The 56,649-nt window shown below is 73.4% G+C and carries 52 protein-coding genes and 1 CRISPR repeat array (1 of these 53 only partly in view); of the genes, 10 read left to right on the forward strand and 42 right to left on the reverse strand.

Annotation, left to right across the window (positions count from 1 at the left end):
- Positions 1–147 precede the first annotated feature (147 nt).
- The 4 genes from cas2 to RQM47_RS15820 form a co-directional block, all read right to left on the reverse strand.
- Complete coding sequence (gene cas2 / locus RQM47_RS15805) at positions 148–411, reverse strand: CRISPR-associated endonuclease Cas2 (protein ID WP_314009551.1); 264 nt, start codon at positions 409–411, stop codon at positions 148–150.
- Positions 412–416: 5 nt separating this feature from the next.
- Entirely contained in the window at positions 417–1,493 is a 1,077-nt protein-coding gene (cas1b, locus tag RQM47_RS15810) for a type I-B CRISPR-associated endonuclease Cas1b (RefSeq protein ID WP_314009552.1), read from the reverse strand.
- A gap of 47 nt (positions 1,494–1,540) precedes the next feature.
- Positions 1,541–2,470 carry a hypothetical protein gene (locus RQM47_RS15815; protein WP_314009554.1) on the reverse strand — a complete coding sequence of 310 codons (930 nt, stop codon included), beginning with the start codon at positions 2,468–2,470 and terminating at the stop codon, positions 1,541–1,543.
- A 98-nt stretch (positions 2,471–2,568) separates the two neighbouring features.
- Positions 2,569–9,224: direct repeats of the CRISPR family, unit length 30 nt; unit sequence CTTTCGATGCCTCAGAGGAGCGATTGAGGC.
- 206 nt (positions 9,225–9,430) lie between these two features.
- Positions 9,431–9,994 carry a CRISPR-associated protein Cas4 gene (locus tag RQM47_RS15820; RefSeq protein WP_314009555.1) on the reverse strand — a complete coding sequence of 188 codons (564 nt, stop codon included), beginning with the start codon at positions 9,992–9,994 and terminating at the stop codon, positions 9,431–9,433.
- Between the two features lie 22 nt (positions 9,995–10,016).
- Between RQM47_RS15820 and RQM47_RS15825 the strand changes: the two genes are divergently transcribed.
- Together RQM47_RS15825 and RQM47_RS15830 are read left to right on the forward strand one after the other, a co-directional pair.
- On the forward strand, positions 10,017–10,370 hold the full coding sequence (locus RQM47_RS15825; protein ID WP_314009557.1) for a DUF86 domain-containing protein: 354 nt from the start codon (positions 10,017–10,019) through the stop codon (positions 10,368–10,370).
- Positions 10,367–10,735, forward strand: coding sequence for a nucleotidyltransferase family protein (locus RQM47_RS15830; protein WP_314009558.1), 369 nt, complete (start codon positions 10,367–10,369; stop codon positions 10,733–10,735). Before RQM47_RS15825 ends, RQM47_RS15830 begins: the two co-directional genes overlap by 4 nt.
- Here RQM47_RS15830 and RQM47_RS15835 read toward each other — a convergent pair.
- The 8 genes from RQM47_RS15835 to RQM47_RS15870 all read right to left on the reverse strand — a co-directional run bounded on the left by RQM47_RS15835 (position 10,714) and on the right by RQM47_RS15870 (position 18,628).
- On the reverse strand, positions 10,714–11,787 hold the full coding sequence (locus RQM47_RS15835) for a hypothetical protein (RefSeq protein ID WP_314009559.1): 1,074 nt from the start codon (positions 11,785–11,787) through the stop codon (positions 10,714–10,716). The genes RQM47_RS15830 and RQM47_RS15835 overlap by 22 nt on opposite strands.
- A gap of 21 nt (positions 11,788–11,808) precedes the next feature.
- A complete protein-coding gene (locus RQM47_RS15840) occupies positions 11,809–13,239 on the reverse strand; it encodes a hypothetical protein (RefSeq protein WP_314009561.1) in 1,431 nt (476 codons plus the stop codon).
- 2 nt (positions 13,240–13,241) lie between these two features.
- Positions 13,242–15,506, reverse strand: coding sequence for a CRISPR-associated helicase Cas3' (gene cas3, locus RQM47_RS15845; protein ID WP_314009562.1), 2,265 nt, complete (start codon positions 15,504–15,506; stop codon positions 13,242–13,244).
- A complete protein-coding gene (locus RQM47_RS15850; RefSeq protein WP_314009563.1) occupies positions 15,503–16,078 on the reverse strand; it encodes a hypothetical protein in 576 nt (191 codons plus the stop codon). Before RQM47_RS15850 ends, cas3 begins: the two co-directional genes overlap by 4 nt.
- Positions 16,079–16,082: 4 nt before the next feature.
- Complete coding sequence (locus RQM47_RS15855; RefSeq protein WP_314009565.1) at positions 16,083–16,742, reverse strand: CRISPR-associated endoribonuclease Cas6; 660 nt, start codon at positions 16,740–16,742, stop codon at positions 16,083–16,085.
- A gap of 26 nt (positions 16,743–16,768) precedes the next feature.
- A complete protein-coding gene (locus tag RQM47_RS15860) occupies positions 16,769–17,770 on the reverse strand; it encodes a helix-turn-helix transcriptional regulator (RefSeq protein ID WP_314009567.1) in 1,002 nt (333 codons plus the stop codon).
- A gap of 194 nt (positions 17,771–17,964) precedes the next feature.
- Positions 17,965–18,294, reverse strand: a complete 330-nt coding sequence (locus RQM47_RS15865; RefSeq protein ID WP_314009568.1) for a DUF5615 family PIN-like protein — start codon at positions 18,292–18,294, stop codon at positions 17,965–17,967.
- Between the two features lie 22 nt (positions 18,295–18,316).
- Positions 18,317–18,628, reverse strand: a complete 312-nt coding sequence (locus RQM47_RS15870) for a DUF433 domain-containing protein (RefSeq protein ID WP_314009570.1) — start codon at positions 18,626–18,628, stop codon at positions 18,317–18,319.
- Positions 18,629–18,907: 279 nt separating this feature from the next.
- Here RQM47_RS15870 and RQM47_RS15875 point away from each other — a divergent pair, with 279 nt between their 5' ends.
- Positions 18,908–19,348, forward strand: a complete 441-nt coding sequence (locus tag RQM47_RS15875; RefSeq protein WP_314009572.1) for an antitoxin Xre-like helix-turn-helix domain-containing protein — start codon at positions 18,908–18,910, stop codon at positions 19,346–19,348.
- 2 nt (positions 19,349–19,350) lie between these two features.
- Positions 19,351–19,809, forward strand: a complete 459-nt coding sequence (locus RQM47_RS15880) for an RES family NAD+ phosphorylase (RefSeq protein WP_314009574.1) — start codon at positions 19,351–19,353, stop codon at positions 19,807–19,809.
- Between the two features lie 80 nt (positions 19,810–19,889).
- On the opposite strand, the gene RQM47_RS15885 is transcribed toward RQM47_RS15880, so the two are convergent.
- The 7 genes from RQM47_RS15885 to RQM47_RS15915 form a co-directional block, all read right to left on the reverse strand.
- The gene (locus RQM47_RS15885) at positions 19,890–20,021 is read right to left on the reverse strand and encodes a hypothetical protein (protein ID WP_314009575.1); all 132 of its coding nucleotides are present in this window, start codon (positions 20,019–20,021) and stop codon (positions 19,890–19,892) included.
- A gap of 86 nt (positions 20,022–20,107) precedes the next feature.
- Positions 20,108–20,440 carry a helix-hairpin-helix domain-containing protein gene (locus tag RQM47_RS15890; protein WP_314009577.1) on the reverse strand — a complete coding sequence of 111 codons (333 nt, stop codon included), beginning with the start codon at positions 20,438–20,440 and terminating at the stop codon, positions 20,108–20,110.
- Between the two features lie 3 nt (positions 20,441–20,443).
- Positions 20,444–21,199 carry a SprT-like domain-containing protein gene (locus tag RQM47_RS15895; protein ID WP_314009579.1) on the reverse strand — a complete coding sequence of 252 codons (756 nt, stop codon included), beginning with the start codon at positions 21,197–21,199 and terminating at the stop codon, positions 20,444–20,446.
- Positions 21,199–22,146 carry a DUF6166 domain-containing protein gene (locus RQM47_RS15900; protein WP_314009580.1) on the reverse strand — a complete coding sequence of 316 codons (948 nt, stop codon included), beginning with the start codon at positions 22,144–22,146 and terminating at the stop codon, positions 21,199–21,201. Before RQM47_RS15900 ends, RQM47_RS15895 begins: the two co-directional genes overlap by 1 nt.
- Positions 22,147–22,529: 383 nt before the next feature.
- Entirely contained in the window at positions 22,530–23,045 is a 516-nt protein-coding gene (locus RQM47_RS15905) for a hypothetical protein (RefSeq protein WP_314009581.1), read from the reverse strand.
- 51 nt (positions 23,046–23,096) lie between these two features.
- Positions 23,097–23,642: a hypothetical protein gene (locus RQM47_RS15910; RefSeq protein ID WP_314009582.1), complete on the reverse strand. Its 546-nt coding sequence runs from the start codon at positions 23,640–23,642 to the stop codon at positions 23,097–23,099.
- Between the two features lie 114 nt (positions 23,643–23,756).
- Positions 23,757–24,518, reverse strand: coding sequence for a class I SAM-dependent methyltransferase (locus RQM47_RS15915; protein WP_314009583.1), 762 nt, complete (start codon positions 24,516–24,518; stop codon positions 23,757–23,759).
- Between the two features lie 247 nt (positions 24,519–24,765).
- On the opposite strand from RQM47_RS15915, the gene RQM47_RS15920 reads away from it, so the two are divergent.
- Positions 24,766–25,272 carry a hypothetical protein gene (locus RQM47_RS15920; RefSeq protein ID WP_314009584.1) on the forward strand — a complete coding sequence of 169 codons (507 nt, stop codon included), beginning with the start codon at positions 24,766–24,768 and terminating at the stop codon, positions 25,270–25,272.
- A gap of 649 nt (positions 25,273–25,921) precedes the next feature.
- On the opposite strand, the gene RQM47_RS15925 is transcribed toward RQM47_RS15920, so the two are convergent.
- Both RQM47_RS15925 and RQM47_RS15930 read right to left on the reverse strand, forming a co-directional pair.
- The gene (locus tag RQM47_RS15925; RefSeq protein ID WP_314009585.1) at positions 25,922–26,524 is read right to left on the reverse strand and encodes a hypothetical protein; all 603 of its coding nucleotides are present in this window, start codon (positions 26,522–26,524) and stop codon (positions 25,922–25,924) included.
- Between the two features lie 188 nt (positions 26,525–26,712).
- Entirely contained in the window at positions 26,713–26,976 is a 264-nt protein-coding gene (locus RQM47_RS15930; protein WP_314009586.1) for a hypothetical protein, read from the reverse strand.
- Between the two features lie 902 nt (positions 26,977–27,878).
- Between RQM47_RS15930 and RQM47_RS15935 the strand changes: the two genes are divergently transcribed.
- Positions 27,879–28,598, forward strand: a complete 720-nt coding sequence (locus RQM47_RS15935) for a hypothetical protein (protein ID WP_314009587.1) — start codon at positions 27,879–27,881, stop codon at positions 28,596–28,598.
- Between the two features lie 78 nt (positions 28,599–28,676).
- Here RQM47_RS15935 and RQM47_RS15940 read toward each other — a convergent pair whose 3' ends face one another.
- The 5 genes from RQM47_RS15940 to RQM47_RS15960 all read right to left on the reverse strand — a co-directional run bounded on the left by RQM47_RS15940 (position 28,677) and on the right by RQM47_RS15960 (position 32,667).
- A complete protein-coding gene (locus tag RQM47_RS15940) occupies positions 28,677–28,907 on the reverse strand; it encodes a hypothetical protein (protein ID WP_314009588.1) in 231 nt (76 codons plus the stop codon).
- Between the two features lie 373 nt (positions 28,908–29,280).
- Positions 29,281–30,372 (reverse strand): hypothetical protein, encoded by a 1,092-nt coding sequence (locus tag RQM47_RS15945; RefSeq protein ID WP_314009589.1) that lies wholly within the window; start codon positions 30,370–30,372, stop codon positions 29,281–29,283.
- A gap of 49 nt (positions 30,373–30,421) precedes the next feature.
- The gene (locus RQM47_RS15950; protein WP_314009590.1) at positions 30,422–31,420 is read right to left on the reverse strand and encodes an ArdC family protein; all 999 of its coding nucleotides are present in this window, start codon (positions 31,418–31,420) and stop codon (positions 30,422–30,424) included.
- A 78-nt stretch (positions 31,421–31,498) separates the two neighbouring features.
- Positions 31,499–32,005, reverse strand: a complete 507-nt coding sequence (locus RQM47_RS15955; RefSeq protein WP_314009592.1) for a GIY-YIG nuclease family protein — start codon at positions 32,003–32,005, stop codon at positions 31,499–31,501.
- 170 nt (positions 32,006–32,175) lie between these two features.
- Positions 32,176–32,667 (reverse strand): hypothetical protein, encoded by a 492-nt coding sequence (locus tag RQM47_RS15960; RefSeq protein ID WP_314009593.1) that lies wholly within the window; start codon positions 32,665–32,667, stop codon positions 32,176–32,178.
- A gap of 847 nt (positions 32,668–33,514) precedes the next feature.
- On the opposite strand from RQM47_RS15960, the gene RQM47_RS15965 reads away from it, so the two are divergent.
- Together RQM47_RS15965 and RQM47_RS15970 are read left to right on the forward strand one after the other, a co-directional pair.
- Positions 33,515–34,330 carry a ParA family protein gene (locus tag RQM47_RS15965; protein ID WP_314009594.1) on the forward strand — a complete coding sequence of 272 codons (816 nt, stop codon included), beginning with the start codon at positions 33,515–33,517 and terminating at the stop codon, positions 34,328–34,330.
- A 12-nt stretch (positions 34,331–34,342) separates the two neighbouring features.
- A complete protein-coding gene (locus tag RQM47_RS15970) occupies positions 34,343–34,732 on the forward strand; it encodes a hypothetical protein (protein ID WP_314009595.1) in 390 nt (129 codons plus the stop codon).
- Between the two features lie 141 nt (positions 34,733–34,873).
- On the opposite strand, the gene RQM47_RS15975 is transcribed toward RQM47_RS15970, so the two are convergent.
- From RQM47_RS15975 to RQM47_RS16035, 13 genes are all read right to left on the reverse strand, one after another.
- Positions 34,874–35,935: a serine hydrolase gene (locus RQM47_RS15975; protein ID WP_314009597.1), complete on the reverse strand. Its 1,062-nt coding sequence runs from the start codon at positions 35,933–35,935 to the stop codon at positions 34,874–34,876.
- 109 nt (positions 35,936–36,044) lie between these two features.
- Positions 36,045–37,355 (reverse strand): replication initiation protein, encoded by a 1,311-nt coding sequence (locus RQM47_RS15980; protein WP_314009598.1) that lies wholly within the window; start codon positions 37,353–37,355, stop codon positions 36,045–36,047.
- A gap of 509 nt (positions 37,356–37,864) precedes the next feature.
- Positions 37,865–39,037, reverse strand: coding sequence for an endonuclease (locus tag RQM47_RS15985; protein ID WP_314009600.1), 1,173 nt, complete (start codon positions 39,035–39,037; stop codon positions 37,865–37,867).
- A gap of 17 nt (positions 39,038–39,054) precedes the next feature.
- On the reverse strand, positions 39,055–40,869 hold the full coding sequence (locus RQM47_RS15990) for an endonuclease (protein ID WP_314009601.1): 1,815 nt from the start codon (positions 40,867–40,869) through the stop codon (positions 39,055–39,057).
- 12 nt (positions 40,870–40,881) lie between these two features.
- On the reverse strand, positions 40,882–42,048 hold the full coding sequence (locus tag RQM47_RS15995; protein ID WP_314009603.1) for an AAA family ATPase: 1,167 nt from the start codon (positions 42,046–42,048) through the stop codon (positions 40,882–40,884).
- A 120-nt stretch (positions 42,049–42,168) separates the two neighbouring features.
- Complete coding sequence (locus tag RQM47_RS16000; RefSeq protein ID WP_314009604.1) at positions 42,169–43,707, reverse strand: hypothetical protein; 1,539 nt, start codon at positions 43,705–43,707, stop codon at positions 42,169–42,171.
- A 15-nt stretch (positions 43,708–43,722) separates the two neighbouring features.
- Positions 43,723–44,568, reverse strand: coding sequence for a hypothetical protein (locus RQM47_RS16005; RefSeq protein ID WP_314009605.1), 846 nt, complete (start codon positions 44,566–44,568; stop codon positions 43,723–43,725).
- A gap of 108 nt (positions 44,569–44,676) precedes the next feature.
- A complete protein-coding gene (locus RQM47_RS16010; RefSeq protein ID WP_314009607.1) occupies positions 44,677–45,600 on the reverse strand; it encodes a hypothetical protein in 924 nt (307 codons plus the stop codon).
- 248 nt (positions 45,601–45,848) lie between these two features.
- Entirely contained in the window at positions 45,849–47,609 is a 1,761-nt protein-coding gene (locus tag RQM47_RS16015) for a metal-dependent hydrolase (protein ID WP_314009608.1), read from the reverse strand.
- Positions 47,606–47,926 carry a hypothetical protein gene (locus tag RQM47_RS16020; protein ID WP_314009609.1) on the reverse strand — a complete coding sequence of 107 codons (321 nt, stop codon included), beginning with the start codon at positions 47,924–47,926 and terminating at the stop codon, positions 47,606–47,608. Before RQM47_RS16020 ends, RQM47_RS16015 begins: the two co-directional genes overlap by 4 nt.
- Positions 47,926–48,336 carry a hypothetical protein gene (locus RQM47_RS16025; RefSeq protein WP_314009610.1) on the reverse strand — a complete coding sequence of 137 codons (411 nt, stop codon included), beginning with the start codon at positions 48,334–48,336 and terminating at the stop codon, positions 47,926–47,928. The genes RQM47_RS16020 and RQM47_RS16025 overlap by 1 nt, the downstream gene beginning before the upstream one ends.
- Positions 48,333–49,424: a tyrosine-type recombinase/integrase gene (locus RQM47_RS16030; protein ID WP_314009611.1), complete on the reverse strand. Its 1,092-nt coding sequence runs from the start codon at positions 49,422–49,424 to the stop codon at positions 48,333–48,335. The genes RQM47_RS16025 and RQM47_RS16030 overlap by 4 nt, the downstream gene beginning before the upstream one ends.
- A 1,330-nt stretch (positions 49,425–50,754) precedes the next feature.
- Positions 50,755–51,687, reverse strand: a complete 933-nt coding sequence (locus tag RQM47_RS16035; protein ID WP_314009612.1) for a replication protein RepA — start codon at positions 51,685–51,687, stop codon at positions 50,755–50,757.
- A gap of 558 nt (positions 51,688–52,245) precedes the next feature.
- Here RQM47_RS16035 and RQM47_RS16040 point away from each other — a divergent pair.
- Positions 52,246–52,704: a transposase gene (locus RQM47_RS16040; RefSeq protein ID WP_314009614.1), complete on the forward strand. Its 459-nt coding sequence runs from the start codon at positions 52,246–52,248 to the stop codon at positions 52,702–52,704.
- Positions 52,705–52,715: 11 nt separating this feature from the next.
- On the opposite strand, the gene RQM47_RS16045 is transcribed toward RQM47_RS16040, so the two are convergent.
- From RQM47_RS16045 to RQM47_RS16055, 3 genes are all read right to left on the reverse strand, one after another.
- Entirely contained in the window at positions 52,716–53,129 is a 414-nt protein-coding gene (locus tag RQM47_RS16045) for a tyrosine-type recombinase/integrase (protein WP_314009615.1), read from the reverse strand.
- A 480-nt stretch (positions 53,130–53,609) separates the two neighbouring features.
- Complete coding sequence (locus tag RQM47_RS16050) at positions 53,610–54,257, reverse strand: hypothetical protein (RefSeq protein ID WP_314009616.1); 648 nt, start codon at positions 54,255–54,257, stop codon at positions 53,610–53,612.
- Between the two features lie 550 nt (positions 54,258–54,807).
- A complete protein-coding gene (locus tag RQM47_RS16055) occupies positions 54,808–55,440 on the reverse strand; it encodes a class I SAM-dependent methyltransferase (RefSeq protein ID WP_314009617.1) in 633 nt (210 codons plus the stop codon).
- Between the two features lie 570 nt (positions 55,441–56,010).
- Between RQM47_RS16055 and RQM47_RS16060 the strand changes: the two genes are divergently transcribed.
- A protein-coding gene (locus RQM47_RS16060) for a hypothetical protein (protein WP_314009618.1) crosses the window boundary here: on the forward strand, positions 56,011–56,649 show its 5' portion. 486 nt of this gene lie beyond the right edge of the window; only the first 639 of its 1,125 coding nucleotides appear in the window; it begins with the start codon at positions 56,011–56,013; the stop codon falls past the right edge of the window.

Raw genomic sequence — 56,649 nt, forward strand, 5'->3', positions numbered from 1 at the left:
GCGGCCAGGCGGCTCTCGGTCGAGGGGCCGTTCGACCCGCTCCTCGACCCCCGGCTCCGGTAGCCCCCCGGGGGGGCTCCAGGCCACTCCAGCGTCTCGGCGCTGGACACGGCCGCCCCCCTGGGGCGGGCCGCCCCGCCCCCCGCTTCAGAGGAACGGGCTCGGGCTCCCCTTCTCCGCCCCGATCACCCGGCGCTCGTGGTACGCCGCCGTCCGCATGGCGTAGACGACGACCGAGTCGCCCTCGGCGACGAGCGCGGCGGCGGCGGCCTCGAGCTCGGCGAGCTGGGCCGGCGAGAGCTCGCCCTCGAACACGGAGTTCTGGACGTGGGCGAGGTACCGCCGGAAGAGCCGGAGCGCCCTCGCGTTCCGCTCGACGGCCACGTCGTAGACGGCGACGACGTAGGGCACGGCCGCTACCACCAGGCCCGGAACCCCACGTACGGGTCTCCGGGGTCCGTGAGGTGGCGGACGAGCCGGTACGCGTCGAGCCGGACGAGCCGCTCGTACGACACGTGCCGGCCGAGCCCCCGGTGCTTGACCGTCCGGCGGAGCCGCTCGTCCCAGGCCTCGACGAACCGGCGCCGCCCGGCGTCGGTGAGGTACGTCCCGCCCAGGCGCGGCTCGAAGTGCTTTGGTCTGAGGCGTCCGGTCTTGAGGAGCCGGAAGATGGCCCGGTCGACCAAGAGCGGCTTGAACACCTCGGCGAGGTCGAGGGCCAGCGAGTACCGGCGGTCCCCGGGCTCGTGGAGGAAGCTCACGGTCGGGTCGAGCGCCGTCCGGTAGAGGGCCTTGAGGCAGACCGCGTAGCAGAGGGCGTTCCCGAACGAGATCGCCGCGTTCAGCGCGTTCTGGGGCGGCCGCCGGGTCCGCCCGTCGTACGGGAACGCGGCCGCCGTCGCCGGCCCGAGCACGGCCGGCCACGCCCGGTAGTACGCGTCGCGGGCGCGGCCCTCGGCCGCCATGAGTTCCGGGACGGCCGGCTCGTCGGGGACCCGGGCCGCCTCCCGCTCGACGGCCGCGAGGGCGTCGCGGATGGGGCCGGCGTCGCCCGCCCGCTTCTCGTGGTACAGGAGGGTCCGGCGGACGTTGAAGAGGGAGGCCCCGACGAACGCCCGGGCGAGGGCGAGCCGCTTCGTCGGGCGGAGGTAGTGGTCGGCCTGGGCGACCGTGAGCCGGCCCGAGAGGAGGTACTCGCGGGGGTAGAGCGTGGCGGCGTAGTTCCCGTAGTAGTCGTAGACGTGGACGGGGACCCGCTGCTGGGCGAGGAAGACGACGAGCTTCGAGTTGAGGTCGACCTCGCCGAAGAGGTGGAGGGCGTCGACGGCCTCGACCGGGAGCACGGCCTTCTCGCCGACGAGGGACCCGGACGGGGCGCCCGTGTCGTCGGGGTCGTCGGCGGGGATCCGGTCTCCGGTGGCCCGCTCGAACCACAGCGTGTTCTGGCGGCGGCGGAGCCGGCCGTTCGAGAAGAGGTAGTGGTCGCGGGGCACGGCGGGGCGGGGACGGGGGACGGAGAGGGTAGAGCCGGCCCCGTCCCCTACCGGACGGCCACGTCCGCAACCGCCGCCGCCCGCTCGGTGCCCCCGGGGCCGGCGGGACCCGGCGTGCGGAGCGGGTGGGGCGGGAGCGCCCGCCAGCGGTCGAGGAAGGCCCGGAGGTGGTCGGCGTCGGCGGGCTCGCGGGCGCCGGCCTCGCGCTCGAGGAGCCGCTCGACGCGGCCCTCCTCGGCCGCGTGGTCGGCGGCCGAGAACAGCCCGGCGAGCCGGGCCACCCGGAGCCAGAGGACGTACGTCGTGAGCGCGTCGGTCTCGTTGTAGCGTCGGATCGCGCCGCGGTCGCCGGCGAGCCAGAGGTCGGCCACGTCGGCCCCGGAGACGGCCCGGTCGCCGAGCGCCTTGGCCGGGACCCCGCAGAGGGCGGCGAGGTCGGCGAGGCGCGGCGACGACGGCCCGCGCCGGCCGCCGAGGGCGCGGAGGAGGTCGACGTTCCACTCGTTGTACGGGTGCGAGTAGTCGGGTCCCTCCCAGGGCTTCTCGGGCCGGGCGCAGAGGGCGGGGGCGGCGAGCCCGAGCGCGAGCGCCCGCTGGCGGAGGACGGGGAGGTCCGAGGCGTGGGAGTTGTATCCGACGAGCTGGGGGCGGCGGCGGGCGAGGCCGGCGAGGAACGGGCGGAGCACGTCGGCCTCGTGGGCGTCCGGGTCGCGCGGGGTCGAGCAGAGCGCGAGGGCGACGGACCTGTCGGCGCGGACCCGGCGCTCGACGACGGCGACCGAGGCGACGCGGCAGTGGAGGAGCGTGAGGAACGGGCGGGGTCGGTCGGCGGTGGCCCCGGCCGCGTCCCACATGGCGCGGAAGACGTCGGGCTCGGGCGTGGCGGGGTCGAGGTCGAGGAGGAGCCGGCCGGAGCGGGCGCAGGGGACCCACTCGCAGTCGAAGGCCCACACGACGGGCTGGACGGAGCGGAACACGGGGGCGGGGGCTGGGGGAACCGGAGCGTAGGGTGGAGTCCCCCAGCCACCGGACGGGGGCGTCCGGCGCCACCGGCTGGCCATGCGGTCGGGACCCGTCTTCGATGCCTCAGAGGAGCGATTGAGGCCGTCCCGTCGAGGGTCGGGTCGAAGGCGTCGGCCTGCTTTCGATGCCTCAGAGGAGCGATTGAGGCGCAACGTCAGCGGCCCACGCAGCGGCCATGAACGCCCTTTCGATGCCTCAGAGGAGTGATTGAGGCTAGGCGCCCCCGTAGACGTCCCCGAGGTCCCGTTCTTTCGATGCCTCAGAGGAGCGATTGAGGCCCTGTTCACGCCGGCCCAGCTCGCCCGCGTGGCGACCTTTCGATGCCTCAGAGGAGCGATTGAGGCCGGCGCCCAGTACGAGTAGTGCCAGCGGGCGCCGTCCTTTCGATGCCTCAGAGGAGCGATTGAGGCCCTCCGACTCGTACTCGCTCCACACGCCGCGGACGACCTTTCGATGCCTCAGAGGAGCGATTGAGGCTCCTTCTCAATGTGGTCGGTCAGGCCCGCGACACGCTTTCGATGCCTCAGAGGAGCGATTGAGGCGGTCCTCGTGCCGCCGTCGCTCCTGGGCGGGTCCAGCTTTCGATGCCTCAGAGGAGCGATTGAGGCGAGCCGCGAGCTCCACCTTCCCAAGGTGGACCCCGGCTTTCGATGCCTCAGAGGAGCGATTGAGGCGACGTGGCCGTGGAGCCGGTCGGCCTCGCGCTCGAACTTTCGATGCCTCAGAGGAGCGATTGAGGCACGCGCGAGAGGGCGCCGCCGAGCGGGCCGAGCCGCCTTTCGATGCCTCAGAGGAGCGATTGAGGCCCGGGCGGGGGGCCGGCTCGTCGCCCTCTTCGGGGCTCTTTCGATGCCTCAGAGGAGCGATTGAGGCTTAGTCGGGCGGCCCCGTGCTGCGCGGCGGCTACAGCTTTCGATGCCTCAGAGGAGCGATTGAGGCTCGCGGAGAGCGAGCGCGGGCTCCACGCCATCGACCCCTTTCGATGCCTCAGAGGAGCGATTGAGGCGTCCGTGTAGCGCTCGTACTCCGCGTCGTAGACGGCCTTTCGATGCCTCAGAGGAGCGATTGAGGCCGTTTGACGTGAAGCGAGCGGCAGGGCGTTCGCGCTCTTTCGATGCCTCAGAGGAGCGATTGAGGCTCGACGTCGGAGTGGTCGGCCGCGCTGGAGGCCGACTTTCGATGCCTCAGAGGAGCGATTGAGGCGGTGCGCGTGTCGCTCGGGACGACCGTGTTCTCGAACTTTCGATGCCTCAGAGGAGCGATTGAGGCTCCGCGGCCGAATCGTGTTCCCCGTCCTCGACCCGGTCCTTTCGATGCCTCAGAGGAGCGATTGAGGCCGCGCAGCGGGCGCCGGTGTCGCTGCTGTCTCGACGTCTTTCGATGCCTCAGAGGAGCGATTGAGGCCGTCGTGCGCCTGCTCGGCGTCGACACGCCCGAGATGCTTTCGATGCCTCAGAGGAGCGATTGAGGCCGGGCGCGCGCCTCGCGTTCTCGGCCGTCGGGCCGGACTTTCGATGCCTCAGAGGAGCGATTGAGGCTCTCAGGCGAGGCGATGAGGTAGCCGACCTCGAACTTCTTTCGATGCCTCAGAGGAGCGATTGAGGCGCGTGGCAGGCCCTACAGGATGCCGCCTCGCTCCTCGCTTTCGATGCCTCAGAGGAGCGATTGAGGCACCCGGAACGCGGCCATTCTCACCGCCCATGAACCACCTTTCGATGCCTCAGAGGAGCGATTGAGGCCGGGCGTCGAGTCGAGCGGGATGTGGTGGTGGAACTTTCGATGCCTCAGAGGAGCGATTGAGGCTTCCAGCGCTCCCGGGGCTTGGCCGTCGACGGCGTCGCTTTCGATGCCTCAGAGGAGCGATTGAGGCGGGCAGGGTCGGGGGGCGCTACGCGCGTGTGCGGGCTTTCGATGCCTCAGAGGAGCGATTGAGGCGTCCACCGACTTGGCGAGGTCCACGCCGAACGCATCGGTCTTTCGATGCCTCAGAGGAGCGATTGAGGCCGGACATCGGCAACTGGGTCCAGGAGGTGTCCTCGCCCTTTCGATGCCTCAGAGGAGCGATTGAGGCGAGAGAGGCCGGCGGGGCGTTACTGGCAGGTGCCGCCTTTCGATGCCTCAGAGGAGCGATTGAGGCACCGCGCGCGCTCCTGGAGGCGGCCGCGGCCTACCTCTTTCGATGCCTCAGAGGAGCGATTGAGGCGCGGCCCGGCTCACGGGCGGGACCGAGGCGTACATCTTTCGATGCCTCAGAGGAGCGATTGAGGCCGTCTTGTCCCGCGAGCGCGGCGTCGGCGGCCGTCAGCTTTCGATGCCTCAGAGGAGCGATTGAGGCCAGGTCGCGCTCATGGGCGACTACGCGACCGCTACGCCTTTCGATGCCTCAGAGGAGCGATTGAGGCCATCACGACCTCGAGGACGGGGACGCCATCGGGGGACTTTCGATGCCTCAGAGGAGCGATTGAGGCTCGCCCGCGCCGAGGGCGTGCCGATCTCGCTCCACGTCTTTCGATGCCTCAGAGGAGCGATTGAGGCCGGCGAACGAGACGAGCGTGTGGTGCTGGCGCCCCTTCTTTCGATGCCTCAGAGGAGCGATTGAGGCCGCGCACACCTCCGCGACCTCAGACGCCGACGGGCTCCTTTCGATGCCTCAGAGGAGCGATTGAGGCTGAACAACGGCGGGCCGACGTGGCAGACGGATGCCCCTTTCGATGCCTCAGAGGAGCGATTGAGGCATGCTCGCGTCAACGCGCCGGGCTGGGACGCCGCGACCTTTCGATGCCTCAGAGGAGCGATTGAGGCCCGGCCGCCCAAGCGCCCGCCCCGCCCCGGACACGACCTTTCGATGCCTCAGAGGAGCGATTGAGGCACGGTCGCGTGGTCGGCTTTTGCGGACGACCTCGTCCTTTCGATGCCTCAGAGGAGCGATTGAGGCTCGACGGCTACCCCGCGACGGCCACCGAGTGCTACGACTTTCGATGCCTCAGAGGAGCGATTGAGGCCGGGGGGAGTGGACGACGATCACGGACCCACGATAACTTTCGATGCCTCAGAGGAGCGATTGAGGCCTCGACGACCTCGCCGAGATCAGTGGGAGCTACCGTCTTTCGATGCCTCAGAGGAGCGATTGAGGCACCACGACTGGGCGTTCTGGGCGCGCGACAAACAGCTTTCGATGCCTCAGAGGAGCGATTGAGGCCGCGCGGACCGTCGCCGGCGTCGTCATCGAGTCCTTTCGATGCCTCAGAGGAGCGATTGAGGCCGGCCGGGGCCTCGTCGGACAGCCACACGTCGGCCCACCTTTCGATGCCTCAGAGGAGCGATTGAGGCGCCTTGTAGGTGAGCGGGCCGAAGTCGCCGTCGACGCTTTCGATGCCTCAGAGGAGCGATTGAGGCGGGCTCGCGCGTGAGATCGCCTTCCTCAAGGAGAAGCTTTCGATGCCTCAGAGGAGCGATTGAGGCCCTCAAGGCCGGCGAGGCCAACGCCCGGCGGATCGCTTTCGATGCCTCAGAGGAGCGATTGAGGCCGGGCTTCGGGTCGTCGCCGACGGCGATGTGGACGACTTTCGATGCCTCAGAGGAGCGATTGAGGCAAGGCGCCTACGCGGCCGCTGCGAGCGGTCAGATCCTTTCGATGCCTCAGAGGAGCGATTGAGGCGCGGCGGCCCCGTACGCCGTGATAACGACGGACCTCTTTCGATGCCTCAGAGGAGCGATTGAGGCGCCGAGTGGCCGTAGGGCGCGGTGGGCACCTGGATACTTTCGATGCCTCAGAGGAGCGATTGAGGCTCGTCGGTGACGAGGAGCGAGATCGGGTTGATCCCGGTCTTTCGATGCCTCAGAGGAGCGATTGAGGCTCGAGGACCCATGCCTCGACGTCGAGCGCGGGCGCGACTTTCGATGCCTCAGAGGAGCGATTGAGGCCGGTCCGTGACAAACAACGTCACGGACCGTGACGCTTCTTTCGATGCCTCAGAGGAGCGATTGAGGCCCGCCGAGGACGTGGCGGCGATCTGGGAGCGACAACGCTTTCGATGCCTCAGAGGAGCGATTGAGGCGACGAGCCCCACGAGCGCCCCCGGCTCCCAGACGACTTTCGATGCCTCAGAGGAGCGATTGAGGCTAGACGCGGAGGCCGTGCGAGCGTGAACGGCTCGTGCTTTCGATGCCTCAGAGGAGCGATTGAGGCCCGCCCCGCCCGCGGCGACGAGCTCGGAGACGAAGTACTTTCGATGCCTCAGAGGAGCGATTGAGGCAGGTCGAGTGGTCGTTCGACGCCGCCGCCGACACGCTTTCGATGCCTCAGAGGAGCGATTGAGGCTCACCGACCGCTCGGGGGCCTACCTTGCCGAGAGCGACTTTCGATGCCTCAGAGGAGCGATTGAGGCTGGACCTCACCTACTCGGTCAACAACCCCGACTCGACCTTTCGATGCCTCAGAGGAGCGATTGAGGCCCGAGCGAGCTGGCGACGGCGACCTACGAGGCGGGGCCTTTCGATGCCTCAGAGGAGCGATTGAGGCCGGGCGGTGGTTCGTCTCGGCGAACTACTTGTGTTTCTTTCGATGCCTCAGAGGAGCGATTGAGGCCTGTCAGGACGGTCGGGGACGTCGAGGCCGGATCGGTCTTTCGATGCCTCAGAGGAGCGATTGAGGCCGCCCTCGGGATCTCCGCCAGCGGGCCGCTCAAGAGCTTTCGATGCCTCAGAGGAGCGATTGAGGCGGCCTCCGCCGAGGCGGTGGTGGGGGGAGACGAATGACTTTCGATGCCTCAGAGGAGCGATTGAGGCGGGAGTGACCATGCCCGCACAGACACAGACCCCCGCCTTTCGATGCCTCAGAGGAGCGATTGAGGCTCCCCGCCACGCCGTCTACTACAGGCGTGGGACGGTTCTTTCGATGCCTCAGAGGAGCGATTGAGGCCTGACAGGAGGACCGACAGCGCTTTCAGCCGCGACTTTCGATGCCTCAGAGGAGCGATTGAGGCGATCCGCGCGATCCTCGACACGTTCGTTTTCACGTCTTTCGATGCCTCAGAGGAGCGATTGAGGCCCTGCGCCTTGACCTGTTCCCGGTCGTCGTCGCCCGAATCGCTTTCGATGCCTCAGAGGAGCGATTGAGGCCGGTGGCGTCCCTACGGCGACGACGACGGCGGGGCGGCTTTCGATGCCTCAGAGGAGCGATTGAGGCGTTCCGATTCCGGCCGGTCGGGGCCGGGGCAGCCACCTTTCGATGCCTCAGAGGAGCGATTGAGGCCCCAGTCCTCGTGACGGGCCGTGATGCGGGCGAAGCACTTTCGATGCCTCAGAGGAGCGATTGAGGCTCGACCCGGACGTGCTTGCCGTAGTGGTTGGCCTTCTTTCGATGCCTCAGAGGAGCGATTGAGGCCACGCGGTGGGGGTAGTCCAGGCTCACGGGTCCAGCTTTCGATGCCTCAGAGGAGCGATTGAGGCGCCGGAGGGGGACCATGACTGACCCGCTCGCCCGTCTTTCGATGCCTCAGAGGAGCGATTGAGGCTCACGGAGCCGCGTTACATTCCCCACACGCCAGCACCTTTCGATGCCTCAGAGGAGCGATTGAGGCCCCGCCCCCCGAGGGCTGGGAGCCGGAGGCGCTGTTCTTTCGATGCCTCAGAGGAGCGATTGAGGCAGCAGCTCGTCAAGCAGACGGCGGAGGAGGCCGGGATCTTTCGATGCCTCAGAGGAGCGATTGAGGCGCGTTCATGGTTGGGGGCGGTGGGGACCGCTAGGGTCCTTTCGATGCCTCAGAGGAGCGATTGAGGCTGAGCCGCCAGCTCGCCACCTGGTCGTCCCACTCGACTTTCGATGCCTCAGAGGAGCGATTGAGGCCGTGCGGCCGGCCGCGCGGCTCCGCTGGTAGGCGCCGACTTTCGATGCCTCAGAGGAGCGATTGAGGCCCCGGCCAGAAGGTCTACGCCGTGATGGCCGAGCCCTTTCGATGCCTCAGAGGAGCGATTGAGGCCGACAACGGGCGCCCCGAGCAGTTCGGCCTGGAGGACCTTTCGATGCCTCAGAGGAGCGATTGAGGCCGGGAATGTCGAACCCACCAGCGCGTGGCGTCCTACTTTCGATGCCTCAGAGGAGCGATTGAGGCACGGCCGGGGGACCGCCCCCCAGGCGATCCGCCGACTTTCGATGCCTCAGAGGAGCGATTGAGGCCTTCGACCGAGACCCGGCCGACCTGGGCCGGCACTCTTTCGATGCCTCAGAGGAGCGATTGAGGCCGCCCGGTGCTGAGAGCGTGCCCGCGGGCACCCATCCCCTTTCGATGCCTCAGAGGAGCGATTGAGGCCGCTCGTTCAGGTTCTTCACCTCCTCGCTGGTCAGCTTTCGATGCCTCAGAGGAGCGATTGAGGCCGTTAGGGGAACTGCGGCCATGCAGCGCGACCGTCCCTCTTTCGATGCCTCAGAGGAGCGATTGAGGCGCGCTCGCGCGGTCGTGGCTCACGGCGGACGGCGAGCTTTCGATGCCTCAGAGGAGCGATTGAGGCCCTCGCCAACTGGCTACGCGCCCTCCGCCCGTTCGCCTTTCGATGCCTCAGAGGAGCGATTGAGGCGCGGCGGCCTCGTCGTACCAGAAGGCGTCCCAACTCCTTTCGATGCCTCAGAGGAGCGATTGAGGCCGAACAGCCTGCTCGAGACCGGCCCGCGGCGCAGTTCTTTCGATGCCTCAGAGGAGCGATTGAGGCCCAGCGCAAGGGGCGCACTGGGCGGCCATTCCAGTACGTCAAGGTACACCCGCCGCCTCCGGGACATCCCGAGGCGCGTCGGCCGCCGGTGACGCAGAATACCCCGGACGACGACGACGCTGGAATCGACCTCCTAGGCGTTCAGCGACCGTACCCGCCTCCCTACCGAGTGGTGGGGAGACGGCCCGGGCGGGGACGACGACCGATCACCCGTAGCAGAGGGGCTCGAACGCGCACCGCCGGCAGAACGTCCGCCGGGGGTGCCGGGGCGGCGGGCTCGGCCGGCGGGCGAGCGCGGCGACGGCGGTGACCGTCTCCGCCAGCCGGGCCTCGTGCTCCGGCTCGAGCTCGACCGGCTCCGTCCGGCGGAGGGCGGGGTAATCGAGCCGGCCCGTGAGCGGGGTCCCGTCCGCGCGCGCGACGCCGGCGAGCCGGAGGACCCAGAGGTAGAACCGGAGCTGGAGCCGGTGGGCGTGGTCCTCGGCCCGCCCCTTCTTCGTCTCGTGGAGGACGCCGGCCCGGAGGTCGACCCCGTCGAGCTTGGCCACGAGCGGGGTCCCGTCGGGGGCCTCGGCCGTGACGAGGGCCGGGCGGGTCCGGCGGGCGTAGGCGGTCTCGTCGAGGAGCCGGCCGAGCCGGACGTCGTCGGACTCGTGCTCCATCCACAGCCCGCGCATGGAGTACCACGCCTTCCGGGGGCAGACGGCGTGGTACCCGACGAGCATCCCGCCGACACGGACGGAGCGGGCGGGGCGGGTATCTTCGGGCATCACGAGAGCGCCCGCGAGGGGCGTGGTTCTGACTGTGGACCCCGACCGGCTCCGGACAACCCTCGACTACGTCGTCGCCGAGGCGGCCGTCGTGAGGACGGCGGTCGAGGGCGTCGACCGGGCGGCGTTCGAGGCCGACCCCGTCCTCCGCCGGGCCGTCGAGCGGTCGGTCGAGACGGTCGGCGGGGCGCTCTCGAAGGTCCGCCCGGCGCTCGAGCCGCGGGCGCCGGACCTCACGAGGCGCGAGGTGGTCGGGATGCGGAACGTCCTGGCCCACGTATGTTGGGCCGTGGACCCCGACATCGTGTGGGAGGCGGCGACGGTCCACCTCCCCGCCCTCGCCGCGCGAGTCGCGGCCCTCCGAAGCGACCCGTGAGCCCCTCCCCCCCCGCCCCGCCCGCGACGCTGCCCGACCCGGCCGCGGCCGTCCGGTCGTACGTGTCCGCGCACGCCGGGGCGCTCCTCGCTCGGGGGTTCGCGTCGCTGGCCCTGTTCGGGTCGGCGGCCCGGGGCGAGGCCGGGCCGGGGAGCGACGTCGACGTGCTGTACGCGTTCGCGCCGGGGCGGGCGTCCTTGGGGGCCGTCCTCGACGTGCAGGACGCGCTGGCGGCGGCGACGGGGCGGCCGGTCCAGATGGTCCCGCGCGGGCACCTCCACCCGGTCCTGCGGGACCGGGTGCTCGGGGGGGCCGTGACGCTGCTGGGGGCGGACCGCGACGCTCACGCCGCGACCGCCTCGTAGTCGTAGACCCGGAGGCGGCGCTCGATCTCTGCCTGAGCCTGGTCCATCGCGTTTGCGCTCGCGTCCACTCCCCGGAGGACGCCGCGAGCCACGGGCGTCACGAACAAGGAGTCCTCACCGACCGAGTCCAGCACGACGGTCGCGGACGGCCGGGACAGGCCGGCCTCCGGGTCGAGGTCGGCCCGGATGGCCGTCGCGATCTTGTCGGCCCGGTCGGCGAGCGCGACCGCCAGCGGGGGCATCGGGCTGAACGTCCGCGCCTGGTTGCTCGTAATCGACCAGTGGAGGAGCGCGTAGGCGAGGGCCGGGACGATCCGCTCGCGCTCGGCCTCGGGCGCCACGAGCGTGTGGCCGACCTCGGTCCAGCCCTCGCCCCTCAGCTTCTCGATGGTCGCGGCGTCCAGCTCGGGGTCCTCGTCGGCCGTGCTGACCGAGAACAGCCGGCGCATGTCGACGGCCACGTCGTAGACGTAGAGGCCGTACGCCCGCTTCTGGGGCGCGAGGTAGTTGAGCCGGGTCAGCTCCCGGTCGTTCTCGTCCAGGAACTCCGCCAGCGCCTCGTCGGAGACCACGTTCCCCTTGGCGTCGCGGACGACCACCTTGTTCGTCGCCGGGTCGCTGTCGCGGCGGTCGAACGTCAGCGCCTCCTCGGTGTTGACGCGCGCGAGGTGCGGCGAGACCGGGCGGAACGCCGAGACCGAGAGCGGCGCCCGGCGCCGGACGCGGCGGCTGTCGCTGGACTCCGACCGTTTCTCGGCCCGCATCCACCCCCCGATCAACTGGTCGGGGTAGGACGGGTCACAGGCCGAGTGCGGCTCGCCGTCCTTGAGCGCCCCCTTGCTGAGCACTTTGTAGAACGTGACGGGCGCGCGGGCCTCGCCGATCTCGTCGGCGAACGTGTCGAGCAGGGACCGCTTGACCTGCTGGCCGCTGGCGTAGGCCATCTCGCGGCCGTTTGCGAGCGGGTCGCGGTAGGTCTTCTGGCCGTCGGCGACGGCGAACACGGTGTGCTCGACCTGACGGAGGCCGCGGACGTAGAGCGTGTGGCGCATGGGTTCGGGGGTGCTGAGGGTTTACTGAGTGGACGCCTTGCCGCGCAGGAGCGCGACCTGGAACCGGAGGAGCGAGAGGAACAGGTAGAACCGCTCTTGCGACAGGTCGAGCCCGTCGCGGACCAGCCCGTCGAGCGCGTTCAGCGTGTCGGCCGCGTCCTCGTCCGAGAGCGCCGTCTTGCCGCTGGTGATGGCGTCGGCGATCTCGGTGAGGCCGTCGACCAGGGCGGGCAGGGACTTGGCGTCGAGCGCGTCGGCGACCGGCTTTTTGAGGTTGGTCTTGCCCCCGAGCGCGCCGGTCTCGACGCCGAACAGGAGGTCGGCGGTGTCGCGGGCGCGGTCGTAGAGGGCGGTCCGGTTGTCTCCGAGCATGGCGTGCATCCAGGTTTGGTAGAGGAGCGGGGTCTGGGCCGTCTCCGGGGTCACCGGGCGCGGCGACTTGTGTTTTCCGGTCGGCAGGAAGTCGCGGATCTTGGCCGGCTCCAGCGCCGCCAGCCCGACGGCCCCCTGGGCGCACGCTCGGGCGAACCCGGCGCCGGCGTCGTAGACGCTGTCGAGGCTGTCGGGCGAGACCGTGGCCTGATCGACGGCGACCCCGAACAGGTCGCGGTAGAAGCTGCGGACGGTGGCGTAGCTGTCGCGGAGCACGCCGGTCGCGCCCAGGTGGAGCGGGACGAACCCGAGCGTCGAGTTCGTCTGGCCCAGGCTGTAGACGTAGGCCGAGACGGGCTCGTCGCCCAGCGCCCCGCCGAGCGACAGGAGGAGCCGTGCCCAGGGGACGGTCTCGATGGCCGTCCCCGACGCCGTGGTCTTGAGCGCGGACGGCAGGAACGCCGTCGGGTCCTCGGCCTGGTAGGCGGGCGAAAAGTGGTGGCGGAGCCACTGGCCGTTCCAGGTCTCCACCTGGTTCGCCTTGAGCCCCGGCGTCTCCGTCAGGACGCGCCGGTACATGCGCCACCCCTCTAGGACCGCGTCGAGCACGTCGTCGTGGTCGACGAGCAGCACGAGCCCCCCGGCGACGCCCGCCCCGCCAGCGGCGCCGATCCACGAGAGGTAGACTTCGTCGGCGGTCGCGTCGTGGTTCAGGCCCGTCACCTGGCCCGATGTGGTCCCGTCGAGCCCGCTCGCGTAGCCGCCGAGCACGAGGTGCCCCTCGGGCTCCTCGACCTCGACCGCGGCGGCGTGGAAGTCTGCCAGGGCCTCGGATCGGAGCCGCGCCCACTCGTCCTCGTCCCACGCCCGGCCCTCCTTCTCGGCGGCGGCCCGGTTCTTTTTCCGGTTGTTGACGAGCTGGCCGAACTTCGAGTTGCCGGCCGTCATGAGGTACTGCTCGTCGTCGAAGACGAGCGGGAAGAACACCTCGTCGAAGAACTCGGCCGGCGTGCGGCCGGGCCGGTCGTCGCGGCGGTTGGCGCGGTCGAGGAGGCGGCGGCCCAGGAGCGGCGTGTACATGGCTAGTGGATGCGGGAGAGGACAGCCTCGAAGGGGTCGGCGGGCTCGACCGCGCGGAGGGGCAGGAGTCCCAGCACGTCGTCGTACTGGTCGTCGGGGACGACGACGGGCCACGAGCCCCGTTCGCACCGCGTCCACCCGTTCCGGGCCGCCAGTCGCCCGAGCGCTTCGGGGGCAGGAATCTCTAAGGGAACGCGCACGCCGGCCGGTCCCCTCTTGTAGGCCGCCTCGTCGCTCGCCCGGATCGCCGTCTCGGACTCGATCTGGAGCGCGTCCACGATCACCGAGCGCGGGTGATGCTGGAGCCGCATCAGGCGCGGGCTCAGGTCCGGGTGGTGGGCCAGGTGGAGGTCGATGGGTAGGGCGTCCACGGCCGGGTACACGCGGTCGATCCGGCCCTGGAGGTCGCGCTCGCGGAGCGGCCCTGTTGGCAGCGCCTCCACGCTCCGCCGGACGGTCGCGGCGTCGTAGGGCAGGACGTCGCGGTCGGCGTCGGGGGGCGCGACGATCACGACCGGCTTGAGGTCGGCCCCGCCGCGCGCGTGGCGGTTGACGCGGCCGAACCGCTGGGCGAGGGCGTCGAGCGGGGCGGCGTCCGTCACCAGGACGTCGAACGAGACGTCGAGGCTCACTTCGACCACCTGAGTCGCGCTCACGACGCATGGTTCGGGCTTGTCGGCCAACTCCAGCACCTCGTCTTCGAGCCGGGCTCGGTCCCCCCGTCGGAACCGGCTGTGGACGAGCAGGCGCGACACGTCGGGGAACGCGGCCTCGGCCCACGCGAACCGCTCCTGGGCTCGGGCGACCCGGTTCGACACCACCAACACGCGCCGGCCCGCCTCCACCGCCCGGGCGATCCACGCACGCGCTGCGCCCTCGTCGGCGACGTGCTCGACCGTGTGCCGGTCGTAGCGGTCGAGCTCGCCCTCCGTCAGCCGCACCTCGCAGACCCGGCCCCCTCCACCCAGCGCCGTCACGACCAGGTTTCGGAGGGCCGTCGGGATCGTCGCCGTCCCGACGTGGACCCGGCACCCCAGCGACGCCAGCACGCGGACCAGCCGCTCGACCATCGAGAGCGCCAGCGGGCCGTAGGTGTGGACCTCGTCGAGCACGACGTCTTGGCCCCGGAGGTCGAGCGCCGTCGCTTCGTGGCCGGCCGTCCCGAACACGACCGACGCGATCTGGTGCGGCGTGAGCACCTTGACGGCGGCGCCCGGGAACCGCTGGAGCGACACGTCTTCCTCGCCGTCCTCGGACCCGATCCCCGACGCCGCGTGCAACCGCCGGACGTCGGCGTCCTCGCCCAGGTCCTTCAGCACACGCCGGGTCATGGCGTTGATCGACGCCTGGAACGGGAGCGTATAGAACACGCGGCCCCGGCACCGCCGGAACAGGAAGTTGGTCTTGCCGGCCCCGGTCGGCGCGACGACCAGCGTGTGGGGGCGAGGGTCGGCGGCCTCGTCGTCGCGGAGGGACAGCGGGTAGTCGTCGGAGGGCGCGTACTGCCCTTCGGGACCGTAAACGGTTGCCGCGTCGGGCTCCGAGAACAGGGCCTCCGCCCGGCCGGCGGCACGGTCGGCGTAGTTCGACGCGAAGTGGTCGGCGCTCATCAGGAGTCCGCGCCACGGCGACCATCCGAGCGGCTGAGCACGGACGGCCTCGAACGCCCACTCGAACGCCTGGGCTGCCTGGTCCTGAGATACGTCCCGGACGCCGAGCCCGAACGACGCGGCCACGGCGCTCGCGGCGGGCGCCCAGTCGTCCCAATCGCTGAGGTGGCGGTCCAGGGTCGGTCCGAGGTCGGGCCTCCCCTCGGACAGGGCGAGGTCGAGCAGGCCGCGCCCGCTCTTGTCCCCGGCGACCGACTTATGATGGGCGACGACCATCTCGAGCACCGCCGGCCAGTCCTCTCTGGGGATGAGCGGCAGAAAACCGAGCGACGACAGCTCGTGCCGGTGGGGAACGCGGCGCTCGTAGGCCTTGAGCTCCCGGACCACCGCGTCGCGCCAGGGGACGTCAGGGAACGCTCGATAGAAAGACCGCCAGCGGCCCCCGTACTTCTTGTCGAAGGTGTCGTGCCACAGCATCGCCTGCGCGGCCGGGTGCCCCTTCCCGAGGTCGTGGACGACGGCGCCGAGCCGGGCGAGCCGGGCGTCGAACCCGTAGGCCCGGGCAAACCGCTCGGCGCACGCGACGACGTGGTCCGTGTGCTCGGCCAGGGTCAGGCCGCCCCGCTCGGGGCTTTTGGCGAGGAGGTCGCGCGTCATGGGGCCGGCGCGTTGGCGGGGTCCCCGACGACCTCCAGCCGCCCGGTCATCATCTCGCCCGTATACCGGCTGACCCCGAGCGGCACGGACCCCGGCCCCTCGGTCGGGTGCATCTCGAAGCCGACGACCTCGTCGAACTCGGCCGGCTCCATCTCGCGGACGAGGGCGCCCCCGACGCGGACGGGGAACACCAGGTCCTCGTTGCGGCAGAGGCAGAGGTGGTCCGAGGCCGCCGTCTCGGCGTCCTCGGCCGACGAGAACGCGAGCGCCAGCGACGGCCGGAGCAGGACGCCCCGCACGATCACGCCGGTCGCCCGGGCGACGGCCTTCCCGCCGTCCACCCTCTTCCCCTTCCACCCCGCCGCGTGGACGTGCTCTTGCTGGCGGCTGATGCCCCCGTGCCGGAGCCGGTGCCGGAGGATGGCCGAGACGCCCAGCTTGATCCGCATCCCCTCGACGGTGCTCGGGCTCAGGAATGGCTGGCTATAGGTGAGCCCGTCGCGGACGGCCGTCCACGGCTTGATGAACCCGAACGGGCCGGCGTAAGTGACGACGTGGTACGTATCGGGCATGGGTCTAGCGGAGGGCGCCGAAGCCGGACCCGGTCATCTCGCCGGCCCCGGCGAGCCAGAGGAGGCGGAGTTGGTCGGGTGAGCCCGTGGCAACGACGGGGCAGGCGTTGGCCCGGTAGGCGTTCCCCTTGAAGCGGCAGAGCTTGGTCTTCGCACCGCCGAAGCTGCGGTCGAACCCGACGGAGGCTCCGTCGGTGGGAAGCCCGGCGGCCTGGAGCTTGGTGTGAAACGTGCGCGTGAGGGTGTCGTCGGCGGCCGAGTCGTCCCAGCGGAGGTGGTCACGCCCGCCGTCGTCGCGGGTCCGGCGCGTTAAGACCGGACTCGCGGTGAGGAAGCGGTGCTCTGGGTCGAGGGCAGGCTCGGGCACGACCTGGGCCTCCAGGACCTCCATCCCGCAGAGGACCGACGGTTCGGCTACGAGCCCGCCGAGGGCTCGTTTGGCGAGGGCCGGGTCGCAGAACGAGAGCGTCCACCCCGCCCCGCCCTCGAACTGTACGTGCCCTGAGCGGGCTCGGCCGCCGGAGAGCCACCCGAACGAGTAGAGCGAGAGGCCGTCGTGGGCGTCGTTCTCGCCGAGCCACTTGTGGAGGGCGCCCGTGAGGCGGTGGAGGTGGTCGAACGGGACGGGCTCCGTGTTCGGGGAGAGGGCGAGGCGGAGGCGCATGGGGGGCGATTGAGGGGTCTGGGAGTCTACGAGTCCGCGTACAGGTTTGCCGCCTCCCGGTGGGCCTGGGCCACGGCGTCGGCGAGGGCCGGCGGGTCGAGGACGCGGACGAGGGCGCCCCACCCCATCACGAAGGCGCGGGCGTCGTCGAGCCCGGCCGTCTCGAACGAGACCGTGAGCGCGCCGCCGGCGTGCTCGGCCTCGACGAGCTGGGTCCGCGAGTACGCTTTCCGGCGGAAGTACGGGGCGGCCTCGGGGGACACGAGGAGCCGGACCGTTTCGGGGTCCCCGTCGAGCGCCCCGAGCCGGTCGGCGGCGTGGGCGTCGGGGTCCCAGGCGGGCGCGGGGTGGGCGGGGCGGTCGGGGAGCGGGGTGGCGGCGCGGAACCCGGCGAGGGCGAAGTCCTTGACGGGCGGGCCGTCGGGTCCGGGCTCGGCGTCGAGGTCCTGGCAGGCGGCGAGCCAGGCCCCGGACCGGACGAGGAGGGCGAGGGGCGCGAGCGTGCGGCCGCGGGTGAGCGCCTGGCGCGAGGCCGTGAAGTAGTCGGCGCGGACGGCGTGCCGCCCCCGGGCGGCCGTGAGGAGCGCGCGGAAGGCGTCGGGGTCGAGCCCGGCCGTGACGCCGCCGGCGGCCCCGTCGAACGACCAGAGGGCGGCGTCGGCGTCGGGCTCGAACGAGACGACGTCGGCGAGGGCGGCCGCCTGGAGCTTGTCGGCGGCGGCCGCGAGCGGGGCGGCGAGCGGGGTGGGGGCGAGGAGCGGGCGGGCGGCGCGGGCGGCGACGGCGAGGGCCTCGGCCTCGTCGTCGGTGAAGCGCGGGACGGGCGTGGCGGGGTGGGCGCCGTCGGCGAGCCGGTAGCGCGTGGCCGGCCCGTCGGCGGTGGCGACGACGGTGCCCTCGGCCTCGAGCGCCGTGAGGTGGCGGCGGGCCTGGCGGGTCGAGAGCGGGACCCGGGCGGCGAGCTCGGCCTGGGCGAGGCCGGGGCGGGCGGCGAGGAGGTCGAGGAGGCGGTCGCGGGTCGTGGGCATGGGGCGAGGGTACGGGACGGGCGGCCTTCACCGGACACCGGCGTCCGGAGAGGGCCGGAACCTAGCGGTCCATACTCATCCCGCCGCGGTAGGTGGTGCTTCCCGACTGGGTTTCCAGTTCCGGCGCCCGTTCGGTAGCCCCTCCCCTTTAGAAGAAGGGGTTCGGCGAGGCCTCGCGCGCTCTCGTTCTGGGCCTACAGGTACTCGACCTGCCCCGCCATGTCCTCCGCGTCGAGGACCCCCGCGATGAGGACGAGCCCGCGGACCACGTCCTCGATCGACGTCCCCTGCCGGGCGAAGACGACCCCGGCGTGGTCGGCCGACGCCGAAGCCAGGCGCAGGAAGTCCGCGTCCTGCGTGAACACGACGAGCCCCTCCCGACGGGCGAACGCGAGGTGGGCCTCGTCGCTCTCGCCGAGCCGGCCCGCCTCCGGGACCCGGACCACCCCGATCCCCCGGCGGCGGAGACCGCCGACGACGGCCTTCGGGACGTGCTCGTCGACGTAGAACCGGACGGCGCTCACGGGCGGACTGCGGGACCCGGCCTCAACCGTCCGACCGGGCCGCCAGCTTCCGCTCCAGCGGGGACGGCGTCTCCGCCCGCGCCCGCTCGGCGTACGCCTCCCCCTCCGCGACCCGCCGGTCGACGTCCCCCTTGTGGTCGTAGTAGTACGCCAGCGCCGCGTGGACGTCGCCGAGGGTGAGGTCGTACTCGGTCGCGATCTCGTCGACCGTCTTCCCCTCCCGCTCGTGCCACAGGGCCACGTTCTGGACCGTGATCCGGCGGCCGGCGATCCGGGGCTTCCCCCCGCAGACGCCGGGGGTCGCTTCGATGTGCTTGTCTAGGACGGAGGCCACGGTTTCAGCGGAGGGCTTCGGGTTCCGGCGTAGTCAACGCCGGTTGTCGGCCGTTGACGCCCGGTCCCTGAACAAAGCTCCTCAGCGTCACGCGGCCCGTCGGCGCCCTCCGACGGGAGTTGGGTTTCCGTTTCCGGCGTCTGGACGGTCATTGGACCCCTCCACACCGTTCTCGACGCTTGACTCCGATCCCGTAGACGGTCCCCTCACGGGGGGCAACCCTCGAACGCCACCGGACGTACCTTGCCACCTGGCCGTCCCTCCACGCCACCTGGCGCCATGACCCCGATTGCCCCCCACGGCTGGTCCCTCGGCCTCCGCCCCCGGACCGCGGCCGACGCCGTCGCCCGCGTCGAGCGCGGGCTCTCCCCCGCCGCCGCCGACCGGCTCGCTGACCGGCTCGGGCTCTCCCCGGCCCAGCTCGCCGAGGCCGCCGGGGCCTCTACGCGCACGCTCGCCCGCCGGCGCCGGGCCGGCCGGCTCGGCCCGGCGGAGTCCGACCGGCTCTACCGGCTCGCCCGGCTCTTCGAGCGGGCCGTCGAGACGTTCACCGGCCGTGACGGCGACCGGGGGGCGGCCGAGGCCGACGCCCGGCGGTGGTTCCACCTCCCCCAGTGGGGGCTCGGCGGGGCCACCCCACTCGACTACGCCCGGACCGACCCCGGCGCCCGCGAGGTCGAGGCCCTCCTCCACCGGATCGACCACGGCGTCCTCGCCTGACGGTGGTCGCCTGGCGCGTCGTCCCCGAGCGGTACGCCCGCTCCGCCTTCGACGGCGAGGGCGCCCGGCTCAGGGGCGGCCGGTTCAACGGCCCCGGGACCGCCGCCGTCTACGCGGCCGACTCGCTCGCGCTCGCGGTCCTCGAGGTGGCCGTCCACCTCCCGTCGTACCGGGCGCTCCTCGGCCGGGTCGGCTTCCGCGTCGAGATCCCGGACGCCCTCGTCGAGACGGTCGCCGAGGGAGACCTCCCGTCCGACTGGCGCTCGTCGCCGCCGTCGCGGTCGACTCAGGCGCTCGGGGACGCGTGGGTCCGCGAGGGCCGGTCCGTCGTGCTCCGGCTCCCGTCGGTGCTCCTCCCCCACCACACGAACGTCGTCCTCAACCCGGCCCACCCCGCGTTCGGCGAGGTCATCGTCGGCCCGCCCGAGCCGGTCCCTATCGACCCCCGCCTGATCAAGTAGCCCAGCCGCCGAGACCGGCGAGGGTCCGAGCCGCCACCAGTTTCCGGTTCCGGGTCTCACGAGGTCCGGCACGCGGACCGCTACGACAACCCGTAGTGCCCGCGGGTCTCGCGCTCGCGGCCCCGGACGACGCGGCGGCCGTCGAGGTTGCCGGAGCGCGCCGTGACGACGGTCCACTGGCGGCCGAGGTCGGGGGCGTCTTGGTAGATCACGACCCAGTCGTCGGTCGTCCCGAGGTCGTGGGCGCGGTCGGTGTTCGAGTAGAGCGCCGTGTAACGGCGGCGGCCCCGGCGCGTGTTCAGGATCGGGAGCCAGGCCCCCCCTCGGGGTTGTTCCGGCGCGGGGCGATCGTGTGGAGGTTTCCGGCGTCGGCGCGCTCACGGTACTCGCGGTCGACGTCGAGGAGCTCGGCGACCGACGGCGGGGCGACGAGGTTGTCGTCGGACCGCTCGCCGCCGAGGTGGTCGAGGACGGCCTCAGCCGTCTTGTGGCCGACGCCGGGGACGGTCGAGAGCCGGCCGGTCTCGGCCGCCTCGCGGAGGGCGTCGAGGGAGTCCACGCCGAGCGCGTCGCGGACGCGGACGGCGAGGGCGGGGCCGATGCCGGGGACGGAGGTGAGGTCGTCGGGCACGGATCAAGGGTCGAGCCGCGACAGAGTCGGCTCGTACCCTGTGGCTGGGGATCGCGGTCCCAGGCGCTTGAAGCGGAGGTGGAACCGCTCGTCGTAACGCCCGCCTGCGTGGCGGTCGCAGCACGACAGGCAGGCCGTCGCCCGCTTGGGACGGCGGGCGCGGCGGACGGTGTGGCCGCAGCGGGGGCACGTGGCCGTGACGCCGGCGGTGCCGCCGTAGGGGCCGCACTCCGCCCCGCCCCGCCAGACGACGCGGCCGGTCGGCCGGTGCGTGACGCGGAGGTAGGCCGGTCGGCTCGGCCGCGAGCACGTCGGGCAGAGGTGGGCGCGGACGGGCTGGCGGTAGAGGTCGTGGGAGCCGCCGCAAGATGGGCAGACGGCGGCGTAGGGCGCGGCCGGGTCGTCGGGGACGTCGCCGTCGAAGCACCGCTCGGGCTTCGCCCCGCAGCGTCGGGCGAGCGCCTTCCAGGTCCGGTCGTGGGCGCGTCGGCCGCGGCGGTCCGGATGCAGCTCGTGGTCGAGGGCGTGGGCGACTTCGTGGCGGACGGTGTCCTCGACCTCCGCCTCGGGGAGCGTGCGCGAGAGGTGGGTGGACAGGGTAATGCGCTTGTCGCGGGGTCGGCAGACGCCGAGACGTCGGCGGGCGCGGTCGAACCCGAAGGTCCAGCCGCGGTCGGCGAGGGAGGCGCCGAGGACCTCGCGCCCCAGCTCGTCGAAGAGCCGGAGCGCGAGGGCGCGCGTGTGGGTCTGGGTCGGCATTACGCTGCGCGCTGGGTGACGGCCTCGGTGCGGCCTGCCAGCCAGGCGAGCACAACGGTGCGCTGGATGACGGCGCCGTGCTCGGGGAGCAGGGCGATGACCTCGGCCTTGAAGTTCTGGTAGTGGCGGTCGGCCGTGGCCTCGTCAGTGAGCGTGAGGAGGACCGAGCGGGCACAGTCGGCGGGACCGCTCCCGCCGTAGCCCCATTCGGGGCCGGAGGGCGAATGCCGGACGACGTGGGGGCAATTGGCTTCGCCGTCGCCTACGGCGGTCATGCGGGCCGTGCCGTCGGCGTCGCGCCAGAGGCGGACCGCGAGGGCGGGGGTCCTCTCCCCTCCCCCATCTGTCTCGTAGCCGACGGGCGGCTCGGCGGCCGTGCAGGGGCGGGCGTCGAGGGCGGGCCAGACGACGACGCGGACGTTGACGCCGAGCGTGGTCGGGAGACCCTGAGCGCGGCGGCCGAGCCCGGTGACGCGCAGGAGGTGGACGGCGGCGCCGGCCCGAAGGAGCGGGGTGAGCCAGGCGGCGTGCTTGGGCTGGACGCGGCCGACGGGCTGGAGCGAGCGGTCGGACCGGACGGCGTAGACCGCCAGCCCTGCCCCGCCGTGGCGGGCGGGGTGCGGGACCGTGAGCCGGGGGCGGGCCTCGATGGGGCGCCGGTCGCCCAGCGTCAGGGCCTCGACGGCGTGCGGGTGGCGCGACGTGCCGACGAGCTTGGACGGGACCGAGAGCTCGCGGAGGCCGTTGGCGAGCGAGAAGGCGACGGCGTCGAGTGCCTTGCGGACGACGTAGGCCGGCGGAAGGGACTCGGTCGCGAGGACGTGATCGGCCCACCGGGCGGCCTGGTCGGTGAGCGGGGGCGGCGTCGGGAGCGCGGGGGCTCCGAACAGGCGGAGCGCGAGGGTGTCGGTCGCGGCTGGGACGGCCGGAGAGGGGGCGTGGGACATGGCGGTGCGCGCCGGTCGGGCGCGGGGACGTTGAGACGGAGCGGGCGGCTCGGGTTAGGAATCCCGGACCGATCTTGTGCTGTCAAAGTACGACATTGTTTGCACTAAAGCAAGCAGAAACAGTTACCTCGCAGCCCTCGATCGGCTCTCCCCTACCCCACCGGCGGCCATAAAAAACGCGCGGCGCACCCGAAGGCACGCCGCGCGGTCTCAACATCACTGGCTCGTGCGCGGAACCGCCCCCTCCGCCGTCGTCGGCCGACGTGCGGCGGCGGGGTCCTAAGCGGCGGCGGGTCCCGGAGCTCTCGGGTCGCCCCCGCGCGGTCGCCAGCCATGCAGGTGGCAAAGTACGGCGGGCGGCAGGCGGTTCCCAAGCGGCGCGCTCAGTCCGACGACGTGGGGACGGCTTGGGCCGCGAGCACGTCGGCCACGAGCTCCTCGACGGAGTCGTAGGGGTAGGCGTCGCCGACGTGCTCGCGCATGAAGTCGAACCGGATCTGGGCGCACTGGCGGAGGGCCTCCTCGTACCCGTACTTGTCGATGGAGCGGACGCGGCGGCGGGGCTTGCCGCCGTCCACGGCGGGGAGGTAGGCCACGGCCACGCGGTAGGTCACGCCCTTGGTGCTCGTGTTGATGATGCCGACGCCGGTGGAGGGGCCGTCGCTCCCGGCGGATCGGAGCCGGCCCTGCTGGGTGTTGATCGCGTTGATCGTCTCGTCGCGCCACGCGACGGCCCGGCGGAGCGCTTCGACCCCGTCGCCCCGGTCGGGGAAGTTGCGCTCGAAGGCCCGGCCCCCGTGCTCGACGACGACGCGCCAGCCGGCCCCCTTCGTGCCGGGCATCCGCCGCTCGATGTGGTCGAGGAGGTCGAGGTCGCGGGCGGGGGTCAGGGCGGGCATGGAGAGGAAACGCAGGGGCGCCACAGGGTAGCGCTCCCTACCGCCAGCCGGTCAACCCTCGATGCGGACGCGGGCGACGGCCCCGCGCATCAGGTCGCAGACGGTGGAACGGCGGAGGGCGGATCGGTGGGCACGACGGGCGTCGGCCGCGCAGCCGAAGCGCGCCGCCTGCGCACGGACTGCACGGCGGGCGGCCTCGACGACCTCGGCCGGAACGGCGAGGGACCGGACGGCGCGGACGACGGTGCCCTCGGCCTGGCAGAGCGCGAGGGTCAGCGACCGCGCTTGGGAGCACGGTCCGCCTGTGACCCCGTTCACGTGGGCGGCCCCGTCGAGGAGGACGAGCGGGGCGTGAGTCTCGATGCGGCCGGGGGTCCCGGGCTCCCCCACCCGGAACGCGACGGCGGCCACCCCGTCGGCGTGGTAGACCCCGAGCTCGACCGGGCCGGTCTCGACGGCCTCGACCTCGGCCGGTGTCGGCTCCTCGTAGACGACGAGGGCGCGGATCGTCGGCCCGTTGAGGAGGAGGCGAGCGCCTTCGATAGGGATGGGATCGCCGGCGTGGACCGGCGACCCCACCCGGAGCGAAGAGGTCATGGGCTGCGGGTGGGAGCGGGACGGGCGGGGCGCCCACCAGAGCCGTCCCGAAGTGCCCGTCGGAGCTCACGGCGAGCGGGAACGTAACGCAGCCGTACCCGCGAGGTCCGGCGCCTACCCGACCCCGTCCAGGACCACGAGCCTGGTCTTGACGCCGGTGCCGGACTCCCGGAAGGCGTCGGCGGGGAGGTCGATCCAGTAGCCTCCCCGGTCTTCCACGAACGCGCGGAAGGCACGGTAGCGGCCCTCGCGGCGGAAGTGGCACGACTCGGGGACGACGGCCACAAGCCGACCGCCCGGGGCGAGCATCGAGGCCGCCCGCTCGACGTGGTCCATTGCCCGAATGCCACCCCGGCCAAAGGGAGGATTCATGACCACGGCGTCGTAGGGCGCGCTCGGCTCGAAGTGCTCGAACGGGCGTCCGAAGGACGCGGCGTGGCCTTTGGCCTCGATAATCTGGCGGAGCGTGTGACTAGGCTCGACGGCCTCGACGCGGGCCTCGGGGTGGCGCTCGCGGAGGACGTCGAGGATGGCGCCGTCGCCGGCCGACGGCTCCAAGACGCGGACATCTCGACCCGTGCCGTACAGCCCGGCGGCGTCGATCATCTGCTCGGCGAGGGTGCGGGGCGTTCGGAAATAATCGGGGATGCCGGACAGGCGCGCGGCCTCCACCATCCGCTCGACCTCGGCCTCGCGCTGGCGAGCGGCGGCCTCGGGGTCGTCGTGGCCGTCCATGAGCCGGGCGAGCGCGGCGACGGCGGCCTCGAACTGCCCCGCGTCCTCGATGCCCATGCGGGCGAGCGCGCGAAGGCTCTTCTGCCGGCTGGCCTCTCCCCACTCGGTCGGGCACGGCTCGGTGCCTGGGAAGCGGGGCACGGTCGGGCGGGACTCGGGGCCGCTGGGGACGCCGACCAGGCGTTCGACGTGGGACCGGGTAGAGACGCCGGCGAGGGCGGGCGGGCACGTTCCGGCGCGGAGCGCGGTGGCGACGGCCCGGAGTGCGGTCGCGTAGATCGTCAGGCGCTCGGCCTCCTTCGTGCCGGCGGCGCGGTGCTGGGCGCGGCGGCGCGTGAGGTTGGCTGCGCCGTCCCTTCGGGGTCATTCCGGCGTAGAGGCCCCGCTGATGTTCGGCCTTTGCCTCGGCGGTCGTGGCCTGGGCGTCGAGCCGGTCGGCCTGCTGCCGGTCACGATCCGACACGGCGGGCGGTACGGCGGGCGCGGGCTGGCTCTCCTGCTCCCTGCTCTCGCCGGGCTCTCCCCCACCGGGCGGGGTGGTGGGCGGGGTGTCGGTGGGCGCCGGGTCGTCTCCGTCAGCGCGGCCGGAGCGGAGCCGCCCGGCCTCGTCGCGGCGGAACGGGCGCCCGGTGCCGTCCTCCTGTCCCCACGCGAACGGGAGCGGGCCGAACACGACGGCCCCGGTGATCCAGTCGCGCGCGGCCTCGACGGCGGCGCGGACGCTCAGGCCGAGATTGAACGCCTCGGCAAAGTCGATCCCGTGGAACTGCGTGACGTGGCCGATCCAGCCGACGGCGGCGCGGGCGGTCGCCCTCTCGGCGTACGCCTCGACCGTCGCGGGGCGGTCCTCCTCGGCCGTGCGTGTGGCTTCGGACGCCAGCGCGGCCGGCGCTGAAGCATCCTCCCCGTTCGCCTCGGCTGAGCGGAGGGCCTGGGCCACGGCGAGCGGGAGCACGACGGGCGCCAGAAGCCCCAGGCGCTCGAAGCACGCGCGCATGATGCTGAACCCGCGTGCGCGCGACATGGGGAGCCCGAGCGTCCAGCGGAGCGCCGTCTTTAGGGCGGCGGCGGTGTCCTGCCCGTAGGTGTCGCACGAGAGCAGGGCGCGGACGTGGCGGCGCGTGCGGACGGTGAAGAGCGGGGACGGCATCTCGCGGCGCTCGTGAAGCCCGGCCAAGCGCTCAAACGCGCGGGCGGTACGGGCGGCGGCACGGTATCGCTCGGCGGCAAGGGCCGCGCGGCTGCGCTGCGTCGGGTCCCCGCTGGGGCGGGGCGGGCTGTCGCGGTCGGTGTTGGTCTCAACCTGGCGCTCGGCCCGCTCCATCTGGACACGGGCGCTGGCGGCGTGGGCGCGGAGGGCGCGGGCGGTCTTGTCGCACCCCGACGTGATTCGCTCGGGGAACGGGTCAGACGGCCGGGCGGCGGTGGGCGGAACCGGCTGGGGGCCGGAAGGGAGGCGGAGGGCGGTGGTCATGGCTGGGGATGCTGAGGAGACGCCCGGCCGGGTTAGGCGCCCGGCCGAATGTTGGGGATGGCTCGCCCCGCTAGGCGGCGAGAGGGAGCGGGGCGGGCGCTGCGGCGTCAGGACCGTCGTTGGTGATGCCGAGCGCTTCGCAGAGGTGGGCGTCGAGCGCTTCGGCTTCGACCCGGTGCGCCTCGGCCTCGGCCGACGTCCGCAGGGCGGCCCGCGTGCTCTCCGGCATCCGGCGGGCGTTCCGCCAGGTGTCGGGGTCGGGGTACTCCCACTCGCGGACGGCCTCGGCGCCGAACTCGTGGGTGAGCTCGTCCACGGCGACGCCGAACGCCTCGCGGGCCTGCTCGACGGCGGACCCCTCAAACGGCGGGTGGCCGGTGTCGCGGGCGACGCGGGCGGCGTACCCTAGAAGCGCCTCGGTGGCGTCCCCGGCGAACACGACGCGGCACGTCCCGCTGGGGCGGCCGACGGCCCCCGGAGCGGACGCGGTGACGGTGAGGAACGGCCCGACCTCCTCGGGCTCGTAGTCGGTGAGCAGGTCGGCCGCGTGGTCCTCGCCCCAGGGGTCGGCGGCGTCGGGGTGGGGCTGGCCCCCGGACCGGGGTCCGGGGCAGGCTCTGACGAGGGGCCAGAGGGCGAAGGCGAGGACGGGCGGCGTGGCACGTGCAGGCATGGCGGGGAGCAGGGATGTTGAGACGGTGTCGCGGGGCGGTTAGGAGCCGTCCTCAGACACAAGTAAAATAGCACGACAGAAGCACAATACCAAGCAAAAAAGTAAGCCAGGCGTCCAAAAACGCGATTGGCTCCGCTGGCTACGCCCCCCGCTTTCGCGGGGGGTAGGCTAGCAGCGGGAAGGGCGACCTAGCGGGCAGCGACGGGATCGCAGCCGGCCCAGAGCGGGGACCGGGCCGCGTCGCGGGTGGCCCAGGCGCGGGCGACGACGGCGAGCAACGCGGCCTCGCGGCCCGGCGTGACCGAGGACAGGCGGGCGTCGAGTTCGCCGAGCGCCGCGCAGGTGGTGGGGTGGGTGTCGCGGGTTACGACGAGCGTACGGGCGGGGCGGTCGCAGTCGGTGACGACGTAGCCGGTGTGCCCCAGGGGCTCGAAGCGGATGGAGAGGGACATGGTATTGGGCGGTTCGTGGGCAGCCCCCTCGTGTGACCGACGGCCACAGCGCCCGGGGGCTGAAAGCCCCGTATTGGCGCGCGAAGGGCGGAGGCCAGGGCCGCGCGGACCCGCACAAACGGCGTGCAGGGCCGCTCGTCGGCCCAAGCGACGTGCGGAGGGGAGCACGGAGCGAAGCGACCCTTGCCGTAGCCCGGAGAGGCCGCAGGCCGGCGCGCATTGATTGGCAGAGCCCCCGGGCGCAAACCCGAGACCGCGGCGGTAACCGCACGATGCCGGCTCGCCGGCCCCGCGTCAGCGGTCCGCCTTCGCGGGTGGCGCGGCTTTGGGCGCCTCCTGCCTCGGCCGTCGAGCCGACGGCGCGATCAGCGGCGTGGGCGAACGGCCTGGGTCCCCGTCAGGGGCGGACGCGGGGCCGGCTCTGCCGGCGCGGCGGCCGGGGTGTGCCTCAGCACGGAGGCGGAGCCGGGCGGGGCGGGAGCGGAGCGGGAACGGGAGGCGCCGGGAGGGAGCGGGGCGGGCGGCCCGTCCGCACGGACCGGCGACCGACCAGAGCCGGACGTGGACGAGGAGCGGACGACCGAGCCGGGAGGAGCCGGGGCCTCGCTAGAGGTGGAGGCCCCCCAATGAGCGGGGGCGAGGCCGACGGCGCGGCTGGGGGGCCGGCCGGCGGCAGCCGGCGGGGGGTTAGCCGGGGAGCGCCGCCTGTCGGCGCGCGGGGGAGGCTGGCTGCGCCGACGCTTCGCGGTGTGGCGGGCCGTGCCCACGAGAGGTGCGCCCGGCGAGAACGCCCCCGGCTCTGGCTGCGGCCAACTCTGGACACGCTTTTCCCGTAGGCGGATCTCCGTTTGACCGCTCTGAACAGGTCCATGACCCTCGACCCATTTGCCTCCCGCGTCCGAATGCTCACCCTCTACGCCACCGTCTCGACCCTCCTCCTGATCGCCGTCGTCGCGCTGGCGGCCACGTCCGAGCGGCGGGCGTCGTTCGACGAGATCGACGTCGAGCGGATCAACGTCCGAAAGCCCGACGGGAGCCTGTCGCTCGTGGTCTCGAACGAGGCCCGGATGCCGGGCGTGATCTCCGGGGGGCGCGAGTACGGGCCGAAGAAGGGTCGGTCCGGGTTGATCTTCTACGACGGCTCGGGCGACGAGATGGGCGGGCTCACGTACGGGAGCCGCGTCGAGGACGGCGTGCTGACGCACTCGGGGCACCTCGCCTTCGACGCTCGGGGCAACGACCAGGCCGTCAACCTGTCCTACGCCGAGACCTGGGAGGGCGGCGAGCAGACGAGCCGGGTCGGCGGGCTCCGGTTCATCGACCGGGCGCCGAGCACGCCCGAGGACGGGCAGACGCGGTTGGCGATGGGCGAGATGGCGAAGACGGGCGACGCGGCCGAGCGAGAGCGGGCGGCCGAGTGGTTCCGCGAGAACGGCCGCTACGGGCGGGACTGGTCGAACCGGATCGTGATCGGGTCGGTGGACGGGACGGCGTACCTCGGGCTCAACGACGGCCAGGCGCGGGAGCGGATCAGGGCGACGGTGGGCGAGTCGGGGGCACCGCGCGTCGAGGTGCTGGACGCTGAGGGGGCCGTGGTCCACGTCGTCGCGCTCGAGGAGTAGGTGCCGGACGTCCGGGGGACCCGCGCCACCTGTCCAGCGTCGGCGGCTCGGTCCCGCCTGCCAGCAGGACCCGGCCCGTTAGAGACGCCCGGTGAGGCACTGCCCGGTGAGGCACCAGCGGACTTCCTGGCCGACGATGGTGAGGAAGAACAGCGAGAGCCAGCCGCAGACGAAGCACCCGGCCGAGGACCAGCCGAACCCGACGGACTGCCAGCCGAAGAAGACGGCCAGGGCCGCGTAGAGGACGAGCGGCCCGAGCGTGCTGAGGACCCGCTGGACGACCGGACGAGAGAGGAGAGACGCGGACATGACGGCACCGGAAGGAGAGACAGACGAGCCGAAGCCCGGCCCGCCGACGGCGGACCCCTCCCCCGCCCCACCGCGCGCAGGGCCGTCCAGGTGGAGCCGCCGGGCGCCCGGAGCCACGCGCAGCGGAGCCTGCGAAGCGAGCATGGCGAGGACGGCCGGTGGATCACCTTGACGGCCCGAGCACGGTGGGTTGCTTGTGGAGACCGCCGCCGCCCCGCCCCCCTCCCCTGCGACCACCGCGCAGCGGCCGGCGTGAGGAGCCGGAGGCCAGCGCAGCCCACCCAGGGGCGCAGCCTGTGCGCCCCTGGGGAGGAGCGCCGAATTGCCCTTCGGGCTCGGCGCGTGTCGGACGGTTGCCCCTCTCCCCTCTCGGTCAGCCGAACAGCGCGAGCTGGCGAACTCGGGACGGATCGGGTGCGGCGGCTACGGCCCGGCGCTCGGCGGCGTGACGGCGCTTCCGGTCACACTCCGCCTGGACGTCGCCGGCGAGGTCGAGGCGGGCGCGGTCGAGGAGCGCCCGGATCGCGGCGGCCTGCTGGGCGGGTGCCCGCACGGCGCGGTGCTTGGCGCCGTCGTCGAGGACGGAGTCGTAGCCGTACCAGACGCGGCACGCGCGCCGCTGGTGGAACGTCTCGACACGGCCGCGCTGCTTGTAGACGGCGACGGCCAGGCGCGGGTCGTTCAGCCGCAGCACGACCTCGACGGTGTCCCGGTCGCGCCAGACCTCGGCCGGACTCTCGACGCGCCGCCAGCGGCCGGCGCGCTCAGCGTAGTGCGCGCTCGCTGTCAGCGTCACGCGGGACGGCCGGACGATCTTCAACAGCCCGTCGCGGTCGGTCCAGTCGTGGGCGCCGTGGACGAACTCGCGGCGGCGGGCGGTCTCCCACCGCTCGGCGCTCGCGCGGCTCCGTGCTTCCTCGACGTGCGCGGCGGCCGTCCAGTCGTCCAGCGCCCAGCCGTCGAGGCTGTACGGCCGGAGCAGTGACGGCGGGTAGACCTCCGGCCCCGTCTCAGGGAGCGTCGCCAACTCGACTACGTCGAACCGCTCGACGGTCTCGCCGTCCTGCTCAGCCGTCGCCCGGACGATCCGCCAGCGGGCGAGGTGCGCCAGCCGATTCGACGCGCGGGTCTGCTGGGGCTCCCGGTACCAGCCCCGGAGGTGGCGGAGCGTGTGGAGCGCCGAGTCGAGCGAGGTGAACTCTCCGGGCTCGGGCGGCTCGTTCGGTCGCCAGCGGGACCGCCCCCGGACGAGACGCCAGGCGTGGCCCCGACGGTCGAGGTAGAACCGGGCGGCGAAGGCGAGCCGGTTCCGGTCGAGGGGGGACGTCTCGAAGTGGTCGAGGGCCGAGGTGATCCGGAGCATCGTCGATGCCTCGCCCGAGGCGGACAGGTGGAGTGCGGCGGCGGTGCCGAGGTCGCCGGCGCGGCCGATCCGCTCGAACGGGGCGGGGTGGGGCGCGGGCATGGGTCGGCGGGGATGCGACCGGGCACCCTGCGCCCGGCCGGGATTTTGGTCAGGCGGCGAGGGCGCGCGGCTTCGCGCTGACGCTGTCGGCCTCGGGCGCTTCGAGGGCGGGGCGGGCGGACTCGGCGGTCACCGTCCCCTCGCGGGCGGCCTCCACCAGCTCGACCAGTCGCCACCCGATCCGGTCGATGGCGCCGAGCTGAGCGGTGATGAGGTCGCGGCGCTCGTCCTCGCTCTCGGCCTCGGCGGTCCAGGTGCGGAGGTAGGGGAGCGTCGCGGCCGACGTGTCGAGCCCGAGCGCGTAGCAGGCGAGGTAGGCGGCGCCCTCGGCCTGGACCTCGCGGACGTTCTTGGGGATGTCGGCGGCCTCGGGGCCGGTGTGGGCGAGGGCGTGCGCCAACTCGTGCGCAAGCACGGCCGCTTGCTGATTGGCCGGAGCCGCCTTGACGCCGATCCGGCGGAGGGCCGGATCGCAGAAGCCGCCGGCCCGCCGGTCGCGGGCTGCAAAGGTGCCGACGGTGTAGCCGAGAGAGCGGGCCACGGCTTCGAGGTCGGCCCGAAGGTCGGCGAAGTCGTCGCCTTCGAGCTGCGGGATGGGCGAGACGTAGACGGGCGCGCGGTCCTCCTGCCCCTCGATCACGGCCGTCTGGTCGATGTCGAACACCGTCGCCACGCGGTAGCCGACGACGGCGCGCGTGCCCTCAGGCACCTTCGCCTCGCGGGCCTTCTCGCCGGTAAGCTTGCGGACGATGGGAGCGAACAGCATGTATCCGTGCTCGCCCTTCTGGACTTGGCGGCCGTGCTGCTGCCAGGCGCGGTAGCCCTTGAAGAACGACGCGGACGTGCCGCGCGCGCGGGCCTGCTCCGCCAGCAGCAGGGTGTTACGGAACGAGTAGGACCGGAAGAGGGCGCAGAACTGGAGGTGCGCCGCGAGCGCGGCCGGGTCGTGGGCGACGTGCTCGACGCCCTGGGCGAGGGTGGCGGCGGCCTCCTCTCGGCGGGCCTGGGCCTTCTCGATCTGGGCGGGGGTGGGCTTGGTGCGGGGCATGGCTGGGGGCGGTGTGATGTCGAGACGGACCGCCCGGCCGGGTTAGGAAGCCCGGCCGGGCGGGGTGGGGGTGCCGCGCTAGGCGGCGCGGGCGGTGGACCGCCAGACCGACGGCGCGGCGTGACGAGCGAGCGCGGCGGCGCGGGCGGGGTCGAAGTCGCGGAAGGCGAACGGGACGGCGCGGGGCTCGACGGCGCCGGACGTGAGGGTGCGGACCTCGGGCGGGACCGACGCGAGCGCGGCGTCGATGCTGCGGCGCGTGTCGGCGGTGCGACCGGCGCGGAACGAGACGACCGAGACGCCGGCCTGGCGGCGCTCGATGGGGCACCAGCGGGTCACGTGGGAGCGCTTGATGTGCTGTTCAAGGCGCTGGGCCTCGGTGCACGAGGCGCACCGGATGACCTGGACGACGTCCCACCCGATGCCGTAGGCATTGGCGGCGTTGAGGAGGTGGGAGCCCTGGCCGGTGAGGTGCTGGCGGACGCGGCGGGGCAGATCGACGGTCCAGCCGACGTAGTGCCGGGCGTGGCACAGGGGGCGGCGTAGCCGGATGACGTAGACGGACGCTTGGCGGGCGCGGGGCATGGCGAGAGGAGGATGTTGAGACCGGAGACGGCAGCCGGGTTAGGAGCCAGGCGGGCCGTCTTTGTGCTTGAATAATACTGCTTTGTTTGCCACTTAGTCAAGTGAAAACGAACGACTTAGGCCGCGATAACTTCACAGCAGAGCGGCCCGCAGCCAGGGCGCAAACCGGCCTAGACGGCGGCCGACCCGAACAGCGACGGCGACGCCCCGCCGGCCGGGACCATCCAGAACGAGCCGCCCGCGAACCGCCCGAGCGGCTGGAAGGCCCAGCCCGCCGGGGCCGCGACCGACGGCGGCAGGAACACGACGGCTGGCACGCCTAGCCCGACCGCCAGCGCGAGCGACGCCCACGACCCCGAGCCGCGCCCGGAGAAGCACGCTGAGGCCGAGGGCGACGGAGCGAGACCGACCGGGCACGCCCGCCCCGGCAGCGAGACCCACACGGGCGGCGGCCCGCCCGATACGCCGGCCGCCGCGACCCGACGCACGACGGCGACCGACCGGGCCGCGAGCGCGCCGCGCCCCGTGCCGAACGCCGAGGCGGAGACGACGGAGGCCGACGGCACGGCGCGACGCACGGCCGCATCGATGCCGGCCGCGCACCCGACGACGACGGGGCCGCCCGCTAGGGGCAGGAGACGGGCCAGGGCCGACAGGCACACGGGACCGGGGGCACGGGACCCGGAGACGCCTACGAGAGGCGCAGAGGACAGAAGGGAACGGGCAGAGACGACGGAGGACACGGCAACGGGGGGAAGAGCACGAGACGATGATGACGGCACCGGCAAGCCGGCGGCCCGGCGGGCATACCTGCCGCATTCGGGAGGCCGGAGCCCCGCGCAAGGCCGCCGCTCGCGGCGCTTGCCTTGGCCTTGCGCGGGGCGGAGAGCGCGCCTGCGCGCGTGCCGACCCATCTTGGGTGTGCCCGCTGGGACCCGCTACGGGAGCGCAGCGACACCTTATTTCGGCTCCGATGTGGAGGTCCCGTTTGCGGCATCCAGCCGAGCTGAGTCCCCTCCTGCACGACGAGTGGGCGCCGGGCGGGGGCGTCCGCGCGGCGGGCGGGGTGGGGTCCGCTGCCGGGGCACCACCGAGCGGGCGCGGGGCTGCCCGGCGCGGAGCGTCGGGCGGGGCGGCGGCGCGAGCGGAGGCCTTTCAGCCGTCTCGGGGGGGGAGACACTCCCGCGTGCGTGCGAGGGGGCGCTGCCTGGAGACCGATTGGGCCGGCGCTCTCAGCGTCGCTCTGAGCGCGGGGGGAGCCGGGTCGGCACTCGGACACCTGATCGGCGTCGGCGCGCAACAGGAGCGGACGGAGGCCCCTCTCTGAGGCAGTCAGCGGGTGAGGGCCGCTCGTCCCCCATCGGCGCCGGTGGCTGACTGCTCCCGGCGGTGGTTTTCGATCACTCAATCACTTGATCACTCGGGCGGTTCGTAGCTTGTCACTCAGTCACTTTACAGGGAGCGACCCGCCGCCGGTCGGCTGGCGCACCTTCTCATCCCCCGGACCCGATGCGAGTCGTCTCGATCATGAACCAGAAGGGCGGCGTCGGCAAGACGACGACGGCCGTGACGCTGGCGGCCGAGGCCGCGCTCCGCGGGCTCGACGTGCTCCTCATCGACGCCGACCCCCAGGGCTCGGCGACGGAGCAGCTCTTCCCCGGCGGCGCCCCCGAGGCCGGGCTGAGCGACCTGCTCACGGGCGGGGCGAGCTGGCGCGAGGCGACGGCGACGGCGCGGGAGCCCGGCGCGCTGGGGCCGGGGTCGGGCCGGCTCGACGTGCTCGCGGGCGACGACGGGCTGATGCTCGTCGAGTCGCAGCTGAACGAGGAGCCGAACCCGAAGCGGCTCCAGCGCCACGTGCGGAAGGTGCGGAACGCGGGCGGCCACGACCTCGCCATCGTCGACGGCGCCCCCGGCGTGGGCCTCCTGGTCGTCAACGTGATCGCGGCGGCCGACGTCGTCGTCTGCCCGGTCTCGCTGACCTCGACGTCGATCCGGGGGGTCCAGCGGTTGCGGAACCTGATGGACCAGGCCGAGGAGGCGCTGGGCGAGGCGCCCCGCGTGCTCTACCTCCCGACGGTGGCCGACGGCCGGAAGCGGGAGACGGCCGAGCTTCTGGACGCGCTCTCGGGCTTCGGCCACTTCCCCGACGGCGACCTGTTGCCGCCGATTCGGAGCTCGGCCGCGCTCTCGCGCGCGTTCGGGCTCGGCCGCGTGATCCAGGAGCACGACCGGCGGAACCGGGCGGGCCAGGACTACGCCGCCGTCTACGACCTGCTCGCCTCGGCCGGGGTCGTCCCGGCCTCCGACGTCCACCCTGCTTAACCGAACCGACCGATGGGAGAGTCCACGACGAAGGCCGCCGCCGCGAAGCTGTTCGGGACCGCCCCGAAGAAGCCGGCGGCGAAGCCGGCCGCTGACCCCGCGCCGAAGCAGAGCGCCCCACGCCGGAAGAAGGGCGGGGCGAAGAAGGCGACAGCAAAGCAGGCCCCCCCGAACCGGGGCAACTCGCTCGGCCGGGGGTTCTACCTGTACAAGGGGGGCGTCGCCAAGAAGCTCTCGGCGTACCTCGAGCCCGGCGTCGCGCTCGGGCTCAAGACGGCCGCGGCGGGCGGGGCGGACCCGCGGGGGGCGGACATGAGCGAGATCGTGAACACGCTCCTGAAGGAGGCGGGGTACGAGGCGAAGCTGCCGCCGGGCTACCTCGACGGGCTGCCGAAAGGGTGAGCCCTCAACCGCATCGGGCGTAACAAGCGAGCGGCACGAAATCAGGATGCCGCCGCTGCTCGGGCATAACCCGACCGGCCCGATGCTCCGCTCCGGCCACAGCAGCGATTCAGCCCACGCTGTTCGGCTTGACCTGCCCCGCTACTCCTGCTGCGGTTGGAGCCGGTTCTCGACGACGCCGCGCAGGAGGTGGAACGTGCTCGGCCCGAAGTACTGAACCTCCGCCCTCGGGTCCGGCGTGAACTGCGCCCGGACCACGACGAGGTCGTCGTCGGGGTAGACGGCGATGACGTTGTCGAGGTCGCCGGCCGCGAAGAACGTCCCGGTCCCCTCGTCCACCCACCACAGCATCCCGTAGTACGGGTACGCCTCGTTCGGCTGCCGGACCGCCTCGATCCACTCGGCCGGGACGACCTGCTCGCCGTTCCACACCCCGCCGTTCGCGACGAGCTGCCCGAGCGCTGCCGCCTCCCGGAGCGTGGTCCGGGGGCCGCCGACCGTGCTCGTGTTCCCCGAGGCATCGGTCCCGAGGCTCGTCGAGTCGAAACCGAGCGGCTCGAACAGCCGGGTCCGGGCGTACTCGTGGAGCGGCATCCCCGCCGCCCGCTCCAGGATGGGGGAGAGGAGTTGAGCGCCCTCGTTCGAGTAGACCATCCGCTCCCCCGGCGAGTGGGCGAGCGGGAGCGAGAGGGCGTAGGCCGTGTAGTCGTCGGTGCAGCCGGGCGCGGTGTCGGGGCACCCGAACGCGCGGGGGAGCCCGGCCGTCATCGTGAGGAGGTGGCGGACGGTGACGGCGGAGTCTGCTCCAGCTTCCCACTCAGGGATCCACTCCGAGACCGGGTCGTCGACCGAGAGCGCGCCGTCGCCGACGAGCATCCCGGCGAGGAGGGCCGCGACGCTCTTGCCGACCGACCGCATGGACCGCTCGAGCCCGCCGGAGACGAGGGGGAGCGCGTAGTTCGGCCCGTACCACTCCTGAACGACCTGGCCGCGGTAGGCGACGAGGCACCCGTCGGCCTTGGACCGCTCGCAGAGGTCGAGGTGGGCGTCGAGGACGGCGAGGCTGAGCCCGAGCGAGTCGGGGTCGGTCGTGGCCCACTCGGTGATGGGAGCGTCGGGCGTTCCCTGCCCGAGCCCTTGCGCAGCGAGCGGGGTGGAGCACAGAGTGATTGCCGAAGCGACCACGAGATCGAGCAGCCTCATGCGGGTGCGGTGTTTGTACTAACCAGATAGTACGAACAATCCAGATCGAGGCTGCCGTTCACGTCCAGATCAACCAGGCGCTGGTCGTACGCGCAGAGTGACTGGTTACTCAGTCACTTGACACCGCAGCGCCCTGGCTGAGCCACACCGTCATGGCGTCGCGGCGGGCGTTGCGGAGCGCGCCGGTGAGGGCCGGACCGAGGTCGTCGGTCTGGCCCAACTCGGCGGCCTCCTGAACGTCGCGCCAGCCGGGATGTCCCCCCTCTCGGAGGGCGCGGACGGCCTCGGCGTCGAGGGCGCGGCGGGCCTGCGTGCCGAGGGCGTCGATCCGCGCGTCGAGCTGGCGGAGAGCGGCGTCGGTCTGGGCCTCGGCCTCGCGGCGGGCGGCCTCGTCGAGCGCGGCGGGGGAGGGGGCTGGGGCCGGCGTGTCCGGGGCGTCGGCGTCGAAGAGCGAGGTCTGCGTCTGCTGGGCGGCGGCGTCCGCGCCAGCCCAATCCTCGGTGACGGCCCGGTAGGCGTAGGCCCCGAGGCGGCCGACCTTGGTACCGCGCGCGATCTGGCCGCGGACGTAGCGGAGGTTCCGCTCGACCTGGTCGGGGGGGAGGGCGGCGGCCTCCTCGACCTGGCGCGCGGTGAGCCCGAACTCGGCGAGGCGAGCGGGGAGGGCGTCTGCGGCCTCGCCTGAGGTCGGGACAGAGTCGGCCTCCTCGATCTCCGCCGACTCCGGGAGGAGCGGGACGCCGGGACGGACGGTGAACCGGAGCTCGGCGATCTTGCGGCCTTCGCGGCGGGTCTCGAGCTCGACGCGGATGTGGCCGACGGCGTTCACCTGCTTGGCGGCCGGGGCGAGGACGTGCTGGCGGAACGCCTTGTAGGCCCGGTACTGGTCGGCCCCGACGCCGAGGAGCCCGCGCCAGTCGGCGACGGGGAGCCAGCCAGTCGAGCCGACGCCGACGAACCGGAGGCAGTTCTCGTAGAGAGCGAGGGCGTACTGGCTCGTAAACCGGGACTGGACGGCGAGGTTGATCCGGGCGTAGACGGCCGGGTTGTAGAGGAGCCGGCGGAGGTGGACGGAGTAGGCGTACTGGCACGTCCCGGACCGGGGCCGGGTGACGGCCGAGGCGAGGAGGCCCGAGACGCCCCACCCCTCCTGCCCGTCCTTGTCGAGCACGTTCCAGCGGACCTTGGTCTCGACGAGCGTCTCGATCGTGTCCTTGAGGAGGTCGTGGTCGTTCGAGTTGTACCCGAGCGCGTCGGCGAGATCGACCAGCCGGATCGAGTGCTCCTTGACGGTCTCGTCGGGGAGCTCGTGGTAGGCGTTGAGGAGGAGGGCGTTGACGGCCTTCCGCTGGAGGAGCGTGAGCGCCCCCTTCACGTGGATCGCGCCGACGTGCTTTTTGAGTTCGAGGGAGGCGTCCAACGAGGGGTCCGGGGGGACAGACGAGTGGGAAGGCTAGCGCCCAGGGGACGGAGCCGCAACGGGTTAGGGACGCAGTGGACCGACGGGCGGGGCAAGATCGACCCGTACGGCCCATAGGGGCGGGGTCCATCCTGTAGATCTGTGCCCTTCATCCTGTAGACTGGTGCCTTTCGTCCTGTAGACCTGTGCCTTTTGGTCGGCTGTATCCGGCGGGGGGTTCAAAATCGGCGCTCATAGCCTGCAATGGCCGGTTTGGGCGGGGCGGGGCGGCCATCCTGTAGACCTGTGCCTTTCATCCTGTAGACCTGTGCCTTTCATCCTGTAGACCTGTGCCTTTCATCCTGTAGACCTGTGCCTTTCATCCTGTAGACCTGTGCCTTTGGTCCCGGATATCGTTGGGCCGCAACGGGATAGCGACCCCTAAACGTTCTAAACGGTATTAAACGTCTTAAACGACGACGGCGGCGTCTTTGGGTTGGATGGGGGAGGTCAACCCCCACGGTGTGGGCTCAGCGGGCGACGGTGAACGGTCGGACCTGAGCATCGGCCCCGTCGGCGACGACGGCGCGGAGGACGTAGGCGCCGGGCGCCAAGCGCGTCGTGTCGACGGCGAGGATCACGCGGCCCACTGCCGTCCCGTCGTGGGCCACGGCCACCTCGCGGCCGAGCGCGTCGTAGACCACCGCGCGGACGGACCCCGACTCTGTGCCGGCGGGGAGGGTGAGCGTGAACCGCGCGGAGCCGCTCGACGGGTTCGGGTAGGGCGGACCGAGCCGAAGAGTGGGCGGGGGTACGGGCGGGGCGGCGGCCGTCGGGCGGGTCCCGAACGCGCGGTCGGCGAGCGTGGCGTCGAGGACGAACGGGTTCGGCGTCCCCTGCCAGCGGGCGACGGCGTCTGACCGCCGACGCTCGCAGTCGTCGGCGGGGTCGTCCCCGTGCCACGCGAGGAGGGTCGCGACCTGGCCCTCGAACCACGCCTGGGCGTCGGCGTCGGTCCGGTCGGGGTAGACGGCGGCGACGTAGAACACGGCGCGGGCGACGTCGCCACGCCGGTGGGCCGGCGGCGCGAAGCGGTCGCCGTGCGTGCCGGCCCCGTCGAACTCGACGGTGGCCCAGGCCTCGGGGTCGGGCGGGGCCGTCTCCAGCCGCCGGGTCCCGCGCCACCAGCGGTCGCCCTCGGCCGCCGTGACGTGGCCGAAGGGCCGGTTGCCCCGTGACGAGTTGACGTCGGCGCGGGCCGGGAACAGGTGGTGCCCGTCGCTCTTGGCGTCGCCGCTGCCGGCGCCGTGCGACTGCGGCCACACGTGCTCGGCGTTGACGTTGAGTGGGCCGTTGCACGTCGAGCGGCGGCCGTCGCCGTCGCCGTCGCACGCGACGGCGCGGGGGGCGGCGCCCGGCGGGAGGAACAGGGCGCGGTCGGTGTAGAGCGTCCGGATCGAGTCGCCGGACGGCGAGAGCCGGGCGGAGAGGGCGAAGAGCGAGTCGCGGGCGCGGTCGTACGGGTAGGTCGTCGCTGGCGAGAACTCGGCGTCAACGGCCTCCAGGAGCGCGGCGCCCCTCAGGGTGGGGTAGACGTCGCGCTGGGCGTCGGCGGGCGCTACGGGGCCAGCCAGGGCCACGAAACAGGCGACGACGAAGCGGGTGCGGAGGGCGGGGCGGCTCGCGGGTGAGGGACGGGACATGGGGGCGGGCCGGTCTCTCAGCGGACGACGGCGAACCGTCGGACCGCGGTGACGCCGCCGGTGCCGGCCGTCACCCGGACGGTGTAAGCGCCGGCGGCGAGCGCGGACGTGTCGAGGTCGAGGTGCGCGTCGGCGCCGAGGTCGAGGCGAGCGACGGTCCGCCCGAGCGCGTCGAGGACGACGGCCGTGGCGCGGGCACCGGGCGGGGCGGTGACGGCGAACCGGAGGGGGCCGCCCTGCCGGACCGGGTTGGGCGTGGGCGGCCCGACGTCGAGCGGGGCGGCGTCGGCCGCTGCCGAGCCGACGGTCGGGCGGGCGGGTTCGTCGTCGGTGTTCGGGCCGCCGTCGTGGGCCGGGGCGGCGAGTCCGGGCGGGGCGGGGGCACCACCCCGCCAGCCCGACACGGGGTTGACGGCGGTGCGCGCGGTCCCCCCGGCCTGGTAGTCGCCGAGCCGGCCGGGCGTGGCGGGGTGGGGGCCGCCCCAGGCGAAGTCGGCGAGGCCGGTGCCGGCGCCGGTGAGCTGGATCGAGTAGCCGGCCGGCATCGTGGTCCACTCCTGGACGGGCTGCCAGCCGGGGCCGCGCACGGGCTGGCTCCAGAGGAGGGAGTCGGGGTGGGCGGAGTCGTCGACTCCGTCGAAGGCGGCGAGCGTGCGGACCGGGCCGGCGACGGCGTTGAACCGGCAGCCGCCGTAGCTGAGGAAGTGGGAGACGCGGCCGTCGGGGTCGACCAGGGCCACGCCGTTGCAGCGGTTCCAGAGACCGCGGGCGGGGAGCCAGACGGCCCCGAGGACGCCCTCGGCGGGGAGCGCGCCGCTGAGCGCGGGCGCGGCCGAGACGTCGGGGTCGTACGGGTCGTAGGGCTCCCCGTGGCCGCCGTAGAACACGAGGCGGTGGCCGAGGAGGTCGGTCCCGGCGGGGCCTGCGACCTCGACGCCCTCGCCCGAGTCGGGGCCGTCGTTGGTGGCGTGGACCTCGTTGATCCAGAGGGCGCCGGAACTGAGCGGGGCGCCGCTTGACGGGCGGGGCGGGAAGGCGCGCCGGGCGAGGCCGGGGTCGAGGACGAACGGGTTCGCGTTGCCCTGGACGCCTGCGGCCCGGCCGTGGCGCTCGCGCTCGGCGTCGTTGGGCGGGTCGGCATCGTGCCAGTCGAGGAGGGTCGCCAGGTCCTCGGAGACGGCGACGCCGGAGGCCGGCCACTCGACGCCCCTGGCTTCGCGTCCGGCCTCGACGTGGGCGGGGTAGACGGTGCGGACGTAGAGGGCGCCCCGGGCGAGGTCGCCGCGGGCGCTGTCGGCGACCGGGCCGCCGAGGGCGGGCCAGGCGGCGTGGAGGTCGAGGTGACCGTCTACGGGAGCGGGGAGCGCGCTGGGGGCGAGCGGGGTGCCGACGGTGTGGAGCGTGGGCGCCTCGGCGTCCGGCTCGGCGGGGTGGACCGTCCAGCCGTCGGCGCGCGCGCGGTCGGCGTCGGGGGCCGTCGTCTCGGCGCCGCCGACGCCGGAGACGTAGCGGACGGCCTCGACCTCCCACCGCTCGCTGACCGTCCGGCGGCCGGTCGCGTCGGGCGGTCCGGGTTCGACGGACAGGCTGGCGGCGACGAGCGTGGAGTCGTAGCGGACGCGGACGTCCACGGTCTCGAAGAGGGCACGTGCGGCGGCGTCGGCGTCGAGGAGCGCAGGCGGCGCGTGCCGGGCGCGGAGGCAGGCGCGGAGCCGCCAGCCGTCGCCGGGGCACGAGCTCTGCGCGCTGGCCGTGCCGGCAAACGGCACGGCCAGCACGGCGAGGAGGGTGAGCGTGTGGGCCGTTCGGACGCTGGGACTTACGGTAATCACTCAATCACTTGGTCACTTCAGATCGGACCGGGGTTGGAACATGAAGAACTGCCGGAACACCCTGAACACGAGGTAGCCCAGGATCGTCGCGAGGGTCAGGATGATGTAGAGGTCCGTGTTGCGGACGCCGACCACGAGCACGCGGAGCGCGCCGAGGCCGATGAGGAAGAAGACGTAGATGAGGCCGAGGTTGAAGAAGGGGGCGTCGTCGCGGGCCTGGAGGTCGCGGACGTCCTGGCTGGTCACGAGCTGGCTCTGGGCGCCGTCGTGCATCATGGCCCGGAGGATGGCCGGGTTGCCCTCGGCCCGTCGCAGGACCTCGCGGCGGTAGTGGCCCCGGTCGGCGCACGCGATCCGGTAGCGCGAGACGAAGTACTCGAAGAGCGCCGAGACGTGGGTGTCTTCGAGCGGGGCGACCGGGATCTGGCCGAACGTGGCGAAGAAGGTCCGGAGCGACTTCGACTGCGGGACGCCCCGGACGGCCCCGACGATCGTGGCCCGTCGCTGGAGCTCGCAGAGGAAGTGCCCTTGCGTGGGTCCGGCCCGGTCGAGCGCGTCGAGGACGAGGATGAGGCGGGGCGCTCGCCCGCCGCCCGCGAGGTCGTGGAGGCTGTCGAGGACGGCCCGCTGGCGGTCGTCGACGGTGCGGAGGAGCTTTTTGACCTCGGTCCAGTCGTATTCGGCGCAGGCCCCGGCCCGCATCTCGGCCGGGATGCCGGGGAGGGCGAGGATGCCGAGGTCGTGGAAGGCCCGGCCGAGGGCGTCGACCAGGCGCCCCATCGGCCCGGCCTCGGGGACGTAGACGAGGGTGTAGGCGTCGCCCGGCGTCTGGGGCATCGTGACGTAGGTGCGGCGGACGCGGCGCTGGGCGTCGGGGTCGAGGAGGACGCGGTCGCCGGCGACGACGGCCGCGAGCTCTTCGAGGAGCCGGGTCTTGCCCACGCCCTCGGCGCCGACGAGGAGCGTGTGGCGGCCGAGGACGGCGCGGTCTGCGAGCTCGGCGAGGGCGTGGCCGTTGCCGAGGCGGATGGGGTCGGTGAGGACCGTGCAGTCGGGGGCGCCGGGGACGCCCTGGGGGCGGAGCGAGCCGACGGCCTGCCCGCTCGCGAGGGCGGCGGGGCGGGAGACGGTCGGGGTGACGGGGGCGGCCGTGGGGCGGGGTGGGGTGGGGGATGCCACTCGCTACGCTCGTTTAGGGGTGGAGGGGTGCGGGGGGGGGCGTCGGGAGGCGTGCGGTGGCGTGGAGGGGTGGCCGCACGGCGTGGGGTGTCTCTCGCTCCGGATCACTCAGTCACTTGGTCACTTGTGGAGACGGGTCCAGAGTTGGGCGACGTCGTGGACCACGGGGTCGCCGTAGTGCTTGTTGGCTCCGTGGAAGGCGAGGAGCTTGCCGGCCACGGTCTTGTAGGTCCGCGCGCGGGCGCCCTTGAAGCCGTGGCGTCGGCGGGGGGGGTCGTCGGTGAGGAGGGCGCGGACGTACTCGACGGTGCGGCCGGGGGGGACGGGGCTGGGGATGCCGTGCACGTCGAGGACGTGGGCCTCGTGCTCGAGGGCGTGCTTGGGGCCGACGGCGTTCTCGAAGAGCGCGAACGTCTCGGACCGGAGCCGGTCGAGCTCGTGGACCAACTCGGGGCGGACGCTCGCTGCGCTGGCTGCGCCGACCTGGCGGTCCGCGGGGGGAGGGGGCGGGGGGGCTGCGTTCGTCGCCGCGTCGACGCCTGGGTCGGAGGGTGCCGTGACGCCGCCGGAGTCGGGTGGCGCGGGGTCGCCTTCGGAAGCAGGTGGGAGGGCGTCGTCTCGCACGTCGGCGGCCGGATCGGGGGCGGCCTCGGGCGGGGTGGGCTCGGGCGGCGAGGCCGCCGGGCGGACGGCGGGGCCGCCCTGGAGCTCCTGGACGAGGGCGGCGAGTCCGGCGGCGTGCGGGTGGTCGGCGGCGACGAGCCGGGGCCGCTCGGCGCGCTCGGCGAGGTAGGTCTCGACGGCCTCCGCCTGCGCGTCGGGCGCCGCCGCCTGGCGCTCGGCCGCCGCGGCGAGCGAGGCGACGCGGGCCTCGTCGGACGGGCCGTAGCCGCCGCCCCGGCGGGCCGCGGCGAGGCGGTTCGCCTGCTCGATGGCGCGGTCGAGGTCGAACGGGGTGCCGGCGCGGGCGGGGAGCGTCGCCTGGTTTTTCGGGCGGTCGTAGAGGAGGACGCGGCCCGTCACCCCGTCGAGGTACCCGGCGAGGAGGGCCGTCAGCGGCTCGTCGCCCGCCCCGCCCGCGTCCGGCCCCTCGTCGCAGAGCGCGAGCTCGTCGAGGTCGAGGAGGCGGACGCGCGGGGCGGCGGGGTCCGAGAAGTCGTTGACCTCCAGGACGCCGTTCCCGCAGCCCGAGCACGCGATCTGCGCGGCCACGAGCGCCGCGCTCTGGGTGCCGGCGACGTGGAGCTTGAGGCACTCCGAGTAGAACACGGTCTCGAGGAACCGCGCGCAGTCGGCCTGGCTGAGCTCGAAGAGCGAGAGGAAGGGGGGGCGGCCGGCGTCGCGGGCCTCGATAAAGCGGGAGAGCGCGACGGCCGGCATGACCGGGAAGCGGTAGTCCGGCGTCGTCCGGGCGACGGCGAGGAGCTGGCCGGAGACGGCCACGAAGGCGTCGTACGTGGGGAAAGAGGGACGGGGGATTCGCTCGCTCCGCTCGCTGGGGATAGGGGATGGGGGGAATGCGTCTCCGTCGGGCGGGGCGGCGTCGTAGCGGACGACGATGAGGGCGACGACGCCGAGGGCCTGCTGGTCCGCGAGCCCGACGGGGTCCGCGAAGGACCCCGGCACGTGCTCGAAGATGGGGCGGGCCGACGTGAGCATGGGGGCGGGGCGGGGTCAGGGGCGGGGCGGGAGGTCGCGGGGCGGGGCGGGCTCTCCGGTCCCGTCGAGGTCGGCGAGCGCGGGGGCCGGGGCGCCGGCGGCCCCGCACGTGGGGCAGGCGTCGAGGGCGGTGAGCCGGGCGGCGTTCGAGGCGTGGGCGTGCTCGGCGGCGAGGACCGCGAGCCGCTGCCGGGCGAGGGCGGCGTAGTCGGCCTCGCCCTGCTCGTACTCCATCTGGGCCAGGCGCAGGAGCTCGCGCTGGGCGTCGAGGCGGCGGGCGAGGAAGCGGGCCTCGACGCGGAGCCGGGCGGCGAGGGCGTCGGACACGGCCTGGGCCTGGCGGCGGCGCTCGGCCTCGCGCTCGGCGCGGGCGACGGCGCGCCTGCGGGCGGCGGCCTCGCGCTGCTCGCGGCGGGCGTGGTGGAGGCTGATCCGGGCCTCGGCGAGGGCGACGGCCGCGTCGGCTCGGGCGGCGGGTCGGTGGTCGAGGACCTGGTCGATAGACCACGAGACCGTGACGCCCCACGTGTCGCCGGGCCAGCGGGCGATCGCGGCGTAGGCCGGGTCGAACCCCCCGGAACTGACTGAGGGGAACGCGAGGCCGCGCGTGGAGACCGAGAGGAAGAGGTCGAGCTGGGGCCGCCAGCGGCGCCAGCCGACCGCGGCGCGGCGCTCGTCGCGGGCGAGCGCGAGCCGGGCGTGCTCGATGCGGAGCGACGCCCGGAACGCGGCCTCCGACGTGTCGGCGGCGGCCTGGAGCGCCGAGAGCGGGTCGTCGCCGGGCGGGGCGGTGGGGGGGCCGGGGACGACCTGGGCGGCGGGGGCGGACGCGAGCGCGGCGAGGAGGAGGACGGTGCGCACGGGGCACGCGGGCAAGGGGGAAGAGAGAAGGGGCAAGGGGCACGAGGGGGGACGCGGGAAAGCCTCTTGCCCCGTCCCCCATGCCCCTTGCCGACGAGCGCCAGCGAGCTACCCCTCGGTGTTCTCGCGGACCACGACGCCGTCGCCGCCGCGCTGCCTCGTCTGCCGCCACGTCCCGGCGACCTCGTCGGTCGAGCGCGACGTGAGCGCTCCGCTAGAGGTGTCGCCCGACGAGAGGAGCGTGCGGAGGTGGGTGCCCGAGACCGAGCCGTCGGCGTCCACCGAGAAGTCGGCCCCGTAGTAGCGGGTGCGGACGGCGCCGCCGGGTCCGCCGTCGCGGACGTTGCCCGTGCCGTCGGCGTTCTGCGTGACGACGGGGTCGCGGACGGCGATCGACTCGCGGAGCTCGGCGTTGGCGTAGGCCACGACGGCCTCGCCCTCGGCCGGGCTGTAGACCTGGGTGACGCGCCAGGTGTCGTAGCCGCCGAGCCCGGCCTCGGCGTCGTCGGACGCGTCGGTGAAGTAGCCGAGCGTGCCGGCGCCGAGCGCGGCCACGAACGCTTCGAGGTCGGCGTAGGTCAGGAACGAGAGCTGGATGGTCTCGACGGCGTCGAGCTCCGGCGTCGTCCCGCCGTCGGCGTCGTGGTCCACGGACCGGGCGTGCTGGACGCGGGCGCCCCAGACGCCGACGCCCTGGGGCCTCCGGTACGTGAGCTGGACGAGGTAGCCCTTGGAGCCGTCGTAGACGCCGGTGTAGGTCGTCGTGTCGACGCGGGCGTTCACGGACGCGAGCGCGGCCGGGAGCGACCCGGCCTCGGCGGCGCGGGTGGCGGCGCGGGCGTTGCCGTCGTTGAACCCGAGCGAGAACAGGCTCTCGACGTCCTCGAAGGCGAGGGCGACGATGGCGGCCTGGTCGCCGGTGATCGTCTCGACGGGGTCCGGACCGACGGGGTCGGCGCCGGGGCCTGCCGCGTCGCAGGCGGCGAGGGACAGCGCCAGGGCCGGCGCGAGGAGGGCGGAGAGGGCCGCCACGAGGGCGGGGCGGAGGGCGCGGGGGCGCCTCGGGGGTGGGGCGTGCAGCATGGGTGCGGGGGAGCCGCCGGCCCGCCCTTGCCCCCCCGTCCGGGGGCGCGCCTTACGGGGCGCGGCGCCTTACGGGACGCTAGGTTGGGGCCGGACCGACCGCTCGTGTTAGGGTGGTGGTGTCCGAGCAGCCGCCGGGTCTCTTCGACCAGCCCCGGCGGCTGCGTTCTGTTCGGCCCGGTCGTCGGGCCGTGGGGTCAGGGGCGCCTCCCCTGTCGTGAGTGGCTGGCGGTGTCGGTGGGGACGGGAGCCGAGCCGGTAGCGGCCCGGGGACGAGTGGGGGTCCCGGCGGTCCGGGGCGAGACCAGGACGACGCGGACTTCGGTGCGGTCGGGGCCGTAGGCGTGCTCCTCGACGCGCCGGACGACGCCGGCGCCGGGCGAGCGGACGAGCCCGTCGCGGACGGCCGACTGGTGCCGGTGCCGGGCGCGGCGGAGGCGGGCCGTCGCGTCGCGGACGCGCTCGGCCTTCTGGCGCTGCCAGTCGGCGGTGCGGGCCTCGGCCTGCGCGAGCTGGTCGCGGAGCTCGGCGGCGTCGGCGCGGGCGGCGCTCAGGGCGGCGGCCGGCTCGAAGCCGGCGGCGCGGCGGTCGGCGACGCGGTCGGCGGCGGCCCCGGCGGCGGCGAGGCGCTGGCGGAGCGCGACCGGGTCGTAGGAGGACGGGACGGCCTCGGCCTGCACGGCGGCGAGGTCGGCTCGGGCCTCGGCGACGTCGAGCTGGGCGTTCACGACGGCGGCCGACGTGAGGACCGCGATCGTGTCGCCGACGGCCACGCGGTCCCCCTCGGCGACGAGGAGCCGGGGCGGCTCGCTGGGCTTGTGCGCGAACGAGACGCGGCGGACCTCGGAGCGGGCCACGTCCTCGGGCGCGTAGTCCTCGGCCTCGCCCTCGGGGAGGAACAGCCGGAGCGTGACGGTCCCCGTCTCCACGACGAGCCCGGTGAGGCCCAGCCGCTCCAGGTCCGCGAGCGTGGCGAACTGGAAGGCCAGGCGCTTGTCCGTGCCCGTGACCGTGTTGAACCGGAAGTCGTCGGGCGTGACGCCGGCCGGCTCCGTCACCGTGACCTGCCCGCTGACGAGGTGCCGGGCGGGTTCGCCGTCGGGGCCGCGCGGGACGAGCGACTCGAGGTCGGCGAGGACGCGGCCCGTGAGGTCGACCTGTCGGCGGGAGACCGTCACGTGCTCGCCCCGGTGGGCGAGGACGCGGTCGGGCTGGAAGTTGGCGCTGTAGGCCGGCCCGAGCGAGTAGACGTGGCCGGCGTCGTCGCGGACGAGGAGCGTGCCCGAGCCCGTCGTGCCGATGGCCTCGAAGGTGCCCTCGAGCCGGCGGAGGTGCTGGGGGTCGGACGCCTCGACCTCGACGCTCACCAGGTACCCGTCGGCCGACCAGTCCAGGAAGTCGCGGACGGCGGCCGACGCGTCGGCCTGGACGCGGCGGACGAGCCGCTGGTAGCCGTCGACCTGGACGAACGCGAGGGGGACGGTGAGGCAGACGAAGCCGACGCCGAAGAAGGCGTCGACGCGGCTGCCGGTCGTCGTGCGGTAGGCGGTCTCGACGCGGTTGTAGTAGGGGAAGACGCCGCGGCGGTCGCTCCACGGCCAGAAGACGCGGACGCCCTGGCGGGTCCAGGTGTCGAGGAACGGGTGGGAGACGTAGCCCACGACGAGGGCGGCGTAGAGGTGGGCGTGTCCGGCCCAGAGGAGCGGGAGCGCGGCGGCGGCGACGGCGGCTTGGAAGGCGTAGCAGTGCGTGAGCGTCCGGTGTCCGAACCGGCGCTCGATCCGCCTCGCGAGAGGCGCGAACGCGCGGCCGACCGTGCTCCCGAGCGTGTCGACATCGGGGGCCGCCGCCGCGGCCGAGGCGACGACGAGCCCCGTGGCGGTCCACGGGAGCTGGAAGAAGGTGGCGGCGACGGTGTAGCCGAGGACGCCGCCGGCGACGTGGGTGCCGAGTCTCACGGGTGGGCCGCCTGCGGCGGCGGGAAGAGGGGGGGGGGAGGGGGCAAGGGGGTCCCGTCCGGGAGGGCGGGGCGGCCGGGGGCCGGCGTCTCGTCGAAGCGGACGGTGCGGTGGGGGGAGAGGCGGCGGAGGTGGGCGAGGACGGTGGGCGGGGCGGCCCGGGCGGTGAAGGGGAGGGGGACGGCGTCGAGGCCGGCGAGGCGGACGAGGAGCGGGTCGTGGAGGACGTACCCGGTCGGCGAGCGGCGGACGGTGAGGGGCGGCCGGGTGCCACCCCGCCCCTCGCTCCTTCCCTCGTGGATTGTGCCCTTTGGCATCAGTTCCGGTACATGACGGTGGTGAGGGTCCACTCCTCGGCCTGGTCGGCCCCGTCCAGGCGAGCGTAGAGCTCGACCGCGTAGGTGCCCTGGGGAGCGAAGAGACCGTTGGGGCCGACGCCCCGCCAGGCCGCGGTCCGGGGGCCGGGCGTCTCCTTTTGCTCCTCGGTGATCTGGCGGACGAGCGCGCGCTCGCCGGCGGGCTGGACCTGGACGACGCGGATCTGGACCCAGGCCGGCTCTTCGAGTCGGTACGAGATCGTGCACGGCTCGGTAAAGGCGTTGAACGTCGGCGAGACGCGGTAGCCCGTGACGAGCTCGACGTCGGCCACGCCGACGGGCGGCGTGCACGCGCCGAGCACGGGGCCGCCGAGCGCGGCGAGCGTGAGGAGGAGGGTCCGGGCGGTCATCGGCCTAGGCCCGCGTGGAGGACGGGTCCGCGCTCGTGCTCCCGGACGCACCCGGGGAGCGCGACGGCCGCGTCCTCGACGAGGTGGCGGAGGCCGGCCTCGTCGACGTGGGTGTAGACCTCGGTGGTGGCGAGGGTGGCGTGCCCGAGCAGCTCCTGAACGCCGCGGAGGTCGCCCGACTGGCGGAGCGTCCGCGTGGCGAACGTCCGCCGGAGGACGTGGGGGGTCAGGGAGACCCGGGCCTCGACGCGCTCGCCGAGGCGGACGCACTCGCGGAAGAGCTGGGCGGGGTCGAGCGCCTGGCCGGCCAGGGTCACGAACAGGCGGTCGGCCAGGACGGGGACCCGCCGGCGGACGGCGAGCCAGTCGACCATCGCCGGGTAGGCGAGGCCCGCGAGGGGGACGGTCCGGACCTTGCTCCCCTTGCCCGTGAACGAGAGGTAGTAGCCGTCGGGCTTGCTCACGAAGGCGGACGGCGACAGGCCGAGGACCTCGCCGCAGCGGAGCCCGCCGAAGGCCATGAGCGTGACGGTGACCCGCCTGCGGGCCGACGTGAAGAGGTCGGCGAAGGCGCGGTTGCGGCCCCGCGCGCGCTCGGCCTCTTCGAGCCGGCGGAGGGCGGCCACGAGGTCGCTGGACAGGAGCGCGACGGCGCGTTCGAGCTCGTCGTCGGTGAGCACCTTGTGCGTCTCGCTCTTGCGGTCGAAGGCCGGGAGGTCGAGGGCGTCGAAGGGGTTCCGGGCGACGATCTCGACGCCGCGGAGGAAGCGGTAGAGCGAGCGGAGGCAGCTCACGCGTCGCCGGACGGTGCGGGGCTTGAACGTGGCCGAGAGGCCGACGAGGTACGCCTCGGCGTCGCGGCGGGCGACGTCGGCGTAGGACAGCCGGCGCTCGCCGAGGAAGGCCCCGAAGTGGGCGAGGTCGGTCCGGTACGCCCGCTCGGTGTGGGGGCTGCCGGTCCGGGTGTGGCGGGTCCGCCCGACGAACAGCTCGACGGCCCGCTCGAAGCCCGCGGCGGGCGGGGTGGCCGGCGGTGCGCCTCTGAAGGCGATGGCCGCCGGGTCGGTGGGTGGGGGGGACGAGGCCACGGCGGTCGGGGAGGGACTGAGGAGTTTGTGGCAGAAACCACTAGCTGACTGCCACAGACTACTTCACCCGATCTCCCCAGACAACCGGGCGGCGTCGGTGTCCGCTCGTTCGCGGCGCCCGCGGCGGCCCCGTCGGGCGGTGCGATGGGAGGGAACGGCGGCCTGGGACGCGTTTACGCCGATCCGCGTCCGCCCCCTATAAGGCTCGATCCTTCCGTCGTGGAGGCTGCATTTTTTGGACGTGTCACGATAATGTCCATTATCACGATGCGTTTAGCGGCCAATTCCGGCGGTTCGTCGAGATCGGTCCGTCTGAGTCACCAGCCTCGATTTGGGCGGTACCGGGGGGCGCTGTCAGCCTGGCAGCCTGTGCGTGCTGGGCCGGCGGACGTGGGGGGCGGTGCATCGGTGGGGGGCAGGGCCGTCCTCGGCGCAGCGCTCGCGTCCGGTGCGGCAGCTCCTGTCGGGTTCGGCGACGCGGGGCCGGCTCGACGGCCGCGCGCCGCCCCAGCCCCTCGACTCCGCGATCTACCTGGCTGCCCGGTCGTCGGGGCGCGCGCGGTCCAGGCTGGCGCCCTGGGCGGGGCGGTCGGCCGGAGCGCCAGGGCTCGGCCGGCCTCGGCGGGCGGTCCGCAGCGCCCCCTCGTCGCTGGGGCTTTTGCGGGGGCGTGGCTGGGAGGGGGCGGCGGGCGCACGGCGGTCCCGCTCAGCACAGGCTCCACGCCCGCCGGCCCCGTCGCGTCGGGTGGCACAGGCCGCGCGAGCGGCCGTCCGCTTGGGCGGGGCACGGGCGCGACTCGGCACGTCGCCGGGGCGGGGCTCGGCGGCCGGGTCCGCTATTGCACCCCGCGTTCTTCCCACCCCATCGTCCGCCGCCCGACGGCAGCCGGGTGTCCGCGTTGTCCACAGCCGACCGCGGCCTGGTTACAGGTGAGTTAAAGGGATGGTTAGAGGATGGTCGCCCGAATATTCGGCCCCCCCGGTGGGCCAGCCGGCCTCTCCCATATAGGGAGGTCTTCGGTTTATTCGGCCGCCGAGCGCTCCTCTTCCCTATAGGGAGGGCTCCTGTTTATTCGCAGGTCTCCCCTTTATTCGGGCCGAAGGCTTCGGTTTATTCGTGGACAACCGGCCCGGCGGGCACCCCGATGTGGACGACGTCGGCCGCCCGATCGGCCCCCGCTGGGCGCCCCCGTGTCGCCGACGTCGCTCCTGTCCAGGCTCGCCGGTCACGGCTTTCCTGGAGGTCCTAAAAACGGCCTCCCGTCAGGCCGTACCGTGGCGGGGGGGCGCAGGACTCCGCGCCCCCCGCTCGACTCGACCTCCGCCGGGCTCAGCGCTTCTTCGGCGGGCGGTGCCCGACGTCGGGGCCGGTGTTGTAGAGGACGACCCGGCCGCGCGGCGTGTCGTAGACGAGGCCGGGCCACATGGCCCGGATCGTCTTGAGGGCGGCCCGGACCTTGTACCCGAAGTTCTTCTTGCCCTGCGCCGTGAGCGCGCCGTCGGCGTGGCACTGGTAGTGGCTCCCGAGCTGGGCGTGGAGGTCGTCGTAGCTCAGGGCGACCGAGCCCCGGCCGGACCGCTGGAGCGCGCCGAGCTTGTAGGTGAGCCAGAGGTAGAGGTCGTAGGCCGTCGGGTTGCCCCGGAGCATCTGGGCCTTGCGGAAGTCGAGGGGGAAGCAGCTCGACGCGACCTCGGTCCAGAACGCGTCCGAGAGCGTGATCGAGCCGCCGTCGGCGGCCTCGGAGGTGGGCGTCGCCCCGAGGTGCCAGAGGTGGTAGCTGCTCACGACGAAGAGCCGCTCGCCGCGGAGGTCGCGCCGCCCCGGCGTGACCGTCTCCCACTCGTAGGTGATGGAGCACGTGGCGAGCCGCTGGAGCTGGTCGAGCAGGTAGCGGAGCCGGCCGTTCCGTCCGCCCGAGGGCGTGAGGTCGACGCGGGCGCAGAACTCGGTGAGCGTGCTCCCGAGGTCGATGGTCGGGCTGTCCTGCTTGAGGGCCGTGGTGATGACGTGGCAGAGCAGGAGCCGGGCGAGGCCGCCGTAGGGGACGCCGCGCGAGACCTGGGGGTGGAGGGGACCCGGCCCCTTCCGCAGCCCGGCCTGGACGGTCAGGGTGAACTCGCCGTTGGTGGCCGAGTAGTGCTCGGCGAGCAGCTTCTCCGGGCGCCCGTCTGCGCCGGCGACCTCGACCGGGCGGCCGTCCGTCCCGAGGAGGTAGACCTCGCGGTGCGGGAGCATGGCCTGGACGAAGAAGGTCGGGCTCATGGCGACGGCGCCGCTCTCACGGGCGCCCTTCTCGAGGACGAGCGTGAGCTGGCGGGTCCGGTTGCGCCGGCGCGACTCCGCGGCGATCTGGGAGCGGGGAGGGCGTACGGAGGTGTGCCGGCCGGAGGGAGGTCCTCCGGCGTCGTGACCTGGGCTCACGCTCATCTAGGGCGAGGGCTGAGAGCCAGGTCGGGCGGGGCGGGTGACGGTGGGGTGCCCCAGACGGGTACCTTGGGGTGCTGTTCACCGACCTGTCACCGGACCCCGTAGGTCCTGACTCGGGTGAGGCCGGGCCGGCTCCCTTTGGCGAGGGGGCCGGCTCAGCCGTATTGGGAGGGTGCGTACGTGCGGTCTCGCGTCGGTGGGGGAGTGGGACGGGCGCTCCGGCCTTTCCGCCGGGCGGCGGCGGCCGGAGACTGTGAATGTAGTGCGCAGGCCCTGAATGTGGCAGTTGCTCTAGCGTTTCTGCCACGCGAGGAGACGGGCGGCCACGAAGCCACAGTTACCGATACGTTGTGGGCGGCTCCGTCCCGGCCCGCCCTCCCCACCCTCCCCGCCGTGACCGACACCCCCGACCCCTCGGCCGCCGGCGACGGCCCCCCGCCCGAGCCCTCGGGCGCGGCGTCCCCGACGTACCGGCACGAGGGGCCGGCCGTCTCCGCGATCGTCTACTACGTCCTGCTGGTGACGCGGCGGCGCCGGCCGCTCTTCGAGGACGCCGCCGTCAAAGCCCGGGCCGAGGAGCTGGTCGTGGCGTCGGCCGAGGGGGCGGGCCTGGGCGTCCGGTTCGTCGACGTGGCGCCGGCGACGGTGACGGTCCACGTCGAGGCCCCGCCGACGATGTCGCCGCACGAGGTGGTCCGGGCGATCCGCCAGCCGACGGCGTCGGCGCTCAAGGCGGAGTTCGAGGCGGTCCGGCGGGCGCACAGCGTGTTCGTGCGCCGCTACCTGGTCACGACGATGCCCGTGCCGGAGATGGACGGCGCGGCGTTCGAGCGCAGCGTCCCGAAGCGGTAGGACGGGGTGGCTCAACGTCGGGACAGGGCGTGGGCGCGGAGCTGGGGGAGCGTGGGGGCCGGGTCGACCCCGGCCCGACGGGCGAGGGCTCGGAGCCGGGCGACGGCGCGGCGGGGGTCGAGGGGCGTGCCGGTCCGGGTGACGAGGAGCGGGCCGGCCGCGCGGTCGCCGGCGGCGAGACGGACGGCCTCGGCGACGGGAAGGGGGAGCGGGGCCAGGCGACGGAGCGGGGTGGTCGGGGACGCGGCGAGGCGGGCGGTGTCGCCGGCCACGTCCTCGACGCGGAGGGCGCAGGCGTCGGCCGCGCGGAGGCCGGCGTGCGCGACGAGGGCGACGAGCGCGCGGTCGCAGGGGGCCGTGGCCGCCGCGAGCAGGGCGGCGACGTGTTCGGGCGGGACGGGGGCGTTGGGGTCGCGGGGGGGCATCGGGGCTATGCTACCCCGCGAGTCCCGGGCGCTCCGTTCGGGGTTGGCGGTTCCCCACGACCACGAGCGACGATGGAGTCCACTTTCGCAGAGACGGCCCCCGACGCCGATATTCCCGGCTACGCCTGGGACGGGCGGGCGGCGTCGGCGCTGACGTACGGGCCGCGCGGCGTTCGTCGAGGCCGTCGGGGGGGGGGACTTCCGATAACGCCGGTTGCCGGAGGTCCCCGCAGCCGCGCCGGCTAGGCCTCCGCCGGAGCCCTCGTGATGTGAAGATCGGGCCGCCCGACCTACCCCTACGCGCTGGAAAGGGCGGTCCCAGGTGCTACCGTACAGTTCCGTTCCATTGGTTGTGGGAGGCCTACCTCGTGTCGACGGAGCCGGTGCCGGAGGGGGACTGCGAGGCGTTCGTGGGGCGGGTGCCGACGCGGTAGGTGCACGGTCGCCTCGACTCCCGATCGGTCTGGAGAGGGACGTCGTTTACGGGCAGTGACCGCGGGCGAGCGCGTCGAGGACGGCGTCGAACGCGGTCGGGTCGAGACGCCGGACCGGCTCGCGCTCGGGCCACACCTTCAGGACGTCGGAGACGTAGTCGCCGTCGAGGACGACCGCGCCGATGGGTGGGCCGACGACCCAGGTCGGCACGTCGGCCTCGGCGATCTGGGCGTGCATGAGCCGGGCGGCGTCTTCGAGCCCGCCCCGGTCCGTTCCCGCCCCGCCGAGGCGGGCGGGGTCGTCGGCGAAGACGAGGAGGGCGACGGGCTCGCCGCACCGCTCGCACGGGACGAGCTCGCCCGCGATCCGCCGCTGGGGTGGAGCCTCGTCCCGCGGCGCCAGAGGCCCGGTGGGCGGTCCGGGGCGGAGGCCGCGCGCGGCGACGGCCCGTTGGAACGAGTCGGCGAGGTCGCGGACGAGCGGGCCGAAGACGGCCTCGCGCTCGGGGCGCACGGGGTCGCCGGGGTGGCCCGCGATCTCGGCGGCGAACTCGGTCTGCCCGTCGGGGCGGGGCCGGAGGACGACGCGGCCGAGGTCGCCGAGGCGGGCGTGGCGGAAGACGTGGGCCCAGGCGTCGCCGTGGCGCTCTTTGCGGACGGTGACGCCGGGCGGGAGGGGGAACGAGGCGGGCACGGAGGGACTGGCGGTCGGTGGGGCAGTCTACCGCGCGTGGCTCTCCGGTGTCGTGGCTACGCTTCGGGGGCGGGTGCCGCGGCGTGGGCGCCCCGGGTTGCGCCCCGGAGTTGCGATAACGGCGCCTATCGCACTGGTGCGCACCAAAGACGCGCTCAGCTACGCCGACCACCAAGGCTTGCCCGAGGCTCACCGCGTGCTCGTCGAGTTCGGTCGAGCCCGGTCCGCTCGTCGCCGGGACCATGGCTGGGCTGGACGCACCTGTGACCGGGGTCGTGAGCGACGTGCGGGCCTCGGGTTCGTAAAGCCATCGCCGAGGCGCTCTCATCTCCAGAGGTGGGCGAGCGCAGGGCTGGTGCTGGGGTCGCAGCGCCTCGGGCGATGTCGCCCGAGCGCTCGACGGCGCGGGCGGCTTCGAGCTAAGCGGGGGGAATGCCCACCCACTCGAACGACCTGCGGGTGGTCGTGGCGGGATCCGGTTTGGGAGTGGCATCCCTGATTGAGCGTCCGGCCTACCCGGGACAGGCCGTGCCCAGCGAAGGCATCGACCTCACGAGGCCGCGGGCCGTGGCGGTCGCACAGGGGCGGCGGCGAGGGCGAAGATGTGCTGGGTCTGGACCGTGACTGGACCCAGGTGCGGGGAGAGGAAGGCCGCGAACGAACGGGGAGTCCAGTGGTGGACGTGGCCCGGATCCGGGGCCGTACCAAGCGCTCGACCTAGCCGGCTCAGCCAGTCGAAGTACGGCTCCCGAGGGACCGTCAAAACGACCCCGGAGCGGGCGACCCGCACGAGTTCGGCGAGCGCGCGGGCCGGGTCCTCCAGGTGCTCCAGGACCTCGCTGCACAGGACCACATCGAACGATCCGTCGTCGAACGGGAGCCCGTAGAGGTCGCCGATCGAGAACGATCCGGCCCGGCCGTGTCGGACCTGAGCGTAGGCGACTGCGGCGGGGTCAGCGTCGACGCCATTGATCTCCAACGTCGGCTCCCGCCGCTTGAGAGCGGCGGCGACGAACCCCTCACCGCACCCGGCGTCGAGGAGAGAGGCCGGACCGAACTCCATCACGAGCCGGTGGACGTCGTCGTGGACGCGGTCCAGGAACCACCGGTAGAGAGCGCCCCCCTGGACGTGCTTCTGGTAGTTGGCCGACCAGTACGCTCCATCATCGTGTGGGGGAGACATGGCAGGCGAGTGCAGGTACGGTGACCGGCCCCCGTCCTTCGCACCAGCGGCTGTGATAGTGCCGACGCCTGATCCGGGGGGAGCGCGCGGCCAGGGAAGGTAGCCGTGCGGGCGCGACTCGTCGAACGACCAGGGCTATTGCATACTCCCGACCCATAGGCGATTCCGCTCGATTCAGGCCGGTGACCGGATCGGACTCGAAAGTCGTCCGGTGACTTCAGCCTCTTGAGGGCGGCTCCAGCCGAGTATGTGATAGGACCTGGTCGAACGGGGTCGTGGGGGTTCGACCCGTTCCCCGTGGCCTGATCCGGTCGCTACGATAGCGCTGCTCCCACCCCGCAGCACCGTGAACAGGCGAACGCCCGGAGGGGTCATCGTCGACGGCCGCGTATGCGGCCGTCGGAGCGGGTTCGGCGTAGGAGGTCGTCGTGCGAGCGTGGGGGACTGGGTTCGTCCCAGAGGAGTCGAGGGGCGTAGTCGGAACCGACCAGTGCGATCGGTCGGTCCGGGGGAGGTGCGGGGGGCAGGCGAGCCCGACTTTCTGCGCCACCGACGCCACCCACCGAAGACATGCCGCACGACGCTCCCGCGAGGTCCCCCTGGTTCCGCCCCCTCCCGTCCCGCGCCCTGCTCACGGGCGCGGCCCTCTTCGCCGCGGCCCTCGCCGGGTGCGACGGCGGTCCCGTCGCGGGCGGCGCGCCCGCCGGACCCGTCGACCCCGCTGCCGAGTCCGTCGAGGGCTACGACGCCGGCCTCCTCTCTCGCGCGGCCACCCTCGGCCCCACCGACGGGGAGTACCGAGCCCCCGCCGTCGCGTTCACCTCGGCCGACAAGCCGCTCCTCCGGTTCGAGACCGCCGAGGCGTTCCAGGAGACGGCCGCGGCCCTCGAACGCCTCGCGGCGTGGGGGGGCGAGCCGCTCCGGGTCCACGAGCGCCTCCGGAGCTACCTCCGTTACCGGGACGTGGCCCCGGCCGCCGAGCTCGCCCTGGCGGACGGGCGCGGGCGGGTCGTGATCGGCGACCGGCTCGTCACGCTCGGGGGGGCCGCCGAGTCCGTGGTCTCGGACCTGGCGACGGGGGCCGTCGTCGAGCGGATCGACCTCGACGCGGAGCTCCCACGGTTCGACCGGGGCGGGGCCAGCAGGACCCTCCTCGACGCCGCGACGCGCGACGGTTCAGGGCCGGTCGCCACGTCCGGGCTCACCGAG

This window comes from Rubrivirga sp. S365, from assembly GCF_032248475.1.
Classification (GTDB): Bacteria; Bacteroidota; Rhodothermia; order Rhodothermales; family Rubricoccaceae; genus Rubrivirga; species Rubrivirga litoralis.

Coding starts and splice junctions, on each gene's coding strand:
- RQM47_RS15820 (WP_314009555.1), bottom strand. CDS start 9,994: ATGCCCGAAGATACCCGCCCCGCCCGCTCCGTCCGTGTCGGCGGGATG.
- RQM47_RS15975 (WP_314009597.1), bottom strand. CDS start 35,935: ATGAGGCTGCTCGATCTCGTGGTCGCTTCGGCAATCACTCTGTGCTCC.
- RQM47_RS16035 (WP_314009612.1), bottom strand. CDS start 51,687: ATGAGCCCGACCTTCTTCGTCCAGGCCATGCTCCCGCACCGCGAGGTC.
- RQM47_RS15985 (WP_314009600.1), bottom strand. CDS start 39,037: ATGTCCCGTCCCTCACCCGCGAGCCGCCCCGCCCTCCGCACCCGCTTC.
- RQM47_RS15945 (WP_314009589.1), bottom strand. CDS start 30,372: ATGCCCGCGCCCCACCCCGCCCCGTTCGAGCGGATCGGCCGCGCCGGC.
- RQM47_RS16025 (WP_314009610.1), bottom strand. CDS start 48,336: ATGACCGCCCGGACCCTCCTCCTCACGCTCGCCGCGCTCGGCGGCCCC.
- RQM47_RS15905 (WP_314009581.1), bottom strand. CDS start 23,045: ATGCCCGCCCTGACCCCCGCCCGCGACCTCGACCTCCTCGACCACATC.
- cas3 (WP_314009562.1), bottom strand. CDS start 15,506: ATGACGCGCGACCTCCTCGCCAAAAGCCCCGAGCGGGGCGGCCTGACC.
- RQM47_RS15970 (WP_314009595.1), top strand. CDS start 34,343: ATGGGAGAGTCCACGACGAAGGCCGCCGCCGCGAAGCTGTTCGGGACC.
- RQM47_RS15940 (WP_314009588.1), bottom strand. CDS start 28,907: ATGTCCGCGTCTCTCCTCTCTCGTCCGGTCGTCCAGCGGGTCCTCAGC.
- RQM47_RS15850 (WP_314009563.1), bottom strand. CDS start 16,078: ATGCCCGATACGTACCACGTCGTCACTTACGCCGGCCCGTTCGGGTTC.
- RQM47_RS15925 (WP_314009585.1), bottom strand. CDS start 26,524: ATGCCTGCACGTGCCACGCCGCCCGTCCTCGCCTTCGCCCTCTGGCCC.
- RQM47_RS15835 (WP_314009559.1), bottom strand. CDS start 11,787: ATGCGCCACACGCTCTACGTCCGCGGCCTCCGTCAGGTCGAGCACACC.
- RQM47_RS15860 (WP_314009567.1), bottom strand. CDS start 17,770: ATGCCCACGACCCGCGACCGCCTCCTCGACCTCCTCGCCGCCCGCCCC.
- RQM47_RS16055 (WP_314009617.1), bottom strand. CDS start 55,440: ATGTCTCCCCCACACGATGATGGAGCGTACTGGTCGGCCAACTACCAG.
- RQM47_RS15930 (WP_314009586.1), bottom strand. CDS start 26,976: ATGTCCCTCTCCATCCGCTTCGAGCCCCTGGGGCACACCGGCTACGTC.
- RQM47_RS15920 (WP_314009584.1), top strand. CDS start 24,766: ATGTTCGGCCTTTGCCTCGGCGGTCGTGGCCTGGGCGTCGAGCCGGTC.
- RQM47_RS16020 (WP_314009609.1), bottom strand. CDS start 47,926: ATGCCAAAGGGCACAATCCACGAGGGAAGGAGCGAGGGGCGGGGTGGC.
- RQM47_RS16000 (WP_314009604.1), bottom strand. CDS start 43,707: ATGCTCACGTCGGCCCGCCCCATCTTCGAGCACGTGCCGGGGTCCTTC.
- RQM47_RS15895 (WP_314009579.1), bottom strand. CDS start 21,199: ATGCCGACCCAGACCCACACGCGCGCCCTCGCGCTCCGGCTCTTCGAC.
- RQM47_RS15935 (WP_314009587.1), top strand. CDS start 27,879: ATGCTCACCCTCTACGCCACCGTCTCGACCCTCCTCCTGATCGCCGTC.
- RQM47_RS15965 (WP_314009594.1), top strand. CDS start 33,515: ATGCGAGTCGTCTCGATCATGAACCAGAAGGGCGGCGTCGGCAAGACG.
- RQM47_RS15840 (WP_314009561.1), bottom strand. CDS start 13,239: ATGTACACGCCGCTCCTGGGCCGCCGCCTCCTCGACCGCGCCAACCGC.
- RQM47_RS15955 (WP_314009592.1), bottom strand. CDS start 32,005: ATGCCCCGCGCCCGCCAAGCGTCCGTCTACGTCATCCGGCTACGCCGC.
- RQM47_RS15855 (WP_314009565.1), bottom strand. CDS start 16,742: ATGCGCCTCCGCCTCGCCCTCTCCCCGAACACGGAGCCCGTCCCGTTC.
- RQM47_RS16045 (WP_314009615.1), bottom strand. CDS start 53,129: ATGCCCCCCCGCGACCCCAACGCCCCCGTCCCGCCCGAACACGTCGCC.
- RQM47_RS15900 (WP_314009580.1), bottom strand. CDS start 22,146: ATGTCCCACGCCCCCTCTCCGGCCGTCCCAGCCGCGACCGACACCCTC.
- RQM47_RS15875 (WP_314009572.1), top strand. CDS start 18,908: ATGACCCCGATTGCCCCCCACGGCTGGTCCCTCGGCCTCCGCCCCCGG.
- RQM47_RS15950 (WP_314009590.1), bottom strand. CDS start 31,420: ATGCCCCGCACCAAGCCCACCCCCGCCCAGATCGAGAAGGCCCAGGCC.
- RQM47_RS15910 (WP_314009582.1), bottom strand. CDS start 23,642: ATGACCTCTTCGCTCCGGGTGGGGTCGCCGGTCCACGCCGGCGATCCC.